This is a genomic window from Pseudomonas sp. EggHat1 (genome assembly GCF_014892995.1).
GTDB lineage: Bacteria > Pseudomonadota > Gammaproteobacteria > Pseudomonadales > Pseudomonadaceae > Aquipseudomonas > Aquipseudomonas chaetocerotis.
The window spans coordinates 229,675-287,345 of sequence record NZ_JACKQK010000007.1 but is presented as its reverse complement, the minus strand read 5'-3'; the positions used below and the strand labels follow the sequence as shown (position 1 = coordinate 287,345).

Annotated in this window: 50 protein-coding genes and 1 tRNA gene (2 of these 51 only partly in view); 27 read left to right on the top strand and 24 right to left on the bottom strand. The window is 62.7% G+C overall.

Translation table 11 applies throughout. The features are described 5' to 3' along the window. Positions 1-769, bottom strand: partial view of an AAA family ATPase gene (locus tag INS93_RS13910; protein ID WP_160020208.1) — the 5' portion only. It extends 713 nt beyond the left edge of the window; only the first 769 of its 1,482 coding nucleotides appear in the window; its start codon is at positions 767-769; its stop codon lies off the left edge, out of view. Between the two features lie 123 nt (positions 770-892). On the opposite strand from INS93_RS13910, the gene INS93_RS13905 reads away from it, so the two are divergent. Together INS93_RS13905 and coq7 are read left to right on the top strand one after the other, a co-directional pair. Beyond that, positions 893-1,720 (top strand): formylglycine-generating enzyme family protein, encoded by an 828-nt coding sequence (locus INS93_RS13905; protein ID WP_192982924.1) that lies wholly within the window; start codon positions 893-895, stop codon positions 1,718-1,720. Between the two features lie 61 nt (positions 1,721-1,781). Further along, complete coding sequence (coq7, locus tag INS93_RS13900; RefSeq protein WP_192982921.1) at positions 1,782-2,429, top strand: 2-polyprenyl-3-methyl-6-methoxy-1,4-benzoquinone monooxygenase; 648 nt, start codon at positions 1,782-1,784, stop codon at positions 2,427-2,429. 48 nt (positions 2,430-2,477) lie between these two features. On the opposite strand, the gene INS93_RS13895 is transcribed toward coq7, so the two are convergent. Further along, positions 2,478-2,900 (bottom strand): OsmC family protein, encoded by a 423-nt coding sequence (locus INS93_RS13895; RefSeq protein WP_092377968.1) that lies wholly within the window; start codon positions 2,898-2,900, stop codon positions 2,478-2,480. Between the two features lie 234 nt (positions 2,901-3,134). Between INS93_RS13895 and crp the strand changes: the two genes are divergently transcribed. Beyond that, complete coding sequence (gene crp / locus INS93_RS13890; RefSeq protein WP_017675648.1) at positions 3,135-3,779, top strand: cAMP-activated global transcriptional regulator CRP; 645 nt, start codon at positions 3,135-3,137, stop codon at positions 3,777-3,779. A 49-nt stretch (positions 3,780-3,828) separates the two neighbouring features. Here the strand turns inward: crp and trpC are convergent, their stop codons facing one another. The 16 genes from trpC to INS93_RS13805 all read right to left on the bottom strand — a co-directional run bounded on the left by trpC (position 3,829) and on the right by INS93_RS13805 (position 23,418). Beyond that, positions 3,829-4,668 carry an indole-3-glycerol phosphate synthase TrpC gene (gene trpC / locus INS93_RS13885; RefSeq protein WP_160019907.1) on the bottom strand — a complete coding sequence of 280 codons (840 nt, stop codon included), beginning with the start codon at positions 4,666-4,668 and terminating at the stop codon, positions 3,829-3,831. Then, entirely contained in the window at positions 4,665-5,711 is a 1,047-nt protein-coding gene (gene trpD, locus INS93_RS13880) for an anthranilate phosphoribosyltransferase (RefSeq protein ID WP_192982919.1), read from the bottom strand. Before trpD ends, trpC begins: the two co-directional genes overlap by 4 nt. After that, entirely contained in the window at positions 5,708-6,304 is a 597-nt protein-coding gene (locus INS93_RS13875; protein WP_021488787.1) for an aminodeoxychorismate/anthranilate synthase component II, read from the bottom strand. Before INS93_RS13875 ends, trpD begins: the two co-directional genes overlap by 4 nt. A 13-nt stretch (positions 6,305-6,317) precedes the next feature. Then, positions 6,318-7,808 carry an anthranilate synthase component I gene (gene trpE / locus INS93_RS13870; RefSeq protein WP_192982916.1) on the bottom strand — a complete coding sequence of 497 codons (1,491 nt, stop codon included), beginning with the start codon at positions 7,806-7,808 and terminating at the stop codon, positions 6,318-6,320. A gap of 375 nt (positions 7,809-8,183) precedes the next feature. Then, positions 8,184-8,864: a phosphoglycolate phosphatase gene (locus tag INS93_RS13860; RefSeq protein ID WP_192982913.1), complete on the bottom strand. Its 681-nt coding sequence runs from the start codon at positions 8,862-8,864 to the stop codon at positions 8,184-8,186. Next, complete coding sequence (gene rpe / locus INS93_RS13855) at positions 8,861-9,535, bottom strand: ribulose-phosphate 3-epimerase (protein ID WP_192982911.1); 675 nt, start codon at positions 9,533-9,535, stop codon at positions 8,861-8,863. The genes INS93_RS13860 and rpe overlap by 4 nt, the downstream gene beginning before the upstream one ends. A gap of 208 nt (positions 9,536-9,743) precedes the next feature. Next, positions 9,744-11,204, bottom strand: a complete 1,461-nt coding sequence (gene gabD, locus INS93_RS13850) for an NADP-dependent succinate-semialdehyde dehydrogenase (protein ID WP_192982908.1) — start codon at positions 11,202-11,204, stop codon at positions 9,744-9,746. Between the two features lie 62 nt (positions 11,205-11,266). After that, positions 11,267-12,646 (bottom strand): hypothetical protein, encoded by a 1,380-nt coding sequence (locus INS93_RS13845; protein ID WP_192982906.1) that lies wholly within the window; start codon positions 12,644-12,646, stop codon positions 11,267-11,269. 77 nt (positions 12,647-12,723) lie between these two features. Then, entirely contained in the window at positions 12,724-13,872 is a 1,149-nt protein-coding gene (locus INS93_RS13840; RefSeq protein ID WP_192982903.1) for an iron-containing alcohol dehydrogenase, read from the bottom strand. A 177-nt stretch (positions 13,873-14,049) separates the two neighbouring features. After that, positions 14,050-15,420, bottom strand: a complete 1,371-nt coding sequence (locus INS93_RS13835; RefSeq protein WP_192982900.1) for a sigma-54 interaction domain-containing protein — start codon at positions 15,418-15,420, stop codon at positions 14,050-14,052. A gap of 104 nt (positions 15,421-15,524) precedes the next feature. Then, the gene (locus tag INS93_RS13830; protein ID WP_160019915.1) at positions 15,525-16,352 is read right to left on the bottom strand and encodes an ABC transporter permease; all 828 of its coding nucleotides are present in this window, start codon (positions 16,350-16,352) and stop codon (positions 15,525-15,527) included. 203 nt (positions 16,353-16,555) lie between these two features. After that, on the bottom strand, positions 16,556-17,803 hold the full coding sequence (locus INS93_RS13825) for an ABC transporter permease (protein ID WP_192982897.1): 1,248 nt from the start codon (positions 17,801-17,803) through the stop codon (positions 16,556-16,558). 153 nt (positions 17,804-17,956) lie between these two features. Further along, positions 17,957-18,988: an ABC transporter substrate-binding protein gene (locus INS93_RS13820; RefSeq protein WP_192982895.1), complete on the bottom strand. Its 1,032-nt coding sequence runs from the start codon at positions 18,986-18,988 to the stop codon at positions 17,957-17,959. A 53-nt stretch (positions 18,989-19,041) separates the two neighbouring features. Next, complete coding sequence (locus tag INS93_RS13815; protein WP_160019918.1) at positions 19,042-20,139, bottom strand: ABC transporter ATP-binding protein; 1,098 nt, start codon at positions 20,137-20,139, stop codon at positions 19,042-19,044. Positions 20,140-20,386: 247 nt separating this feature from the next. After that, positions 20,387-21,016 carry a response regulator gene (locus INS93_RS13810; RefSeq protein WP_192982892.1) on the bottom strand — a complete coding sequence of 210 codons (630 nt, stop codon included), beginning with the start codon at positions 21,014-21,016 and terminating at the stop codon, positions 20,387-20,389. Next, positions 21,013-23,418 carry a PAS domain-containing sensor histidine kinase gene (locus INS93_RS13805; RefSeq protein ID WP_192982890.1) on the bottom strand — a complete coding sequence of 802 codons (2,406 nt, stop codon included), beginning with the start codon at positions 23,416-23,418 and terminating at the stop codon, positions 21,013-21,015. The genes INS93_RS13810 and INS93_RS13805 overlap by 4 nt, the downstream gene beginning before the upstream one ends. A gap of 113 nt (positions 23,419-23,531) precedes the next feature. On the opposite strand from INS93_RS13805, the gene INS93_RS13800 reads away from it, so the two are divergent. Continuing rightward, positions 23,532-24,530 (top strand): alpha/beta hydrolase family protein, encoded by a 999-nt coding sequence (locus INS93_RS13800; RefSeq protein ID WP_192982887.1) that lies wholly within the window; start codon positions 23,532-23,534, stop codon positions 24,528-24,530. A gap of 21 nt (positions 24,531-24,551) precedes the next feature. On the opposite strand, the gene INS93_RS13795 is transcribed toward INS93_RS13800, so the two are convergent. Genes INS93_RS13795 through INS93_RS13785 form a run of 3 tightly spaced genes read right to left on the bottom strand, consistent with a single transcriptional unit; the run spans position 24,552 to position 27,007 of the window. Further along, complete coding sequence (locus INS93_RS13795; protein ID WP_192982885.1) at positions 24,552-25,313, bottom strand: TerB family tellurite resistance protein; 762 nt, start codon at positions 25,311-25,313, stop codon at positions 24,552-24,554. Further along, complete coding sequence (gene murU, locus INS93_RS13790) at positions 25,314-25,985, bottom strand: N-acetylmuramate alpha-1-phosphate uridylyltransferase MurU (protein WP_192982882.1); 672 nt, start codon at positions 25,983-25,985, stop codon at positions 25,314-25,316. Further along, positions 25,982-27,007, bottom strand: coding sequence for an aminoglycoside phosphotransferase family protein (locus INS93_RS13785; protein ID WP_192982880.1), 1,026 nt, complete (start codon positions 27,005-27,007; stop codon positions 25,982-25,984). Before INS93_RS13785 ends, murU begins: the two co-directional genes overlap by 4 nt. A gap of 124 nt (positions 27,008-27,131) precedes the next feature. On the opposite strand from INS93_RS13785, the gene INS93_RS13780 reads away from it, so the two are divergent. The 11 genes from INS93_RS13780 (at position 27,132) to INS93_RS13730 (ending at position 41,453) form a co-directional block, all read left to right on the top strand. After that, on the top strand, positions 27,132-29,945 hold the full coding sequence (locus INS93_RS13780; protein WP_192982877.1) for an LPS-assembly protein LptD: 2,814 nt from the start codon (positions 27,132-27,134) through the stop codon (positions 29,943-29,945). Next, the gene (locus INS93_RS13775) at positions 29,926-31,218 is read left to right on the top strand and encodes a peptidylprolyl isomerase (protein WP_192982875.1); all 1,293 of its coding nucleotides are present in this window, start codon (positions 29,926-29,928) and stop codon (positions 31,216-31,218) included. Before INS93_RS13780 ends, INS93_RS13775 begins: the two co-directional genes overlap by 20 nt. Before the next feature lie 97 nt (positions 31,219-31,315). Continuing rightward, positions 31,316-32,329, top strand: a complete 1,014-nt coding sequence (gene pdxA / locus INS93_RS13770) for a 4-hydroxythreonine-4-phosphate dehydrogenase PdxA (protein ID WP_192982872.1) — start codon at positions 31,316-31,318, stop codon at positions 32,327-32,329. A gap of 204 nt (positions 32,330-32,533) precedes the next feature. Further along, positions 32,534-33,343: a 16S rRNA (adenine(1518)-N(6)/adenine(1519)-N(6))-dimethyltransferase RsmA gene (rsmA, locus tag INS93_RS13765; RefSeq protein WP_192982869.1), complete on the top strand. Its 810-nt coding sequence runs from the start codon at positions 32,534-32,536 to the stop codon at positions 33,341-33,343. Positions 33,344-33,372: 29 nt separating this feature from the next. Then, positions 33,373-33,753: a Co2+/Mg2+ efflux protein ApaG gene (apaG, locus tag INS93_RS13760; RefSeq protein WP_192982867.1), complete on the top strand. Its 381-nt coding sequence runs from the start codon at positions 33,373-33,375 to the stop codon at positions 33,751-33,753. Next, positions 33,753-34,571 carry a symmetrical bis(5'-nucleosyl)-tetraphosphatase gene (locus INS93_RS13755; RefSeq protein WP_075750080.1) on the top strand — a complete coding sequence of 273 codons (819 nt, stop codon included), beginning with the start codon at positions 33,753-33,755 and terminating at the stop codon, positions 34,569-34,571. The genes apaG and INS93_RS13755 overlap by 1 nt, the downstream gene beginning before the upstream one ends. A 40-nt stretch (positions 34,572-34,611) precedes the next feature. Then, complete coding sequence (glpE, locus tag INS93_RS13750) at positions 34,612-34,941, top strand: thiosulfate sulfurtransferase GlpE (RefSeq protein WP_160019930.1); 330 nt, start codon at positions 34,612-34,614, stop codon at positions 34,939-34,941. A 284-nt stretch (positions 34,942-35,225) separates the two neighbouring features. Next, positions 35,226-37,148, top strand: a complete 1,923-nt coding sequence (locus INS93_RS13745) for a PrkA family serine protein kinase (protein ID WP_160019931.1) — start codon at positions 35,226-35,228, stop codon at positions 37,146-37,148. Positions 37,149-37,259: 111 nt separating this feature from the next. Continuing rightward, the gene (locus INS93_RS13740; protein WP_192982864.1) at positions 37,260-38,531 is read left to right on the top strand and encodes a YeaH/YhbH family protein; all 1,272 of its coding nucleotides are present in this window, start codon (positions 37,260-37,262) and stop codon (positions 38,529-38,531) included. Between the two features lie 10 nt (positions 38,532-38,541). Continuing rightward, on the top strand, positions 38,542-40,107 hold the full coding sequence (locus tag INS93_RS13735) for a SpoVR family protein (RefSeq protein WP_192982861.1): 1,566 nt from the start codon (positions 38,542-38,544) through the stop codon (positions 40,105-40,107). 113 nt (positions 40,108-40,220) lie between these two features. Further along, the gene (locus tag INS93_RS13730) at positions 40,221-41,453 is read left to right on the top strand and encodes a multifunctional CCA addition/repair protein (RefSeq protein WP_192982857.1); all 1,233 of its coding nucleotides are present in this window, start codon (positions 40,221-40,223) and stop codon (positions 41,451-41,453) included. Positions 41,454-41,568: 115 nt separating this feature from the next. Here the strand turns inward: INS93_RS13730 and folK are convergent, their stop codons facing one another. Both folK and folB read right to left on the bottom strand, forming a co-directional pair. Then, positions 41,569-42,102 carry a 2-amino-4-hydroxy-6-hydroxymethyldihydropteridine diphosphokinase gene (gene folK / locus INS93_RS13725; protein WP_192982855.1) on the bottom strand — a complete coding sequence of 178 codons (534 nt, stop codon included), beginning with the start codon at positions 42,100-42,102 and terminating at the stop codon, positions 41,569-41,571. Continuing rightward, the gene (gene folB / locus INS93_RS13720; RefSeq protein WP_192982852.1) at positions 42,093-42,449 is read right to left on the bottom strand and encodes a dihydroneopterin aldolase; all 357 of its coding nucleotides are present in this window, start codon (positions 42,447-42,449) and stop codon (positions 42,093-42,095) included. Before folB ends, folK begins: the two co-directional genes overlap by 10 nt. Before the next feature lie 75 nt (positions 42,450-42,524). Here folB and plsY point away from each other — a divergent pair, with 75 nt between their 5' ends. Continuing rightward, on the top strand, positions 42,525-43,094 hold the full coding sequence (gene plsY, locus INS93_RS13715; protein WP_192982849.1) for a glycerol-3-phosphate 1-O-acyltransferase PlsY: 570 nt from the start codon (positions 42,525-42,527) through the stop codon (positions 43,092-43,094). A 47-nt stretch (positions 43,095-43,141) separates the two neighbouring features. On the opposite strand, the gene tsaD is transcribed toward plsY, so the two are convergent. Further along, positions 43,142-44,167 (bottom strand): tRNA (adenosine(37)-N6)-threonylcarbamoyltransferase complex transferase subunit TsaD, encoded by a 1,026-nt coding sequence (gene tsaD / locus INS93_RS13710; protein ID WP_192982846.1) that lies wholly within the window; start codon positions 44,165-44,167, stop codon positions 43,142-43,144. 203 nt (positions 44,168-44,370) lie between these two features. Between tsaD and rpsU the strand changes: the two genes are divergently transcribed. The 11 genes from rpsU to INS93_RS13655 all read left to right on the top strand — a co-directional run. Next, positions 44,371-44,586: a 30S ribosomal protein S21 gene (rpsU, locus tag INS93_RS13705; protein WP_003290642.1), complete on the top strand. Its 216-nt coding sequence runs from the start codon at positions 44,371-44,373 to the stop codon at positions 44,584-44,586. A 146-nt stretch (positions 44,587-44,732) separates the two neighbouring features. Continuing rightward, entirely contained in the window at positions 44,733-46,733 is a 2,001-nt protein-coding gene (gene dnaG, locus INS93_RS13700; protein ID WP_192982842.1) for a DNA primase, read from the top strand. A gap of 67 nt (positions 46,734-46,800) precedes the next feature. Beyond that, a complete protein-coding gene (rpoD, locus tag INS93_RS13695; protein ID WP_192982838.1) occupies positions 46,801-48,648 on the top strand; it encodes an RNA polymerase sigma factor RpoD in 1,848 nt (615 codons plus the stop codon). A 154-nt stretch (positions 48,649-48,802) separates the two neighbouring features. Beyond that, positions 48,803-52,537, top strand: coding sequence for an EAL domain-containing protein (locus tag INS93_RS13690; RefSeq protein WP_192982834.1), 3,735 nt, complete (start codon positions 48,803-48,805; stop codon positions 52,535-52,537). Positions 52,538-52,553: 16 nt separating this feature from the next. Continuing rightward, positions 52,554-52,630, top strand: a tRNA-Ile gene (locus INS93_RS13685). Positions 52,631-52,668: 38 nt separating this feature from the next. Next, positions 52,669-53,694, top strand: coding sequence for a M24 family metallopeptidase (locus INS93_RS13680; protein WP_319017550.1), 1,026 nt, complete (start codon positions 52,669-52,671; stop codon positions 53,692-53,694). 134 nt (positions 53,695-53,828) lie between these two features. Then, entirely contained in the window at positions 53,829-54,950 is a 1,122-nt protein-coding gene (locus INS93_RS13675) for a Fic family protein (protein ID WP_192982829.1), read from the top strand. A gap of 237 nt (positions 54,951-55,187) precedes the next feature. After that, on the top strand, positions 55,188-55,832 hold the full coding sequence (locus tag INS93_RS13670; protein WP_192982826.1) for a hypothetical protein: 645 nt from the start codon (positions 55,188-55,190) through the stop codon (positions 55,830-55,832). Further along, complete coding sequence (locus INS93_RS13665) at positions 55,829-56,533, top strand: hypothetical protein (RefSeq protein ID WP_192982824.1); 705 nt, start codon at positions 55,829-55,831, stop codon at positions 56,531-56,533. The genes INS93_RS13670 and INS93_RS13665 overlap by 4 nt, the downstream gene beginning before the upstream one ends. Positions 56,534-56,545: 12 nt before the next feature. After that, positions 56,546-57,220 (top strand): protein phosphatase 2C domain-containing protein, encoded by a 675-nt coding sequence (locus INS93_RS13660; RefSeq protein WP_319017548.1) that lies wholly within the window; start codon positions 56,546-56,548, stop codon positions 57,218-57,220. Between the two features lie 273 nt (positions 57,221-57,493). Further along, positions 57,494-57,671, top strand: the start of a protein-coding gene (locus INS93_RS13655) for a nuclease-related domain-containing protein (RefSeq protein WP_192982820.1). It continues 593 nt past the right edge of the window; only the first 178 of its 771 coding nucleotides appear in the window; it begins with the start codon at positions 57,494-57,496; its stop codon lies beyond the right edge, outside the window.

The following is a 57,671-nucleotide window of genomic DNA, read 5'->3' as shown; positions in this document are numbered from 1 at the left end:
AGCCGGCCTGACGTTCGGCCAGCCAGCGTTTGAGGTTGACCAACCCGCCGACTTCGGCGAAGCGCGCGGTGTCGTATTCGAAGCTGAGCACGCCCTCCAGATCCAGCAACTGGAACTTGGTCTTGTTCAGCTCCGGGATGTCTTCCTGGGTGATTGCGCCGTCATCGCAGATCACGTTGCGCGCCAGCGCGCGTGCCTCGGCATGACTGAGGCCGCGCAGGTTCTTCACCACCTGCTGCAAGGTGCGGTTGTCGGTGCGCACGCGTGCGCCGCGATTGCCTTCACTCCAACGCGTCGCCTCGTCACGCACGATGCTCAGCAGTTCGTCTTCCGACGGCAGCGCGAGACTGAAGCGTGCCGCGAAACGCTGCACTTCGGCAGGCAGCTTGAGCGCATGCGACACCAGCACCAGCGTCGGCTTGTGTGCGGCCTCGCTCATGGCGATTTCCTTGAGCAAGCGCACCAGCCTGGGGTTGTCATCGAGGAAGGGATGCAGGTCGCACATCACGTAGAGGTTCGGCTGCAGATCGGCCTTGATCATGCGCAGAGCCGCCTCGGGCTCGAGGGTCGCAGACTCGTCCACCGCTGCGCCGCCGAAACCAAGACGCTGCAGGCCCTCGGTCACCGACCAGGTGTGCAGGCCGAGACCGCGCTTGATCGCCAAACCTGTCAGGGTTTCCAGCACGCGCAGCTCGTCCCAGGACTCGATCACCACCAGCTTGACCTTGGAATCCAGCACCAGCCCAAGATCATGAATATCGTTCTTCAACACCGACTCCTTGTGAGATTTGGCCAGCCAGGCACGCAGGGTTACCATCCGCGGTTTCACAGAATCGAGAACTTACAGCATGGACCGCCTGAACACGCAGATCGTCGCCGGAGGCATCACCCCGTGCAAGTGCTGAAAGCGCGTCGCATCACAGTATTCATGGCCAGCGCCGCCTGCCTGCTGGTTAACCTGCCGGCCGCCGCTATCGAAACCATCAGCGATCCGTTGCCCGGCGGCGCTCAGGGCCCCGAAATGGTGGTGATTCCGGCTGGCGAGTTCCGCATTGGCGATGCCAGCGGTCGCGGTAATGACAACGAGCGCCCGCAACGATCGATTGCGTTCGATCAAGCCTTCGCCATCGGCCGCTACGAAGTCACCTTCGCCGACTGGCAGAAGTATGCCGACGCCAACGGGCTGCCCATGCCTGACAACGAGGGCTGGGGCCTTTCGGCGCAGCGTCCGGTGATTCATGTGTCCTGGCGTGACGCTCACGCCTATGTCCAGTGGCTGTCACGCGAGACAGGCGCGCGTTATCGCCTGCCTACCGAAGCCGAATGGGAATATGCGGCACGCGGCGGCAGCCAGAGCTACTACTGGTGGGGCGACGAATTCGACAGCGATGAACAGGCACCCCGCGCTCATTGCCGCGGTTGCGCCAGCTCACGCCTGCTGCGCAACAAGACGGCGGCCGTCGGTCAGTTCCCAGCCAATGCCTTCGGCCTGCACGACATGGCGGGCAATGTCTGGGAGTGGACGGCCTCGAACTTCACCCAACGCTTCGACGGCAGCGAAACCCAGAGCGCTGGCCAGCTCGACAACAGCCCGCGCGTAGTGCGCGGCGGCGCCTGGAACAGCGGTCCGGTCTACCTGCGCAGCAGCATGCGCGATCTCAAGCAGCCGCATCATCGCGACTATGCGCTGGGGTTTCGCGTGCTGCGCGAGCTACCCTGAGCGCGGACGACCTGGCGACTTTGCAGTAAACTAGCCCGGTTGTTACCTCTGGAGGTGCCCCATGGCCAGCGAACGTCAGTATTCCCCCGTCGACCGCCTGCTGCTGCAAGCCGATGCCGCGCTGCGCACACTGCTGCCATTCAGCGGTGCGCCGGGTCGCCCATCGCCTGCCATCGTGCAGAACGAGACCGAGCTGAGCAGCGAGGAGTCGCGCCACGTCGCCGGCCTGATGCGCATCAATCACACCGGAGAAGTGTGCGCCCAGGCGCTCTATCAGGGCCAGGCGCTGACCGCCAAACTCCCGGAAGTGCGCAGCGCCATGGAGCATGCGGCTGATGAGGAAATCGACCACCTGGCCTGGTGCGAACAGCGCATTCGTGAGCTGGGCAGCCACCCCAGTGTACTCAACCCGCTGTTCTACGGTATGTCCTTCGGCGTTGGCGCCGTTGCCGGACTGGTCAGTGATCGCGTCAGCCTGGGCTTCGTCGCCGCCACAGAAGATCAGGTGTGCAAGCATCTGGACGAGCACCTGGAGCAACTGCCCGAGCACGACACCAAGTCACGCGCCATCCTCGAACAGATGCGCATCGACGAACAGCAGCACGCCAACAGCGCCATGGCGGCAGGCGGTGTGCGCTTCCCGGCGCCAATCAAGTTCGGCATGACGTTACTGTCGAAGGTCATGACCAAGAGCACCTACCGCATCTGAAACGAACGAGGGCGCCAATCGGCGCCCTCGTTACTTGCTCACATGGATTCAGCCCAGTTCGACGATTTCGTAATCGTGGCTGATATCCACACCGGCACGACCCAGCATGATCGAGGCCGAGCAGTACTTCTCCGCCGACAGCTCCACCGCCCGCTTCACCTGAGCCTCTTTCAGCCCACGGCCCTTGACCACGAAGTGCAGGTGGATCTTGGTGAACACCTTGGGCTCCTCGTCTGCGCGCTCGGCGTCGAGGAACACCTCGCAGCTTTCTACCGGCTGGCGGCCCTTGCGCAGAATGCTGACCACATCGAAGTTGCTGCAGCCACCGAGGCCGATCAGCAGCATCTCCATCGGCCGAACACCGAGGTTACGACCACCCGCATCGGGCGGACCGTCCATCACCACGGCATGGCCACTACCGGACTCGCCGAGGAACAGAGCTTCACCGGCCCATTGCACACGCGCTTTCATCGATATTGGCTCCCAGAGTGGAAAAGTTCGGCAGATTAGCACAGGCAGGCTGCAATCCGATGTGCGCCGAATGCGCGAAAGTTCCACGCCGTAACGTTACCCAAGTCGCAAAAAACTCCTTGGTCATAGTATGTCTGTTAAGCTGGCGTCGGAATGCTGTCACACTTGGCCGGATAACAAATAAGAAATTGCCGTTGGACAAAGGCCTTCACTTTTCATATTCGGGACTCGGGCATGGTTGCTATTACCCTTACACCAAAGATCAAGAACCTCGACAAGCTTCTCGCACATTGTCATCGCCGTCGTTACACAGCCAAAAGCACCATCATCTACGCAGGTGATCGCTGCGAAACCCTGTTCTTCATCGTCAAGGGCTCGGTCACCATCCTGATCGAGGATGACGATGGCCGTGAAATGATCATCGCCTATCTCAACTCTGGCGACTTTTTCGGCGAGATGGGCCTGTTCGAAAAGGATGGCTCAGAGAAGGAACGCAGCGCCTGGGTTCGCGCCAAGACCGAATGCGAAGTAGCGGAAATCAGCTACGCCAAGTTCCGCGAACTGACCCAGCAAGACCCCGAAATCCTCTTCGCCCTCGGTAGCCAGATGGCCGAGCGTCTGCGCAATACCACGCGCAAGGTCGGCGACCTGGCCTTCCTTGATGTCACTGGCCGTGTTGCGCGCACCCTGCTTGACCTGTGCAAGCAGCCGGATGCGATGACCCATCCGGATGGCATGCAAATCAAGATCACCCGTCAGGAAATCGGCCGCATCGTCGGCTGCTCCCGCGAGATGGTCGGTCGGGTACTCAAGTCGCTGGAAGAACAGGGCCTGGTACACGTCAAAGGCAAGACCATGGTGGTCTTCGGCACGCGCTGAACCAGCCTCCATAAAAAAGCCGGCTTGATTGCCGGCTTTTTTATGCGTCTTACTCAGGATCGTTGCCGATGACAGCCGGCCGGCCGCGTTCGGGAAAGAACAAGCGCTGCAATTCGCTACCCGGACTTTCCGCACGCATGAAGGCTTCACCGACCAGGAAGGCATAAACCTGGTTGATCTCCATAAGCTCGACATCGGCGCGATTGAGAATGCCGCTTTCGGTCACCACCAGACGATCACGCGGAATACGCGGCAGCAGGTCGAGGGTGGTTTCCAGGCTGACATCGAAGGTGTGCAGGTTGCGATTGTTGATACCCACCAGTGGCGTATCCAACGTCTTCAACGCACGCTCCAGTTCGTCGCCGTCATGCACCTCGACCAGCACGTCGAGACCGACGTCCTTGGCCACCGAGGCCAGCTCGGCCATGCGTACGTCATCCAGACAGGACACGATCAACAACACGCAGTCGGCGCCCAGTGCACGCGCTTCGACGATCTGGTACGGATCGACCATGAAGTCCTTGCGGATCACCGGCAGCGCGCAGGCGGTGCGCGCCTGCTGCAGGTACTGATCGGCGCCCTGGAAGAAATCGATATCGGTCAACACCGACAGGCAGGTGGCGCCGCCCGCTTCGTAGCTGCGGGCGATATCCGCCGGTACGAAGTCGGCGCGCAGCACGCCCTTGCTCGGCGAGGCCTTCTTGATCTCGGCGATCACGGCCGGTTGCTTGCGCGCCGCCTGCTCGAGCAGCGCGCGGGCGAAGCCACGCGGTGCGTCGGCACTGCGCGCAGCAGCCTCGATCTCGGCCAGGCTGACCTGAGCGCGACGTGCCGCGACTTCCTCGAACTTACGGGCGACGATCTTCTCCAGTACGGTTGGCACGCTCACCCTTCGTTCTCCTGTTTGAATACTGCGGTAAAGGACACCAGCTCTTCCAGCTTCTCGCGCGCCAGGCCGGTGTGCAGGGCGTCATGCGCCAGTTGCATACCTTCGCGCAGACTGCTGGCATGGTCAGCAGCATAGAGCGCCGCGCCAGCGTTGAGCACGATCATGTCGGCGGCCTTCTGGCCATTGTCAGTCTTGCGCCGGCCGAGGGCATCGTGGATCAGCGCCAGCGACTGTTCGGCGTTGTCGACGGTCAGGCCGATCAGACTCTGACTCTTGATACCGAAATCCTCGGGCTGGATGCGGTACTCGCTGACCACGCCGTTCTTGAGTTCGGCAATGAAGGTCGGTGCAGCCAGGCTGATTTCGTCCAACCCATCCTGCGCGTGCACCACCAGTACGTGCTCGCTACCCAGGCGCTGCAGCACTTCGGCCATCGGCCGGCACAGTGCCTGGCTGAATACACCGATGACCTGATGCTTGGCACCTGCCGGGTTGGTCATCGGGCCAAGCATGTTGAAGAGGGTACGCAACGCCAGCTCGCGGCGCGGGCCGATGGCGTGCTTCATCGCCCCGTGATGAGACGGCGCGAACATGAAACCGACGCCCACGCTCTCGACACAGCGCGCCACTTGCTCGGGCTTGAGCCCCAGGTAGACGCCGGCGGCTTCGAGCAGATCGGCGCTGCCACTCTTGCCGGAGACTGCGCGGTTGCCGTGCTTGGCCACCTTGCCGCCGGCTGCCGCGACGACGAAGGCCGCAGCGGTGGAGACGTTGAAAATGTTCATGCCGTCGCCACCAGTGCCGCAGGTGTCGACCAGCCGCTCGGCATCGATGACCACGGGTGCGGCCAGCTCACGCATGACGCTGGCGGCACCGACGATCTCGTCGATGGTCTCGCTCTTCATGCGCATGCCCATGAGGAAGGCGCCGACCTGCGCGTCGGTGCACTGGCCGGTCATGATCTCGCGCATCACCGCCTGCATTTCCTCGGTGGTCAGATCGAGCTGGGCGACGATGCGGCCCAGAGCTTCCTTGATATTCATGCGCGCACGCCTCCGGTCTGCTTGAGGAAGTTGGCGAACAGTTCGTGACCCTGCTCGGTGAGGATGGATTCGGGATGGAACTGCACGCCCTCGATGTTCAGAGTCTTGTGGCGCAGGCCCATGATCTCGTCGACCGAGCCGTCTTCATGCTGGGTCCAGGCGGTGATTTCCAGGCAATCCGGCAGGGTTTCACGCTTGACCACCAGGGAATGATAGCGGGTCACGGTGAGCGGGTTGTTGAGGCCGGCGAACACGCCCTTGTCCTCATGGAATACCGGGCTGGTCTTGCCATGCATCACCTGGCGCGCACGCACCACGTCACCGCCGTAGGCCTGGCCGATGCTCTGGTGGCCGAGACAAACACCCAGGATCGGCAGCTTGCCGGCGAAATGCAGGATGGACTCGATGGACACACCGGCCTCGGTAGGCGTGCAAGGGCCGGGCGAGACGACGATGCGCTCGGGCTGCAGAGCCTCGATCTCGGCGATGGTCAGTTCATCGTTGCGGATCACGTGCACGTCGGCACCCAGCTCGCCCAGGTACTGCACGACGTTGTAGGTGAAGGAGTCGTAGTTGTCGATCATCAAAAGCATGGTACGGCTCCTCTTATTCCTGGGCCTGGACGGCAGTCTGTTCGGCGAGTGCGACAGCACGGAACATGGCGCGGCGCTTGTTCAGGGTTTCTTCCCACTCCAGCGCGGGCACCGAGTCGGCAACGATGCCGGCGCCGGCCTGCACGTGCAGCTCAAAGTCCTTGATCACCGCCGTGCGAATCGCAATCGCGGTGTCCATGTTGCCGTTCCAGGCGTAGTAACCGACCGCACCGCCGTAGACGCCGCGCTTGACCGGCTCCAGCTCGTCGATGATTTCCATGGCGCGGATCTTCGGCGCACCGGACAGGGTGCCGGCTGGCAGGATGGCCCGGAGCGCGTCCATCGAAGTCAGGCCCTTCTTCAGCTCGCCAGTGACGTTGGAAACGATGTGCATGACGTTGGAATAACGCTCGATGACCATCTTCTCGGTGAGTTTCACCGAACCGATTTCCGAGACGCGCCCGGTGTCGTTGCGGCCCAGGTCGATCAGCATCAGGTGCTCGGCGACTTCCTTGGCATCGGCCAGCAGGTCTTCTTCCAGCGCCAGATCGGCCTCTTCGGTGGCGCCACGCGGGCGGGTGCCGGCGATGGGCCGCACGGTGACCAGGTTGTCCTCGACACGCACCAGCACCTCGGGCGACGAACCCACCACATGGAAATCGCCGAAGTTGAAGAAGTACATGTAAGGCGTCGGATTGATGCAACGCAGCGCGCGGTACAGGTCGATGGGCGCCGCCTTGAACGGAATCGACATGCGCTGGGAAATCACCACCTGCATGCAGTCGCCCGCCAGGATGTAATCCTTGATGGCGCTGACCGAGCGCTCGTAATCCTCGCGACTGAAGCTGGAGCGGAACGCGGGCTCCTCGCCCGCAGGCTTGTTCAGATCCACCCCCAGACGCGGGGTGAACGGCTGACGCAACTTGTGCAGGATTTCCTGCAGTTGCGCCTGGCCACGTTCGAAGGCCTGCGCCTCAGCCGGGTCGGCCAGCACGATGGCGTGCATCTTGCCCGCCAGGTTGTCGAACACCACCACGGCATCGGAGACGTTGAGCAGGATGTCCGGCGTGCCCAGCGCATCTGGATTGACCCCGGCAGCCAGCTTGGGCTCGACGTAACGCACGCTGTCATAGGCGAAGTAACCGACCAGGCCACCATTGAAACGCGGCAGCCCGGCGATGGTCGGCACCCGGTAGCGGGCCTTGAACTGCTCGACGAAGGCCAGCGGATCGGCGCACTCATGACGCTCGACCTCGACGCCGTCGGTGGTGATCACCACCTCATGACCGTGCACACGCAGCACGGTGCGCGCCGGCAGGCCGATGATCGAGTAGCGGCCCCACTTTTCGCCGCCCTGCACAGACTCCAGCAGGTAGGAATTGGGCGCATCGGCCAGTTTCAGGTAGATCGACAGCGGGGTGTCGAAGTCAGCGATGGTTTCGCAGGCAAGCGGAATGCGGTTGTAGCCTTCAGCGGCTAAACGCAGGAATTCTTCATGGGTCATGATCAGCCTCATGGCTCGGGGTAAACGGTCGGGTGCAAACGGGCCGCGCGGCGGCGGCAGGACGAGATCAGGCGCGCCAGCGCCAACGGGCCAGAGCCTTGATCACTTTCATCCAGAGTTTGCAGCTAACCACCACGGTGCGATCTCGACAGGCGGGGGAATGAGAAGAGCGGCCACGTTAGCAGCTACACGCTACACGCTGCAAGCTGGGCAAGGCGATCGATTTTCATGAGCGGATTTATCCGCGAAATTGGCGATGAAATCGCGGATAAATCCGCTCCTACAGAGGCTGTTCAGCCGTAGGGTGGACGACGCTTCACCCGTCCACCGGCAAGGTCATGTCGGTGGATCGATAACGCGCGAGCTGCCCCGCCCCTACAACAACTCGGCCAGGCTATCGACCACCAGACTCGGCCGCTCCTCGGCAATCGGCCGGCCGTGATTGTAGCCGTAACTCACGGCGACGCAGGGCACCGCGGCAGCGCGCGCGGCCAGTACGTCATTGCGCGAGTCGCCGACGAACAACGATTGCGCCGCCTCGACCCCGGCCAGGCGCATCACCTGCAGCAGCGCAGCCGGGTCGGGTTTCTGCTGCGCCAGGGTATCGCCGCCGATGATCCAGCGGAAATAGCCGCCCAGGCCGACCTGCTCCAGCAACGGCGCGACGAAGCGCTCCGGTTTGTTGGTCACCACGGCGAGCTCGACGGCCGCCGTGCTCAGCGCTTCGAGCAGCTCGTGCACGCCGGGATACAACGCGGTCAGGTGATGACAGTCGGCATAAATATCAAGAAAGCGCGCCAGCGCCTCTTCCGTCTCGGCCTCGCCCACTGCAGCGTGATCCAGGCCACCAGCCAGGGCGCGGCGCACCAGCACCCGCGCGCCGTTGCCGACCCAGTCACGCACCTTTTCAACGCCAGCCGGCGGGCGACCCAGCTCGATCAGCATGCGGTCGACCGCCTCGGCCAGATCGGGCACCGAGTCGATCAGGGTGCCGTCCAGGTCGAACATCACCAGGCGCGGCAGCTCGCCGCCGCACAGCGCTCGCAGCGGTTTCATCCACGCACCAGGGCCAGCTCGGCGCGCATGGCGTCGATCACGGCCTTGTAGTCCGGCTGGTTGAAGATGGCCGAGCCAGCAACGAAGGTGTCGGCGCCCGCCTCGGCGATCTCGCGAATGTTCTGCACGTTGACGCCGCCGTCGATCTCCAGGCGGATCTCGCGGCCGCTGGCATCGATCAGCGCACGGGCCTCACGCAGCTTGTCGAGGGTGCCGGGGATGAACTTCTGCCCGCCGAAACCGGGGTTGACGCTCATCAGCAGGATCATGTCGACCTTGTCCATCACGTACTTGAGCACGTCCAGCGGGGTGGCCGGGTTGAACACCAGGCCGGCCTTGGCGCCGCCAGCCTTGATCAGCTGCAGGGAACGGTCGATATGCTCGGAGGCTTCCGGGTGGAAAGTGATGTAGGAAGCGCCCGCCTCGATGAAGTCACCGATGATGCGATCCACCGGCTTGACCATCAGGTGTGCGTCGATCGGCGCAGTAATACCGTACTTGCGCAGCGCCGAGCAGACCATCGGGCCGATGGTCAGGTTGGGCACGTAGTGGTTGTCCATGACATCGAAGTGGACGATGTCCGCCCCGGCGGCGAGTACGTTGTCCACTTCCTCACCCAGGCGGGCGAAGTCGGCGGAAAGGATCGACGGGGCGATGGCGAAGGGTTGCATGGCGCACCTCTGAGTGCTTGGGTCACGGTGGCGCGCATTGTAACGGCTGTGACGTCTTCAATCGACCGAAGCCAGCTTGGCGTAGGGTGCGACATGCCGGAGGCTTGTCCACCATGGTTCGGCTGCGACGCAGCATGAAGAAAAGGTGGACAAGCTTCGCGTTGTCCACCCCACGCACTGAAGTCCCTCCCACCGTGAGCCGCCTGCCTCAGATACCGCCTAGGCAGAGGTACTTGATCTCCAGATACTCATCCAGGCCGTACTTGGAGCCTTCACGGCCGAGCCCCGACGCCTTCATACCGCCAAATGGCGCCACTTCGTTGGAGATGAGCCCGGTATTGATACCGACCATCCCGTACTCCAGCGCTTCGGCTACACGGAAGGTGCGCCCCAGATCGCGGGTATAGAAGTAGCCGGCCAGGCCGAACTCGGTGTCGTTGGCTTGGCGCACCACCTCGGCTTCGTCGCTGAAACGGAACAGTGGCGCCAGCGGACCAAAAGTCTCTTCGCGGGCCACACGCATATCCGCGGTGACGCCAGTGATGACCGTGGGCTCGAAGAAATGCCCGCCCAACGCGTGCGGCTTGCCGCCCTGCAGCACCTTGGCGCCCTTCTCCAGCGCATCGGCCAGATGAGCCTGCACCTTGGCCACGGCATTGCCGTCGATCAACGGGCCAATTACAACGTCTGCTTCATCACCCGGGCCAACCCGCAGTTTGGCCACGGCCGCGGCCAGCTTGTCGGCAAAGGCGTCGTAGACAGCCTCGTGCACATACAAGCGATTGGCGCAGACGCAGGTCTGCCCGGCGTTGCGGTACTTGGCCACCAGCGCGCCTTCGACCGCGGCATCGAGATCGGCATCCTCGAAGACGATGAACGGCGCATTGCCACCAAGCTCCAACGAGAGCTTCTTCAGCGTCGGTGCACATTGCTCCATCAATTTGATGCCGACGCCGGTGGAGCCGGTGAACGACAACTTGCGCACGATGGGGTTGGCGCATAGCTCGGCGCCGACTTCACGGGAACGCTCGGCATCTGCCGGCAGTACGCTGAACAGCCCGGCCGGAATGCCCGCGCGCTCGGCCAGCACAGCCAGCGCCAGCGCACTGAACGGTGTCTGTGGCGCCGGTTTGAGCACCATGGCGCAGCCGGCGGCCAGTGCCGGACCGGCCTTGCGGGTGATCATCGCCGCCGGGAAGTTCCACGGTGTGATAGCCGCCGCCACGCCAATGGGCTCCTTGGTCACGATCAGACGCTTATCCGGCTGATGGCCGGGAATGGTGTCGCCGTAGACGCGTTTGGCTTCCTCGGCGAACCATTCGATGAAAGATGCCGCGTAAAGCACCTCACCGCGCGCCTCGGTCAGCGGCTTACCCTGCTCGGCCGTCATGATCCGCGCCAGATCTTCCTGATTGGCCAGCATCAACTCGTACCATTTGCGCAGCCGCGCCGCGCGCTCCTTGGCCGTCAACGCACGCCAGGCGGGCTGGGCAGCCTGCGCCGCCTCGATGGCCTGACGGGTCTGCGCGCCGCCAATGTTCGGCACGACGCCCAGCAACTCGCCGTTGGCAGGGTTGAAGATTTCAGTCACATCGCCATTGCTGGCGTCGCACCATTGGCCATCGATATAGGCCTGATGGCGCAGCAGATCGGGATCGTTCAGTTGCATGATTTTCTCCTGCCGCCGAGGGAGGCGTTCGCCCCTCGGCTGAATTGGGGATTGCACAGGCCTCACTCGGCGGGCGGCAGATCCTTGGTGAAGGTCTGGTCGTTCTCGCCACGGAACATCCTTGCCCCATAGATCAGCGCGCACAGACCAACACCGATGGCGAAGGCCCAGCCGGCGCCCTTGATCGCCAGCACCGCACCGATCACCCCGGCGATACCCAGGTCACGCTGGCTGCGCGCCTCCATGATGCCCAGGCGCACGCTGACGTAGCCCTGGATCAGCAGAGTCAGCGCCAGCGCAACACCGAGGATCGGCTGCACCAGCGTCACCACCGGCAACAACAGCAGACCGGTATTGGTGCCCCAACGGAACGAGCCAACCCCGCCGTAGATCGACTTCATCGCCTTGGCGCCACCCTTGAAGCGCTCGGTGATTACCACCTGCATGGCCGACCACTGCGGGCCACACATGGCCACGTCCGGTCCGAATATGCTCATGAAGGCATTGCGCCCACCGAAGATCAGGTGCGAGCGGTTAGGGTTGAAGTCGACCTTCTCGTCACGCCGTACATGGTCGGCTTCACCGAGGATCGCCCTGGCGCCAAGCACGTCGCCGAACACCACGAGATAGGCGGCGAACACGGTGGGGATGGCGGTGACGAACATCATCAGTGGCGGCATGCCGAGGCCGAACACGGTGTATTCGTTCCACAGGGTGACGAAGTCCGGCTGGCTGATGCCCCACTCGATGCTGGGCCAGGGTGCCTCGCCGAAAATCGGCGCGACGATCACCGCCAGCAGGATGATCGGGAAGATGCCCAGCTTGGCGAAATTCCACCAGAAGCGGTTGCGCTTCTTCAGCTCCTGAAAATGGATGGAAAACACCAGGTAAAAGGCGATGCCGATGGCGATGGAAATGGTCCAGGGGAAGCTATCGAAACGACCGCCTTCCTTGAATACCGTCACCACCGCGCTAAGGCCGGCGCCCATGATGATGCCGGCCTTGAGCGCCGAGGGCACCAAGGACACCACCTTACGCGCCATGCCCGTCATGCCCAGGCCTATCGAGAACACCCCGAGCATCAACTGGAAGGCAATCAGCGCATGCACCCGCTCCGGGCCCTCCGGGAACTGGCTGCAGTAGGCCATCAGCAGTGGGATCGCCGGGGTGATCCAGCCTGGAACGACCGGGTCGCCCAGCAGGTGGTGGGTCAGGTACAGCAGGCCATTGAGCATGACCACTGCCAGCGCCACCTCGAAGGGCATGCCGAGGAACTCGGTCATCAGCGGAATCGCCGCCAGATCCACCGCGCACATGAGCAGGCCCTGCATGTAGTCGGAGATCTCGAAGCGGTAATGAATGAAAGGCAGACGCACCTTGAATGGCCCCACCGGCCAGTAGGGGGCTTCCACACCAAGGTCTTGTTGATGCAGTTCGGACATTTGAGTCACCCAGCTTTATTAGAGTTGTATTTCAGCCGGCCCCAGCACACTGGGGCCTGTCATCTTCGTTGCGGTAATCAGTAGGCAGCGCGGTAGATCTGTTCGATGTCGCCCGCCGTCAGGCGCCGCGGATTGTTGCGCATCAGGCGGTCGATCTTGCCCGCTTCCTCGGCCATGGCCGGGATGGCGTCTTCCGGCACGCCGAAGCTGCGCATGCCCTTGGGAATGTCGACGCTGGCGCACAGCTCGGCCATGGCCTCGACGGCCAGGTCGGCGGCGGCCTTGTCGCTCAGGCCATGCGTTTGCACACCGAGAGCAGCGGCGATCTCGGCCATGCGCTCGACGCAGGCCAGCTTGTTCCAGGCCATCACGTAGGGCAGCAGCAAGGCATTGCTGACGCCATGAGCGATGTTGAAGCGACCGCCCAGCGGGTAGGCCAGCGCATGCACCGCGCCCACGCCGGCATTACCGAAGGCCATGCCGGCCATCAGGCTGGCGGTCGCCATGTCTTCGCGAGCGACCAGATCCGCCGGGTTGGCATAGGCCTTGGGCAGCGCCTTGGCGATCAGCTTGATCGCGCCAATGGCCAGGGCGTCGGTGATCGGTGAGGCGTTCACCGACAGATAGGACTCCACCGCGTGCACCAATGCATCGACGCCGCTGGCAGCGGTCACGCCGCGCGGGCAGGTCAGGGTCATCAGCGGGCTGACCAGGGCCACGTCGGGCAGCAGGTAATCGCTGACGATGCCCTTCTTCAGCTGGGCCTGCTTGTCGGAGAGGATCGACACGTTGGTCACTTCCGAGCCGGTGCCGGCGGTGGTCGGGATGGCAATCAGCGGCGGCCCTTTACGTTTGATCTGATCGACGCCGAACAACTCTTCCAATACACCGTCATGACCGACGTAACCGGCCACGGCCTTGGCGATATCGATGGCGCTGCCGCCGCCGACACCGATCAGACCATCGTGACCGCCGTCGCGATAGACCTTGGCGCAGGCCTCGACGATGGCGATCTCCGGCTCCGGCTCGACACCATCAAAGATGCCATAGCGGCGTTCGCCGAGCTGCTTGAGGACATGCTCGACCGTACCGGACTTGATCAGGATGGCGTCGGTGACGATCAGCGGATTGGTGATATTCAGTCGAGGCAGTTCGAGCGCCAGTTGCTCCACGGCACCCTGGCCGGTCAGCAGCTTGTTGGCGATCTTGAATGCGGCAGTGTTCATCAGCAGGCCCCTTATGCGTTGTTGTGCTGAGCGGGTTTGGGGCTTGCCATAGCCATTCCTGTGCCAGCTCGCCGAAAGCGGCGTGGTAGAAGGCTTGCGTCGATTTGTCACAGCGCGCTACGGGCTGCGCTTGATCAGAAAATCAATCAAAAGACCGTGATTCGATCCATTTTTCAATCAACCCTGTTCCCAGCGTTTCATCTTCTGCACCAGCGTCGCCTGGCTCAGACCAAGCACCTTGGCTGCCTCTCGGGTGGTCTTGTGCTGCATCAGCGCACGGCGGATGAGGCGCCGCTCAAGGTTCTCCACCTGCTTGCGCAATGGCAGCAGGTCGTCTTCGCCTGCGGCGCTGCGGGCGATGCGCATCTCCTCCGGCAGGTCGAACAGCTCTATGCGCTCGCCGCTGGCAGTGACCACCAGGCGCTCGACCAGATTGATCAGCTCACGGATGTTGCCGGGCCAGGCGTAGTCGGTCAGTGCATCGAGCGCTTCGAGTTCCCAGCTCAGCGCTCGGCCATAACGCTGGTTGAATTCGGCCAGGTAAAAATCCAGCAGCGGCTGAATTTCCTCGGGGCGCTCGCGCAAGGCCGGAATGTGGATCGGCACGACGTTGAGCCGGTAGTAGAGGTCGGCGCGAAAACGCCCCTCGGCGACCATCGTACGCAGGTCGTGGTGGGTGGCGGTGATGATGCGCACGTCCACCTCCTTCAACTCCAGGCCACCGACCGGAATAAAGCGACTCTCCTCGATCACCTTGAGCAGCTTGACCTGCAGCGGCAGCGGCAGATCGCCGATCTCATCGAGAAAAACCGTGCCCTGGTGCGCCAGCTCCAGCAGACCGCGCTTGCCCTTGCTGCCGGCGCCGGTGAACGCGCCCGGCACATAGCCGAACAACTCGGCCTCGATCAGGTTCTCCGGCAGCGCACCGCAGTTCAGCGCCAGGAACGGCTGCGCTGCGCGCGGGCTGCTCTTGTGGATGTACTGGGCGATCAGGGTCTTGCCAACGCCGGTCTCCCCCTGCAGCAGCACCTTCACGTCGCTGGCCGCGACCTGCCGCGCCTGCATGAAGACGCGCCCGGAAGCGGGCTTGTCAGCAACCGGGGAGGCATCGAGCAGATCGTCACGCTGCCCGGCATGCAGCCTGGCCGTGCTGCTGCGTAACTGCTTCAGCTGCTGCAGCTCGTCGCGCTCGTGCTTCATGCGCAGCAGCTCGGTCATGTCGCGCACGGTACTGACCACGTAGCGCACGCGTCCATCACCGGCGAAGATCGGCGTACCGCTGACCAGCAGACGCTTGCCCTGGCTGACGCTCTGCATCAGTGACAGCGCCTTGCCTTCCTTGAGCACACGCAGGGACACCGACTGCGAGATCACGCCCTGCTCTACCAGCGCCTGCATGTGCTGGCCGACGACGTCCTCGGCACGCAGCCCGGTCAGGCGCTCATAAGCACTGTTGACCTTGAGGGTGATGCCATCGGCGTCGGTGATGTAGACGCCGTCATGCAACGCGTCGATCAGCTCACGAAAACCGGGATCATCGAAGTCCATCTGGCCGCCTTGTTGGGACAGGAGAAACTGCACATTCTACGCCCGGAAACGAGCAAGGCCCCGCCGGTTTCCCAGCGAGGCCCTGAACATACAACTGCGGCGATCTATTCCGGCATCGAAGTGCGTAGCTTCTCGCTACGCCCACGCAACCACTCCAGAGTCAGCAGCAGCAACACCGAGAAGCCGATCAGCAGGGTCGCCGCGGCAGCGATGGTTGGCGACAGGTTCTCGCGGATGCCGCTGAACATCTGCCGCGGCAGGGTAGCCTGCTCGGGGCCAGCGAGGAACAGGGTCACCACCACTTCGTCGAAGGAGGTGGCGAAGGCGAACAGCGCGCCGGAGATCACGCCCGGAGCGATCAGCGGCAGGGTCACCCGGCGAAACGCCGTCAGTGGCGAGGCGCCGAGACTGGCGGCGGCGCGCACCAGGTTGTGGTTGAAGCCCTGCAGGGTGGCCGACACGGTGATGATCACGAACGGCACGCCGAGCACGGCATGCACCAGGATCAGCGACAGGTAGCTGTTGCCCATGCCCAGCGGCGCGAAGAACAGGTAGCTGGCCACGCCGATGATCACCACCGGCACGATCATCGGCGAGATCAGCAGGCTCATCACCAGCGCCTTGCCGCGAAACTCGCCACGGGTCAGGCCGATGGCCGCCAGGGTACCGAAGACCATGGCCAGCATGGTCGCGGCCGGGGCGATGATCAGGCTGTTCTTCAGCGAGCGCATCCAGTCGGCGGACATGAAGAAGTCCTCGTACCAGCGCAGCGAGAAGCCCTGCAGCGGGTAGACCAGAAAGGTGCCGGAGTTGAACGACAGCGGCACGATCACCAGCACCGGCAGGATCAGAAACAGCAGCACCAGGCCGCAGAGAATGCGCAGGCCGTAATACCAGAGGCGCTCGACGGGTGACATGTAGGGGCTGAGCATGGCTGTGACTCCATTTAGCGTTTAGCTCCCCTCACCCGCTTGCGGGAGAGGGGTTGGGGAGAGGGCGCTCTTCTTGTGCCCTCCTCCCAAGTTCGGTTACCGAGAAGCAGTGGTGCTGAAACAAGCACCCTCTCCCGCCCTTCGGGCACCCTCTCCCGCAAGCGGGAGAGGGTCATCAGATGGCCTGCTACGCAGACCGTTTTTTAGCCAAGCCTCAGCTTGCTCGCACCAACCAGCCAGCTGTACACCACATAAAGCACCAGGGTCGCCGCCAGCAGCAGGCCGCCAAGGGCCGTGGCCATGCCCCAGTTGATGGTGGTGTTGGTGTAGAAGGCGACGAAGTAGCTGATCATCTGGTCGTTCGGGCTGCCCAGCAGCGCCGGGGTGATGTAGTAGCCAATCGACAGGATGAACACCAGCAGGCAACCGGCGCCGACACCGGCCAGGGTCTGCGGGAAGTACACCCGCCAGAAACTGGCGAACGGGTGGCAACCGAGCGACACCGCCGCACGCATGTAGCTGGGCGAGATGCCCTTCATCACGCTGTAGATCGGCAGGATCATGAACGGCAGCATGATGTGAACCATGGCCACGTACACGCCGCTACGGTTGAACACCAGTTGCAGCGGTTGCTCGATGATGCCCAGCGATATCAGCGCGCTGTTGATCAGCCCACCCGACTGCAGCAACACGATCCAGGCCGCCACCCGCACCAGAATCGAGGTCCAGAACGGTAGCAGTACCAGAATCATCAGCAGGTTGCCCTGGCGGGTCGGCAGGTTGGCCAACAGGTAGGCCAACGGATAGGCCAGCACCAGGCAGATGGCGGTGATCACCAGGCTCATCCAGAAGGTGCGGGCGAAGATGTCCAGATAGATGGCCTGATCCGGTGTGGCCTTGGCCAGTTCGCCAAGGTCGTCGATGCGGTGATCGAGCGCGGCCAGCAAATAGTAGGGCGTCACCGACGAAGCATTGCGGCGTATCACCTGCCAGTAGGCGGGATCGCCCCAGCGCTCGTCCATGTCGAGAAAGGCTTCCTGGTAGGACGCTGGTTCCTCGCGCAGCGGCAACTTGCGAGCGGTACTGCTGACCAGGCTACGGAAGCCCGCCAGCTCCATGTTCAGGCGCTTGGACAGATCGCCCAGGCTCTGGTTGCGCCGCGCCTCGAGCATATCGTCGGCAATCGCCCGGTATACCGATTCATCTGGCAGACCACGGCCATCCCATCCGGCAATCGCCTCGACGGTACGCGACAGGCTGCCGACCACCTCAGGGTTGTCCACGCTGCGCATCAGCAGCGCGCCGATGGGCAGCAGGAAGGTCAGCAGGAGAAACAGCAACAGCGGCAGGATCAGCGCCTTGGATTTCAGGCGATTGAAACGCTCGGCACGAGCCAGACGCTGCTTCAGGCTCGGCCCAGGCAAATCGTTGGCAGGCAGTACGGCGGCCATGGACAACTCCGCAAGCTAAGGCCGCACCAGGCGGCAGAAATTCGGGGATACGACACACATCATTTGGGCAGCTCCGCCCCTCATCCGGCGCTATGCGCCACCTTCTCCCGCAGGAGAAGGGGACGAGGAAGGCGTCGCTGCGCGACACCTTGCTTAACGGGCAGCCCAGGCGTTGAAACGCTGCTCCAGCTGCTCGCCGTAGTCAGCCCAGAAGGTCACGTCGATGGCCACCTGGTTGGCGATGTTTTCCGGGGTAGTCGGCATCAGGCTCAGACGCTCTGGCGCCAGCAGCTCAATGGCCTGCTTGTTGGCCGGACCGTAGGCGATGTTTTCCGAGTAAGTCTTCTGCGCTTCGGGCTTGACCGAATAGGCGATGAATTCCTTGGCCAGCTCCACGTTCTTGGCGCCACGCGGGATGGCCCAGGAGTCGAAGTCATAGATGCCACCGCTCCACACCACTTGCAGGTTGCTCTCGGCTTGCACGGCCGCGATACGACCGTTGTAGGCCGAGCTCATCACCACGTCGCCGGAGGCCAGGTACTGCGGCGGCTGGGCACCGGCTTCCCACCACTGGATATTGGGTTTCAGTTCGTCGAGCTTCTTGAACGCTCGATCCTGGCCTTCCTTGGTGGCCAGCACCTTGTACACGTCCTTGACCGGCACACCGTCGGCCATCAGGGCGAACTCCAGGGTGTACTTGGCGCCCTTGCGCAGGCCACGCTTGCCCGGGAATTTCGCCACATCCCAGAAGTCGGCCCAACTGGTCGGTGCAGCGCTCAATTTGTCGGCGTTGTAGGCCAGCACCGTGGACCAGACGAAGAAGCCGACGCCGCACGGTTGGATGGCGCCGTCGATGAAGTTGGCCTCATCGCCGAACTGTGCCGGGTCGAGCTCCTCGAACAGACCTTCGTCGCAACCGCGGGCAAGCTCCGGCGACTCCACCTCCACCAGGTCCCAGCTCACGCTGCGGGTGTCGACCATGGCTTTGACCTTGGCCATCTCACCGTTGTATTCGCCGCCCAGCACCTTGTTGCCAGTGTCCTTCTCGAAGGGTTCGTAGAACGCCTTGACCTGCGCCGCCTTGTTCGCGCCGCCGAAGGAAACCGCCGTCAGATCCACCGCCAGTGCCGGCATGGCGCAGCTAACGCCCAGGGCCAACGCCGCGAGCTTCAGGGATTTCGTCATTCTTATCAGCTCCTCTGTGTTTCGGGGTAAAGGTGAAGCACTGCGCGAAAGGCTCACTCGGCTTGGAGTGGATCCAGCGCGCGGACATGCTCGACAGACCAGCCGAGCGGAACCAGGTCACCAACCGTCAGGGCCGGATCGAGCTCGGCCACAGGTTGTTTGACGTAGAAATCGGATTGGCCGCAGACCTCCATGCGAATACGCACGTGGTCACCCAGGTAGATGAACTCGGCGATACGCCCGGAGAAACGATTCGGGCAGGTTTCGCTGTGGCCATTCAAACGGATGCGCTCGGGGCGGATCGACAGGCTCACGGCATCGCCCACTGCGCCGACATTGACTGCCGTGGCGCGCACCTCTTCACCACGCGCCAAGCGCACAACGCACTGCTCGCCATCGCGGCTGATCAGCTCGCCAGCCAGGCGGTTGTTCTCACCGATGAACTGGGCGACGAAGGTGTTGTGCGGCGCTTCGTAGAGTTCGCGCGGCGCGGCGATCTGCTGGATCTCGCCCTGGTGAAACACAGCTACACGATCAGACATGGTCAGCGCTTCGCCCTGGTCGTGGGTCACGTAGACCACGGTCACGCCCAGACGCTGGTGCAGGTGCTTGATCTCCATCTGCATGTGTTCGCGCAGTTGCTTGTCCAGCGCACCGAGGGGTTCGTCCATCAGCACCAGTTGCGGCTCGAACACCAACGCACGGGCCAGCGCCACGCGCTGCTGCTGGCCACCGGAGAGCTGGCCCGGATAGCGGTTGCGGAAGCTGTCGAGCTGTACCATCGACAGCGCGCGCTTGACCCGCTCGCTGATGTCGGTGCGCGACATGCCACGCACGCTCAGCGGGAAGGCCAGGTTCTCGGCCACGGTCATGTGCGGAAACAGCGCGTAGTTCTGGAACACCATGCCGATGTCACGCTTGTGCGGCGGCAGTTTGTTCAGGGAGCGCCCATCGAGGAGGATCTCGCCAGCGGTCGGCGTCTCGAAACCGGCCAGCATCATCAGGCTGGTGGTCTTGCCGGAGCCGGACGGGCCGAGCAGGGTCAGGAACTCACCCTTGCGGATATCCAGGTTGAGGTCTTTGACGATCAGCGTTTCGCCGTCATAGCTCTTCTGTACGCCACGGAAGCTCACCAGTACATCGTTTGCCATCACACCACACCCTTGTTCTTGTCTCAGGCCGATGACCCAAGATTAGGTCGGCGAGAAAGGGTGAAAAATCGGGCGGGATGACAAGCTGATATCAGGCGCGAGGAGAATCTGCTGTAGGAATCGCCCTACAAAATCCGAGTGCCTGCCTAGGCTTTCGAGCACCCGACGAAGCGTGGGAGCGGCTTCAGCCGCGAAGCTCCGGTGGGCGATTCATCGCGGCTGAAGCCGCTCCTACGAAAGCGCCCGATCAGACCAGGCGGTGCTCCATGGCGTAGCGCACCAGGTCGGCCATCGAATTAGCGCCGAGCTTTTGCATCAGGCGCGCCTTGTGCGTGCTAACGGTCTTGTTGCTTATCGCCAGGTGCAGGGCGATATCGTTGACGCCCTCTCCCCGAACCAGACGCTCGAACACCGAAAACTCACGCTCGGACAGTTGCGCATGAGGTGGACGCGAATCGGTCAGTCCGACCTCGAAGACCATGCGGTCGGCCAGCGCCGGATCGATATAACGCCCACCGCCGGCCACCTTGCGAATCGCGGTGATCAACAGCGCCGGGTCGCTGTCCTTGGTGGCGTAGCCGGCAGCCCCGGCCTTGAGCGCACGCGCCGCCATCTGCGCCTCGTCGTGCATCGACAGCACCAGAATCGCCGGAGCATCGGTCAGCGCGCGAATACGTGGGATGGCCTCCAGACCATTGACGCCGGGCATGGAGATATCCAGCAGCACCACATCGCAAGAGGTGCGGCGCAACACCTCGATCAGTTGCTCGCCGTTGCAGGCTTCGCCGGCCACCTCGAGATCACGCGCCATACCGATCAGTTGCTTGATGCCTTCCCGCACAATGGTGTGGTCTTCGGCCACCAGTACCCTAATCACGCTGCGATCTCCTCTTCCAGATTGATACGCGCACACAGCGTAGTGCCCTCGCCCGGCTGGCTGTCAATCTGCAACTGTCCGCCGAGCATGAGCATGCGTTCCTGCATGCCGACCAGGCCGAAGGATTGCCCCGGCTTGCGCAGCGCCGGATCGAAGCCCTTGCCATCGTCGACGACCGACAGACACAAGGCGCCCCTTTCCTGCCACAGGCGCACCTCGACGCTGTGCGCACCGGCATGTCGCATCACGTTGGTCAGTGCCTCCTGGAGAATGCGGAACATACCTATGGCCTGGGCATCCGGCAGATGCGGCAGGTGCTCCGGCACTTCGACCAGGCAAGGAATCTGCGTGCGCTCCTCGAAACGCCGTACCTGCCATTCGATGGCAGAGGCAATGCCGGCATCGAGAATCGGCGGGCGCAGCGCCGTGGCCACATCACGCACCAGCTGGAACAACTGAGCGATCAGGCGTTTCATGCTGTTGAGGCGCTCGTCCAGCTCGGGAATCTGTCCGGCGCAAACCAGCTCGCACATCGCCGTTTCCAGCTTGAGTACGGTCAGCACCTGCCCCAGTTCGTCGTGCACTTCGCGGGCGATCCGTGCCTTTTCCTCCTCGCGCACACTTTCCAGGTGCGCCGACAGTTCGCGCAGACGCGCCCGCGAATCGGCCAGTGCCAGCTCGGCCAGCTTGTTCTCGGTGATATCCCAGAGAATCCCGTCCCAGACCACACGCCCATTACCCAGCGGGCGCGCGGTGGTGCGGATATCGGCCCACAGCACCTCCTGATCGGCGGTGAGGATGCGCCCCTGCCAGTACCAGTCGCTCTCGCCTTCCAGCGCCAGCGTCTGGCTGTTCAGATAGCTGTTCAGATCCTGCGGATGCACCAGGCTGCGGATACCGCGCTCCTCGCGCTGCAACTCGTGCGCCGGCCAGCCGACCATGTCCTGACTGGCCTCGCTGATGTAGGCGAAGTTGACCACCGCTCCCGGCCCGGCGCGCTCCAGGCGGAACACCAGGCCGGGCACGTTGCCGGCGATACCCTTGAAGCGTGCCTCGCTCTCCTCCAGCGCCGCACGCGCCCGACGGCGTTCGGTGACGTCGCTGAGAAACACCACCAGATACTCGGCCTGGCGATAACGCAGGAAACTCAGGGAAACATCGGCCGGCATGCGGCTGCCGTCGGCGCGCAGGCAGTCGACCTCGAAGCCGGGGGAACCCTCTTCCTGCTCACGCACGCGCTTCCACAGGTTGAGCCAACGATCCATGTGCAGGCCGGGCTCCAACTGACTCAATGGTTTGTCCACCAGCTCGCCGGCGGCGTAGCCAAGCATGCGTTCGGCGGCGCGGTTGGCGTAGCGCAGGTGACTGTCCCAGTTGACCCAGAGAATGCCCACCGTGCTGTGGTCGATGGAAAACTGGCTCAGACGCAATGCCTCGGCCGCCTGCTGGTGACGATCCAGCTCGCCACGGGCACCCAGCAGCCCTCGCTCCAGCAAACGCGTCTGCTGCCTTTGCCGATAGAGCGCAGTTGCAACCAGCATCAACACCAGGCCGAAAARTAGCGCGAGCGTCTTCCAGAAACCGACGAAATCAGTGGACTGCGGATAGCGCAAAGGCATCCAGGTTTCCCGTAACGCCTCCAATTCGCGAGCTGGCAGTGCCTTCAGGGTCTGATCGACGATGCCGGGCAACAGCGCCTGATCGCGGCGCGTGGCCAGACGCAGGAGCTGCGGCAGACCTATGTCGCCCACGATGCTCAAGCTGGAGAAGCGTGACTCGCGTAGCAGCAGGCTGAGGCTCGCTTCATCCAGCACCGCGTAGCTGACCTCCTGATTCAGAACCAAGAGCAACGCCGAACGCTCTGAAGTCGTCGCGCGCAGACGCAGGTTGGTATGAGTGCGTTCCAGGTATTCGGCAGCCTGACTCGGCGTACGCAACGCGACCCTCTGCTCCAGCGGCAGTTGGTCGAGATCCACCGCGCCATTGCCGCTACGCTCGCCAACCACCAGATGCGGTACGCGCAGGTAAGGCATGGAGTAATGCCAGATGCGCAGGCCGGCCGGTGTCTGCTGCAGGCCTGGGGCCAGGTCCACCTCGCCGACGCTTGCGGCACGTTCCAGGGCCCCCAGGTTCGGATACAAGCGCCAGTCGGGGGTGACACCCATGCCTTCGAGCAGACGCTGCATCAGTTCGACATTGGCGCCCGTCAACTGTCGGTTCTGGTCACGCACGACCCAGGGCGCCTGCTGGACAAGGCCCACGCGCAGCACCGGATGCTCCTTGAGCCAGGCGCGCTGCTCGGCATCGAAAGCGGGGCGCAATGGCATGCGCGTGCTCTCGGCCCAGGCGGTGGGAATGGCCAGCATCAGCAGGAGGGCGAGGGAACGGAGAAGGGATTTCATGCACGGCGAATCCGGTGACGCGATCCCCTACCTTACTCCAGTCTTGCGCTAATCGCCTGACAAAAGCGGAGCTCGGCATTAGGCTCTGTAGCAGTCCCCAAGGAGCTTCATCGATGCGCCTGAACTCACTCGCACTGCTCGGTTTCTGCCTGTTCTGCACTGCCACGAGCTGGGCGCAGGAGCCGACCGAGGACACACAGAACGCGACGCCCGGCGAGGCCGAAACATCGACTCCCAGCGAACGCCCACTGCTGCCCGAACGCAGCGTCAGCGACGCACAGGTGCTTGAGCAACGTCTGGACAAGCGTGAGCAGCAGATGCTGCAGGCCGGCGCAGAAAGCTTCCTCGCCCTCTGGCTTCCGGCCAACGTCGGCGAACCCAGTGGCGCGGTGATCCTGGTGCCCGGCGACGTGGAAAATGCCGATGGCGCCGCGGCTGTCGGTCCGTTGCGGCGCAAGCTGCCCGACGCCGGCTGGCACAGCCTGAGCCTGACGCTGCCGGACCCGGACGGTGACCCGCTGCCACTGCGTGATGCCAGCGCCGACACTCCAGCGGTGCCCGCTGATCCTGCAAGTACCGAGGCGGCTTCCGCTGCCGATGACCCTGTACAAACGCCGGCGGCAGACGGTGCTCAACCCACGGACAGCAGCGCGATCAGCCCGGAGCAGCGGCGTCAGGCCCACGTCGATCGCGTGATGGCGCGCATCGATGCCGCCATCGCCTTCGCCAGCCAGCAGCAAGCCAGGGAAATCGTCCTGCTCGGCCACGGCAGCGGCGCTTACTGGGCCGCGCGTTACCTGAGCGAACGCCAGCCGGACAACGTGCAGAATCTGCTGATGGTGGCAGCCGAACTACCTGCCGGCTTCGCGCCGCCACTGGATGAAATGGTCGCACAGCTGGCCGTGGCCACCGGCGACTTCTTCTACAAGGATCAAGCCACCGACCGCACGGCTGCCTTGAAGCGCCTGCAGGCCAGCAAGCGAGCGAAGCTACCCACGTACGTACAGGTGTCGATGAAGGCGCTGCCAGGCAACCTGGATGTTCAGCAAGAACAGCTCTACCGCCGTCTACGCGGCTGGCTGACGCAGCACATACGCGCCGCAGGCAGCTAGCAGGCGGCTGAAAACTACCGGCTAGCGAATCCCCCGGCGCTGGCGGATCAGCGCGTAGGCCTGATGCAATTGGCGCGTGGTGTCGGTGGCTTCACGGATACGCTCGGGCGAGGCGCCGGAGCCGGCCAGTTTGTCCGGGTGATGCCGGCTGAGCAGCCGCCGGTAGGCGCGCTTGATCTGCTCCGGCTCGCTGCCTTCATTCACACCCAATAACCGCAGCGCTTCCTGGTAACTGCCGCCAGCCGGTGCCGGCTGCTGACTGCGACGCGGCGCGTATTCCTCACCCAGGCTATCGAGCCGGGCACTGTCCCAGCCGAGCCATTTGCCCCAGAGCAGAATCAGTTCATGCTCGCTGGCCGACACCCGCCCATCGACCCAGGCCATGCGCCAGCAGGCTCGCAGCAACGCATCGGCGCGCTCACGCTGACGCTGCAGCGGCGCACGCAGGTTGTCACGCCCGGTCTTGCCACGGGAGAAAGCCTCGATGGCGCGACGCTGAGCCGCCGGGTCCAACCCCAGCCGCTGCATTTCCGAGCGCGCCTGCTGGATATGGCTCTGCACCACCCGGCCGTCGCTCTTGGCCAGACGCCCCAGCATCAGAAACAGCAAATCGTCATCCGTCGGTGCCGCACGACCGCCCAAACGTTCACGCAGATTGTCCCAGCCATGCAGGCGCAGACGACGATCCAGCACCTGCCCGAGCAGACCGCCCAGCAGAGCACCTGGGATACTGGCCAGGGCGAGGCCGGCGGCAGCCCCGAGCATGGTGGCCGGCCACAACACCTAGCGCGCCTCCTGCAACAAACGCTCGACTTCGGCCAGGCGCTCGTGCGTACCGACGTCGACCCAGCAGCCGCCATAATGCTCGCCACTGACCTGCCCGGCCGCCATCGCCTCACGCAGCAGCGGCGCCAGCTTGAAGGCACCGGGCTGAGAAGCGCCGAACAGACGCGGGTGCAGCACGGCAAGACCGCTGTAGGTCAACCGCTCGCCTGTCGCCTCACCGTCACGAACCTGCCCCGCCGCCAGCACGAAATCGCCCTGCGGGTGATGCGCCGGGTTATCCACCAGCACCAGATGCGCCAGACCGGCGAGCGGCTCACGCAGTGCGGCGAAGGCGTAGTCGGTGAAGATATCGCCATTGACCACCAGAAATGGCTCGGCACCCAACAGCGGCAGTGCCTTGAAGATGCCGCCACCCGTTTCCAGCGGCTCACCTTCGGGGGAATAGACGATACGCACGCCGAAGCGCGAGCCATCGCCGAGGTAATCCTCAATCTGCTGGCCGAGCCAGGCATGATTGATCACCAGTTCGGTGAAACCAGCGGCCGCCAGCGCACGGATGTGATACTCGATCAACGGCACGCCCGCCGCCTTCACCAGCGGTTTTGGCGTATGCAGCGTCAAAGGACGCATGCGCTCACCCTTGCCCGCGGCGAGAATCATCGCCTTCATGCACGTGCCCCTTCATCTTTCGCCAGGCTGGCGAACAGCTCACCCAACTCGGCGAGCTCCGGCCGACGCGCCAGCACAGCCTCTATATAAGAGAAGAAACGCGGCACATCGCCGAGGTATTTGGGCTTGCCATCGCGGTGGCAGATGCGCGCGAAGATGCCGATGACCTTGAGGTGACGCTGCACACCCATCAGGTCGCTGGCGCGCAGAAAGTCGTTGAACGATGCCTGCACCGGAATGCCCGCTGCCTTGGCACGCTGCCAGTAATCCTGCAGCCAGCTTTGCACGCGCACCTCGGGCCAACTGAGAAACGCATCCTTGAACAGACACGTGATGTCATAGGTGACCGGGCCGTTGACGGCATCCTGGAAATCCAGAACGCCAGGGTTGGGCGAGCTCTGCATCAGGTTGCGCGGCATGAAGTCGCGGTGCACCACCACCTTGGGCTGAGCCAGGGCGCTGTCGATCAACAGGCGGCTGATGCGTTGCCACGCAGCCTCCTGCTCAGGTGTGAAGGCATGCCCCAGATGGCGTTGTACGTACCACTCGGGAAACAGCTGCAGCTCACGACGTAGCAACGCCTCGTCGTAATGCGGCAAATGGCTGTCGAGCGGTAAACGCTGCTGCTGCAGCAAGGCCTCGATGGCATCGTCGAACAGCGCGTCGGCATTGTGTTCGTTTATCACGTCCAGGTAGGTCTGGCGGCCCAGGTCATCGAGAATCAGGAAGCCCTGCTCGAGATCGGCAGCCAACACCTGAGGCACATGCACACCGGCGCTGGCCAGCAATGCAGCAATACGCACGAAGGGTTCGCAGTTTTCCTGAGGTGGCGGCGCATCCATCAAGATCAGGCTGCGCTCACCGGCCTGCCAACGAAAATAGCGGCGAAAGCTGGCATCGCTGCTGGCGGGAGTGAGTTCGGCCTCAGGCACCGCTCCCCATTCACGTGCCGCGAAGAGGGAGGGCAATTGCTCGACGAGCCAGGTTTGCAGCTGTTGCAGACGTACATCGTGTTCAGACATCAAGGGGTCTCCGACGGCGCTAGCCGTTGCGCGGGTCATGCTTTATTATCCAGCATCTTTTTCAGCCCATCGAGAGGCGTGCGGCCCCTGGGCCGATAGCGCGCAGGAAGCCCGGACTAACAAGATGGCAGTAAAATACCCCGCGTTCCGCAAAAAATTCCCGCTGCTGGTCACCGGCAGCCTCCTGGCCTTACAGCCCGCGTTCAGCCTACAGTCCTTTGCCGCCGAGCAATACGATTGCCAGGCGTCGCCCACGGGCGGCTGGGCCTGCGCGCCGAAATCGGCGGCCAGCGCCCTGCCTCCGCGCCCGGTGCACAGCCGTGATGCTGTCAGCGTAGGTGGCGCCACCAGCGAGGCCGTAGCCAAGCAGGATGCTGCCCCGGTGCTGGTCACCGAAAGCAAGGGCCGTGCCCTCGCCTCGCGCAGTCCTGATTACAGTCACCTGGACTGGGTCCCGCGCGACAAGTTGACTGCCGCGCAACTGGCCGAGGCCGGTCCTTATTGCGCAGGCACCTACGTCGAGCCGCTGCGTCCGGGCATGGATGACACCACGCCGCTGGACGAAGCGCCGATGTTCATTTCCGCCAAGGCCTCGCGCTTCGAGCAGGAAAAGCAGATCGCCACGCTCGCAGGCGACGTCGTCCTGCGTCAGTCCGGCATGCAGGTCGAGGCCGACGAAGCCAGCCTGCACCAGACGGAAAACCGTGGTGAACTGGTCGGCAACGTGCGTCTGCGCGACAAGGGTACGCTGGTGGTCGGCGACCGCGCCGAACTGCAGCTGGATAACGGCGAAGCCCGTATCGACAACGCCGAATACGTGATGCATCAGGCCCACGTGCGCGGCAGCGCGCTCTACGCCAAGCGCGAAGAGACCGCGATCATCCGCCTCAAGGATGGCACCTACACCCGTTGCGAACCGGGCGACAATGCCTGGCACCTGAAAGGCAACAACGTCACCCTGAACCCGGCGACCGGCTTCGGCACCGCGACCAACGTCACACTGCGGGTCAAGGACATTCCGGTGTTCTACACCCCGTACATCTATTTCCCGATCGACGACCGTCGCCAGTCCGGCTTCCTGCCACCCAGCATCGGCACGTCGAGCAGCAACGGCTTCTCGTTGCAAACGCCGTACTACTTCAACCTGGCGCCGAACTACGACGCCACGCTGTACCCGACCTACATGGCCCAACGCGGCCTGCTGATGGAAGGTGAGTTCCGTTACCTGACCGAGAGCAGCGAAGGCCAGGTCGGCGGCGCATGGCTGAACGACAGCGAAGACGAGCGCAAACTGCAATCCGAGTACGAAGACCAGCGCTGGATGTACAGCTGGCAGCACAAGCAGGGGCTCAACTCGCGCCTGCTCGCCGAGGTCGACTACACCAATATCAGCGACCCCTACTACTTCCAGGATCTCGATACCGACCTGGGCATCGACAAGCAAACCTACGTCGACCAGCGCGGCACCCTGACCTATCGCGGTGGCAGCTATACCGCACGCCTGAACGTGCATGCATACGAACTGGCCAACATCACCGATGTGACGCCTTATGATCGTCTGCCGCAGATCACCCTGGACGGCAAGCTGCCGTTCAATCCGGGTGGCCTGGACTTCACCTACGGCACCGAATACGTACGCTTCGATCGCAACCTGCGCTCTGGCTTCTTCACCGACAAGGACGGCGTAACCGGTCGCCCGCAAGATCGCTGGTATGACGAACGTCTGACCGGTCTTAACCGCGCAGACGGTGAACGTCTGCACCTGGAGCCAGGTGTTGCCCTGCCGCTGAACTGGAGCTGGGGCTTCGTCAAGCCTCAGGTCAAATACATGCAGACGCAGTACCAGGTAAACCTGGATGGCAAGGGTAAATCTGAGCTGGCGACAAACGATCCAAACAATCAGTGGTTCGGCGTCGATTACAAGCGCTCACCAAACCGCGGCGTGGGCCTGTTCAGCGTCGACAGCGGTCTGTATTTCGACCGCAACACCCAGCTGTTCGGCAAGGACTTCCGCCAGACCCTGGAGCCGCGTGCGTTCTACCTCTACGTGCCTGAAGAAGACCAGACCGATATCCCGGTCTTCGACACCGGCGAGCCGACCTTCAGCTACGCCTCGCTGTGGCGTGAGAACCGTTTCAGCGGCAAGGATCGCATCGGTGACGAGAACAAGCTGTCGCTGGGCGTGACCAGCCGCTGGGTCGAGTCGAACGGCTTCGAGCGTCAGCGTTTCAGCATCGGCCAAGCCTTCTACTTCGAAGACCGCAAGGTGCAGATGCCGGGGATCGACTATCGCGGCCGCCAGGATGCCACCTCGGATGTATCTCCGTACGCACTGGAGTACCTGTATCGATTCAACCGCGACTGGCGCTTCTCCTCGACCTTCAACTGGGATCCGGACCAGCACAGCACCCGCTCGGGTAGCGCAATGTTCCATTATCAGCCGGAAGCCAATCCGAACAAGATCGTCAACTTCGGCTATCGCTACCGCAACGACACCCTGCGCTACGACCGTGACAGTGGCACCTGGACCACTAACCCGGACTACGGCAATCCAACGCTGGGCAACGGACAGCCGAACCCCAACTACATCAAGAACTACTACAAGATCGACCAGCATGACTTCTCCGTCATCTGGCCGCTGGCTCCACAGTGGAGCCTGATCTCGCGCTGGCAGTACGACTACGGCCGCAACCGTACCCTCGAAGCCTTCGGTGGTTTCGAATACGACAGCTGCTGCTGGAAACTGCGCCTGATCAACCGCTACTGGATCGATTACGACGAAGTCAGCCTCGACCCATCGCGCAACGACGAGCCGGACCGCGGCATCTTCCTGCAGATCGTCCTCAAGGGCCTCGGCGGCGTTGTTGGCAACAAGGTGGAATCTTTCCTCGACCAAGGCATTCAAGGTTACCGTGAACGTGAAGACCAAGCTTTCTGATCGCCTGCGCCCCCTGTTATTGGGCGCAGCACTGCTGGCGGCAACGGCTCAGGCCCAGGTTCGCCCACTGGATCGCGTCGTGGCCATCGTCGACAACGACGTGGTCATGCAGAGCCAACTCGACGCTCGCCTGCGTGAAGTGCAACAGACCATCGACAAGCGCGGTGGCGCTCTGCCTCCCGATAACGTACTCAGCCAGCAGGTGCTCGAACGCCTGATCATCGAGAACATCCAGCTGCAGATCGGTGATCGCTCCGGCATCCGTATCACCGACGAAGAGCTGAACCAGGCCATGGGTACCATCGCCCAGCGTAACGGCATGAGCCTGGAGCAGTTCCGCGAAGCGCTGGCACGTGACGGCCTGTCCTATAACGACGCCCGTGACCAGGTTCGTCGCGAGATGATCATCAGCCGTGTGCGCCAGCGCCGCGTGGCCGAACGCATCCAGGTCACCGATCAGGAAGTGCAGAACTTTCTCGCCTCTGACCTGGGCAAGATGCAGCTGTCTGAAGAGTTCCGTCTGGCCAATATCCTGATCCCGGTTTCCGAGGGTGCGTCCTCCAGCGAAATCCAGGCTGCCGACCGTCAGGCGCAGGAGCTGTATCAGCAACTGCAGCAAGGCGCGGACTTCGCCCAACTGGCCGTCTCTCGCTCTGCCAGCGAGAACGCCCTGGAGGGCGGTGAAATGGGCTGGCGCAAGGCCGGCCAGTTGCCGCCTCCGTTCGACAGCATGATCAGCCAGCTGAACCCGGGCCAAGTCACCGAGCCGGTGCGAACCCCGGGCGGTTTCATCATCCTCAAGCTGATCGAGAAACGCGGCGGCGACACCCAGGTACGTGACGAAGTGCATGTTCGCCACATCCTGATCAAGCCCAGCGAGATTCGCAGCGAGACAGAAGCCCTTCGCCTGGTCGAGCGCCTGCATGACCGCATCGTCGCTGGCGAGGACTTCACCGAACTGGCGAAGAGTTTCTCAGAAGATCCGGGCTCCGCGCTCAATGGGGGCGACCTGAACTGGATTGACCCCAACGCGCTGGTTCCCGAATTCCGCGAGGTGATGAACGATACCCCCAGCGGCGAATTGTCCAAACCCTTCAGAAGCCCGTACGGCTGGCACGTACTGCAGGTCATGGGCCGCCGCGCCACCGACAGCAGCGCGCAGTTCCGCGAACAGCAGGCCGCAAACCTGCTGCGCAATCGCAAGTACGACGAGGAACTGCAGGCCTGGTTGCGCCAGATCCGCGACGAAGCCTACGTCGAGACCAAGCTGTAATAGCGGTATCGCCCCAAAAGCCCGGCCAAGTGCCGGGCTTTTTCGTTATTGGCCCGGGCAGCGTAAACTGACGCACCAGCCCGTACAGAGAGCGACCATGACTGCGCAGCACTGTTTTGCCCTCACCCCAGGCGAGCCTGCCGGCATCGGCCCCGATCTGTGCCTGCTGCTGGCGCAGCAGGCACAGCCTGCACCTCTGGTCGCCATCGCCAGTCGCGAGCTACTGGCAGAACGCGCGAAACAGCTGGGGCTGGATATCGAATTGCTGACCGCTGGCCCACAACAATGGCCAGACAGGCCTGCTGCTGCAGGCGCCCTGTATGTCTGGGATACGCCGCTGGCTGCCCCCGCCCTCCCAGGCCAACTGACGCCCGCCAACGCCGCCTACGTGTTAGAGACCCTCACCCGCGCAGGCCAAGGCTGCCTGGACGGGACATTTGCCGGGATGATCACCGCCCCCGTGCACAAAGGCGTGATCAACGAAGCGGGCATCACCTTCTCCGGTCACACCGAGTTTCTCGCCGAACTCACCCACACCCAGCAGGTTGTGATGATGCTGGCGACCCGTGGCTTGCGTGTCGCGCTGGTCACCACACACCTCCCGCTCAAGGACGTCGCAGCCGCCATCACCGCCGAGCGCCTGGAGCGCGTCACGCGCATCCTGCATGCCGATCTGCGAAGCAAGTTCGGCATCGCCGAACCGCGCATCCTGGTGTGCGGGCTCAATCCGCACGCGGGCGAAGGCGGCCATCTGGGACGCGAGGAAATCGAGATCATCGAACCGACACTGGAGCGTCTGCGCAGCGAAGGCATGAACCTGATGGGACCGCTGCCGGCCGACACCCTGTTCACACCGAAGTATCTCGAACATGCAGATGCCGTACTGGCCATGTACCACGACCAGGGCCTGCCCGTGCTCAAGTTCAAGGGCTTCGGCGCGGCGCTCAATGTCACGCTGGGCCTGCCGATCATCCGCACCTCGGTGGATCATGGCACTGCCCTGGATCTGGCCGGCACCGGCAATATCGATACCGGCAGCCTGCAGGTGGCGCTAGAGACGGCTTACCAGATGGCAGCAACCACCCGCAGCAAGCCACTAGCGGCGGGTTGATCACGACCGGTCATATGGCCCAATGCAATCCTGGGCCATCGCCGCCATGCTTTCCCGGATTGCATCCGGGCTACGGCCCGTCAGGGTCACAAAATCCGCGCGCGCCTACAGCCGCAGCATCTTTCGCTGTTAAACTGCGTGACTTTGCCTTATCGCTCTCGGCGCCTGCTTGATGCTTGCAGCTTGAGACTTGGAGCTGTCGCCATGTCCGAATACCAACACCGCGCGCGCAAGCGCTTCGGCCAGAACTTTCTGCATGATGCCGGGGTGATCGACCGTATCCTGCGCGCCATTCGCGCCAAGGAGGACGAGCACCTGCTGGAAATCGGCCCAGGCCAGGGTGCCATTACCGAGGGTTTGCTCGGCAGCGGCGCGCAGCTCGACGTGATCGAACTCGACCTCGACCTGATCCCTATCCTGCAAGGCAAGTTCGGTGACAATCCGCGCTTTCGTCTGAATCAGGGCGACGCACTGAAATTCGACTTCGCCCGCCTCGAAGCGGCGCCACGCAGCCTGCGCGTGGTCGGCAACCTGCCCTACAACATCTCCACGCCGCTGATTTTCCATCTGCTGGACAACGCACCGCTGATTCGCGACATGCACTTCATGCTGCAGAAGGAAGTGGTCGAGCGCATGGCCGCCGGCCCAGGCGGTGGAGATTGGGGTCGCCTGTCGATCATGGTGCAGTACCACTGCCGCGTGGAGCATCTGTTCAACGTTGGGCCCGGCGCCTTCAACCCGCCACCCAAGGTCGATTCGGCCATCGTCCGCCTGGTGCCGCACGAAACCCTGCCGCACCCGGCCAAGGACCATCGCCTGCTCGAACGCGTTGTGCGTGAAGCCTTCAACCAGCGCCGCAAGACCCTGCGCAACACGCTCAAGCAGTTGCTGCCCGCCGAGGCCATCGAAGCGGCAGGCGTCGACGGCAGCCTGCGCCCCGAGCAGCTGGATCTGGCCGCCTTCGTCCGCCTGGCCGACCAGCTGGCCCTGCAGCCTTCGGCCGAGCAGGACTAAACTGCAATCACGCTAAACGGATCACGCGCATGTCCGACCCTCGTTATCAGATCGACGTCAGCGTCACCACCCGCTACCTGGCAGCCCAATCGCAGCCGGAGCAGAACCGCTACGCGTTCTCCTACACCGTGACCATCGCCAATAACGGCGAGCTACCGGCTCAGTTGCTGTCGCGTCACTGGATCATCACCGACGGCGATGGCCGTGTGCAGGAGGTCCGCGGCACTGGAGTGATCGGCCAGCAGCCGCACATCGAACCCGGCGCCAGCCACACCTATAGCAGCGGGACGGTCATGGCCACGCAGGTCGGCACCATGCAGGGCAGCTACCAGATGCTCGCCGAGGACGGTAAACGCTTCGATGCGACCATCGCTCCGTTTCGCCTCGCCGTACCGGGGGCACTTCACTGATGGCGGTGTATGCCGTCGGCGACCTGCAGGGTTGCCTGAAACCGCTCAAGTGCCTGCTCGAACAAGTGTCTTTCGATCCGGCGCAAGACCAGCTGTGGCTGGTCGGCGATCTGGTCAATCGCGGCCCGCAGTCGCTGGAGACTCTGCGTTTTCTCTACTCCATTCGTCATGCGATCACCTGTGTACTGGGCAACCATGACCTGCATCTGCTGGCCGCAGCGCACAATATCGAACGCCTGAAGAAGGGCGATACCCTGCGCGAGATTCTCGATGCGCCGGATCGTAACGACCTGCTCGACTGGCTGCGCATGCAGAAGCTGGTGCACCACGACGCCGAGCGCAAGGTAACCCTGGTACATGCCGGCATCCCTCCACAATGGACGCTGAGCAAGGCGCTGCGCCGCGCAGCCGAGGTCGAAGAAGCGTTGCGTGACGACGCCCGTCTGCCGCTGTTTCTCGACGGCATGTACGGCAACGAACCGGCCAAATGGAACAAGGAACTGCACGGCGTGACCCGCCTGCGGGTGATCACCAACTATTTCACCCGCATGCGCTTCTGCAAGGCCGATGGCACGCTGGATCTGAAGAGCAAGGAAGGTGTTGGCAGCGCCCCGCCCGGCTTCGCCCCCTGGTTCAGCCACCCGCAGCGCAAGATGCGCGGTGAGAAGATCATCTTCGGTCACTGGGCAGCGCTGGAAGGCAACTGCACGGAGCCCGGCCTCTACGCGCTGGATACCGGCTGCGTCTGGGGCGGTGCGATGACCTTGCTCGATGTCGACAGCGGAGCACTTCACCGCTGCACCTGTCCCAAGGAATAAGCGCCAGAGGCGCCCCACGAATCACTCGAAGGCAACGAACATGAGCGAGTTCAAACGCATTTCTCCACAACAGGCGCAGGAGCTGCGCACCCAGGGTGCCGTCGTGGTCGACATTCGCGACCCGCAAAGCTTCGCCAATGGCCATATCAGCGGCTCGCGTCACCTGGACAACCACTCGCTGCATGATTTCATCACCCACGCCGACCTCGACGCGCCATTGATCGTGTCCTGCTACCACGGCAACTCCAGCCAGGGCGCAGCGGCCTATCTGGTCGGCCAGGGCTTCTCCGAGGTGTACAGCCTCGACGGCGGTTTCGAACTGTGGCGCGCCACTTACCCGAGCGAAACGGCTCAAAGCAGCGAAGAATAAATTTCTCCAGGCGGCAAGCCGCGCCCGCTCTGGTCTGCCGCCACTTCCCGACGTACGGTAACATCCAGTTATCGTTACCCAGCCCTTGACCCTCGGCAGAACGAACTATTCTGTTACTCAGGCCATCCCACTCAAGGTAGAGCCGGCCAACCGGCATCGGGCCATCGGTAACGACTTTTAGGTTTTGGGGGATTCTTCCCGACTTGTCTCTAGGCCGGGGTTACCCAGCACCTGCACGCACGACCGATCCCGAGCCAGCTTTCAGCATCGAGCGAGGTGAAGTCATGAGCATTTTCAGTCACTTCCAACAACGTTTCGAGGCGACCCGCCAGGAGGAGTACTCGCTGCAGGAGTACCTCGAACTGTGCAAACAGGATCGCAGCGCCTACGCCACTGCGGCCGAGCGCCTGCTGATGGCCATTGGCGAGCCGGAACTGCTGGACACCTCCAGCGATTCACGCCTGTCACGCATCTTCTCCAACAAGGTCATCCGCCGTTATCCGGCCTTCGCCGACTTCCATGGCATGGAAGAGTGCATCGACCAGATCGTCTCCTACTTCCGCCATGCCGCTCAGGGCCTGGAAGAGAAGAAGCAGATTCTCTATCTACTGGGCCCGGTGGGCGGCGGTAAATCCTCGCTGGCCGAGAAGCTCAAGCAGCTGATGGAGAAGGTGCCCTTCTACGCCATCAAGGGCTCACCGGTATTCGAGTCGCCCCTGGGGCTGTTCAACGCCACCGAGGATGGCGCCATCCTCGAAGAGGATTACGGCATTCCGCGCCGCTACCTCAACTCGATCATATCGCCCTGGGCCACCAAGCGCCTGCAGGAGTTCGGCGGCGACATCAGCCAGTTCCGCGTGGTCAAACTGTACCCGTCGATCCTCAACCAGATCGCCGTGGCCAAGACTGAACCAGGCGATGAGAACAACCAGGACATCTCCGCTCTGGTCGGCAAGGTGGATATCCGCAAGCTAGAAGAATTCCCGCAGAACGACGCCGACGCCTACAGCTACTCGGGCGCGCTGTGCCGGGCCAACCAGGGCCTGATGGAGTTCGTCGAGATGTTCAAGGCGCCGATCAAGGTGCTGCACCCGCTGCTGACCGCCACCCAGGAAGGCAACTACAACAGCACCGAAGGCCTCGGCGCGATTCCCTACAGCGGCATACTGCTGGCCCACTCCAACGAGTCCGAGTGGCACAGCTTCCGTAACAACAAGAACAACGAGGCCTTCATCGACCGTATCTATATCGTCAAGGTGCCGTACTGCCTGCGCGTGACCGACGAGATCAAGATCTACGACAAGCTGCTGATCAACAGCTCGCTGGCCAAGGCCCATTGCGCGCCGGACACCCTGAAGATGCTTGCCCAGTTCTCCACCCTGTCGCGCCTGAAGGAACCGGAGAACTCCAACATCTATTCGAAGATGCGCGTCTACGACGGCGAGAACCTCAAGGACACCGACCCGAAAGCCAAGTCGATCCAGGAGTACCGCGACAGCGCGGGTGTCGATGAGGGCATGAACGGCCTGTCGACCCGCTTCGCCTTCAAGATCCTGTCCAAGGTGTTCAACTTCGACCCGCACGAAATCGCCGCCAACCCGGTGCACCTGCTGTACGTGCTGGAGCAGCAGATCGAGCAGGAGCAGTTCCCCGCCGAGGTGCGCGAGCGCTACCTGCGCTACATCAAGGAGTACCTGGCGCCGCGCTACATCGAGTTCATCGGCAAGGAAATCCAGACCGCCTACCTGGAGTCCTACAGCGAATACGGTCAGAACATCTTCGACCGCTATGTGCTGTACGCCGACTTCTGGATTCAGGATCAGGAGTACCGCGACCCGGAGACCGGCGAGATCCTCAATCGCGTGGCGCTCAACGAGGAGCTGGAGAAGATCGAAAAGCCTGCCGGCATCAGCAACCCGAAGGATTTTCGCAACGAGATCGTCAACTTCGTGCTGCGCGCCCGCGCCAACAACAACGGCAAGAACCCCACCTGGCTCAGCTACGAAAAGCTGCGCGTGGTCATCGAGAAGAAGATGTTCTCCAACACCGAGGACCTGCTCCCGGTCATCAGCTTCAACGCCAAGGGCAGCAAGGAGGATCAGCAGAAGCACAACGACTTCGTCAAACGCATGGTCGAGCGCGGCTACACCGAGAAGCAGGTGCGCCTGCTGTCGGAGTGGTACCTGCGGGTTCGCAAATCGCAATAACAGCAGCCGCAAGCTACAAGCTTCAAGCGGCAAGAACGAGCGGGAGCGCTGGACGCCCTTCGCTTACTTGCAGCTTGCGGCTTGCAGCTTGAAGCCGCCCCGGAGGGGCTTATGAGCTATGTGATCGACCGGCGCCTGAATGGCAAGAACAAGAGCACGGTGAACCGCCAGCGCTTTTTGCGGCGTTACCGTGAACACATCAAGAAGGCGGTGGAGGAAGCCGTCAGCCGGCGCTCCATCACCGACATGGAGCACGGCGAGCAGATCAGCATTCCCGGCCGCGATATCGATGAGCCAGTGCTGCATCACGGCCGTGGCGGCAAGCAGACCATCGTCCACCCCGGCAACAAGGAATTCACCACCGGCGAACGCATCCCGCGACCACAAGGCGGCGGCGGTGGACGCGGCAGTGGCAAGGCGAGCAACTCCGGCGAGGGCATGGACGAGTTCGTCTTCCAGATCACCCAGGAGGAATTTCTCGACTTCATGTTCGAGGACCTGGAGCTGCCCAATCTGGTCAAACGCCACCTGACCGGCGCGGAAACCTTCAAGACCGTGCGCGCCGGCATCAGTAACGAGGGCAACCCCTCACGCATCAACATCGTGCGCACCCTGCGTTCGGCCCACGCTCGGCGTATCGCCCTGTCCGGCTCCAGCCGCGCCAAATTGCGCGAAGCCAAGGCCGAACTGGAGCGACTGCGACGTGAAGAGCCGGACAACTTCGGCGATATACAGGCCATTCAGGAAGAAATCGAACGCCTCAGCGTGCGCATCCATCGCGTGCCGTTTCTCGACACCTTCGACCTCAAGTACAACCTGCTGACCAAGCAGCCCAACCCCAGCTCCAAGGCGGTGATGTTCTGCCTGATGGACGTGTCCGGCTCCATGACCCAGGCCACCAAGGATGTGGCCAAGCGCTTCTTCATCCTCCTTTACCTGTTCCTCAAGCGCAATTACGACAAGATCGACGTGGTGTTCATCCGCCACCACACCAGTGCAAAAGAGGTCGACGAGGAAGAGTTCTTCTACTCCCGCGAGACCGGCGGCACCATCGTTTCCAGCGCGCTGAAGCTGATGCAGGAAGTCATGGCCGAGCGCTACCCGATCAACGAGTGGAACATCTATGCCGCCCAGGCGTCGGACGGCGACAACTGGAATGACGACTCACCGGTATGCAGGGATATATTGATCAACCAGATCATGCCGTTCGTGCAGTACTTCACCTACGTCGAGATCACCCCACGTGAGCACCAGGCGCTGTGGTTCGAGTACGAACAGGTGGCCGAAGCCTTCGCCGACAGCTTCGCCCAGCAGCAGCTGGTGTCCGCCGCGGACATTTACCCGGTGTTCCGCGAACTGTTCCAGCGTCGCCTGGTGAGTTGAGGTCAATGCCATGAGCGCTACAGCCAAAAAACGCCAACCGCTGTCCACCGGTTCGGAGTGGACCTTCGACCTGATCCGCCAGTACGACAAGGAGATCGCGCGCATCGCCGAGCGTTACGCGCTGGACACCTACCCCAACCAGATCGAAGTGATCACCGCCGAACAGATGATGGATGCCTATGCTTCGGTCGGCATGCCGCTGGGCTATCACCACTGGTCATACGGTAAGCATTTCCTCGCCACCGAGAAAGGCTACAAGCGCGGGCAGATGGGCCTGGCCTACGAGATCGTGATCAACTCCGACCCCTGCATCGCCTACCTGATGGAAGAGAACACCATCTGCATGCAGGCACTGGTGATCGCCCACGCGTGCTACGGCCACAACAGCTTCTTCAAGGGCAACTACCTGTTCCGTACCTGGACGGACGCCAGCTCGATCATCGATTACCTGGTGTTCGCCAAGCAGTACATCATGCAGTGCGAGGAGCGCTATGGCATCGACGCAGTGGAGGAGCTGCTCGACTCCTGCCACGCGCTGATGAATTACGGCGTCGACCGTTACAAACGCCCCTACCCCATCTCTGCCGAAGAAGAGCGCCGGCGCCAGAAGGAACGCGAGGAACACCTGCAGAAGCAGATCAACGACCTGTGGCGCACCATTCCCAGGAACGCGGACAAGGGTGGCGAGAAGGACAACAAGCGTTTCCCCGCCGAACCGCAGGAAAACATCCTCTATTTTCTGGAAAAACACGCGCCGTTGCTGGAGCCCTGGCAGCGCGAAGTGATTCGCATCGTGCGCAAGATCGCCCAGTACTTCTACCCGCAACGTCAGACTCAGGTGATGAACGAAGGCTGGGCTACCTTCTGGCACTACACCCTGATGAACGATCTGTACGACGAAGGCCTGGTCACCGACGGTTTCATGATGGAGTTCCTGCAGTCGCACACCAGCGTGGTCTACCAGCCGCCGTTCGACAGTCCCTACTACAGTGGTATCAACCCCTACGCCCTGGGTTTTGCCATGTACCGCGACATTCGCCGTATCTGCGAAAACCCCACCGAAGAAGACAAACGCTGGTTCCCGGATATCGCCGGCAGCGACTGGCTGACCACGCTCAAGTTCGCCATGAACAGCTTCAAGGACGAGAGCTTCATTCTGCAGTTCCTCTCGCCCAAGGTGATTCGCGACTTCAAGCTGTTCGGCATTCTCGACGACGACCAGAAGGACGAGCTGCTGGTACCGGCCATTCATGACGAACCGGGTTATCGCACCATCCGTGAGCTGCTCGCCGCGCAGTACAACCTGGGCAATCGCGAGCCTAACGTGCAAATCTGGAACATCGACCGCCGCGGCGACCGCTCGCTGACCTTGCGTCATCAGCAACACGACCGCAAACCACTGGGCGACTCCACTGGCGAAGTACTCAAGCATCTGCACCGGCTGTGGGGCTTCGACATTCACCTGGAGGTCTGCCAGGGCGACCAGTTGATCACCACCCAGCATGTACCACCACGCGGCAGCTCGGAGAACGACAGCGAATACCCGAGGCTGGACCTGATCATTCCGCCGATCTGAGCGGTTGCAGGTCCAACTGCTGGCCATGATCGCGCCCTGACCCTATATACCGGCCCACACGGCGCGTCCCACCTCGATCTTCGGTATCCTCTGCGCTCAGTGGAGGAACACACATGCAGATCTACACAGTCGGCGGCGCCGTGCGCGATCGCCTGCTCGGCCGTCCCATCAGTGAAGTGGACTGGGTCGTGGTTGGCGCCAGCGCCGAACAGATGCTCGAACTTGGCTACCGCCCGGTGGGCGCCGACTTCCCGGTGTTCCTGCACCCGCAAACGGGCGAGGAGTACGCACTGGCCCGCACCGAGCGCAAGAGTGGGCGCGGCTATGGCGGCTTCACCTTCCACGCCAGCCCCGACGTCACGCTGGAACAAGACCTGATCCGCCGCGACCTGACCGTCAATGCCATGGCCGAGGACGACCAGGGCAACCTGATCGATCCTTATGGCGGCCAGCAAGATCTTGAAGCCCGCATTCTGCGCCACGTTTCCCCTGCATTCGCCGAAGATCCGCTGCGCGTCCTGCGCGTGGCCCGCTTCGCCGCTCGCTATGCACCGCTCGGTTTCAGCGTCGCGCCAGAAACCCTTGAGCTGATGCGTCAATTGGCCGAATCCGGCGAGCTGGCCCACCTCACCGCCGAGCGCAGCTGGAAGGAAATATCCCGCGCCCTGATGGAGCCGCGCCCGGACGTGTTCGTCCAGGTGCTGCGCGACTGCGGCGCGCTGGCCGCCCTGCTGCCGGAAGTCGACGATCTGTTCGGTGTGCCGCAACCGCAGGCACACCATCCAGAAATCGATACCGGCGTGCACGTGCAGAGCGTGTTGCGCCAGTGTGCGGAGCACGACCAGCCGCTGAACGTGCGCTGGGCCTGCCTGCTGCATGACGTCGGCAAAGGCCTGACACCGGAGGCCGAATGGCCACGGCATATCGCCCACGAGCCCAAAGGCCTGCCACTGATCCAGGCGATCAACGAGCGCTGCAAAGCACCCCGCGACTGCGCCGAGCTGGCAATGCTGGTCGGCGAGTTTCATACCCATGGCCATCGCGCACTGGAGTTGCGCCCCTCGACGCTACTGGAACTGCTGCAACGCTTCGACGTGTTTCGCCGCCCGCAGCGCTTCGCCGAATTCGTCGCGGCCTGCGAGATGGATGCACGCGGTCGCCTGGGCCTGGAGCAACGCGACTACCCGCAGGCCGCTTACCTGCTGGGCGCTGCCGAGGCTGCCCGGCAAGTGCCGGTCAAACCGCTACTGGAGAAGGGATTCAAGGGTGCAGAGCTGGGCGAGGCGCTCAATCGCGAGCGCCTGCAAGCGCTCAAGGCCTACAAAGCGCAACATGCCCCCTCGTAGGAGCCCGCTTGCGGGCGATCATCGCCGGCAAGCCGGCTCCTACAATCCGCCGCAGCAGCTGTAGCCCGGATGAAATCCGGGGCGATTCTGAGGCCGCCCCCGGATTGCACCCGGGCTACGCAGGGCGCGTCTGCAGCAACTCTACCGGCGTCAGCTCGACACCACGCCATTGGAAGGCCGCCGGCCAGAGCTGCTGATCGATCTGCGCCGAAGCCCACAGCTCGGCGTACGAACGACCATCCACCGGGTGCTGTAGCTGCGGTGCCAACAGCGCCAGCGGCCAGAGCACGAAGGCGTTCTTGAGAATTTCCGCGCGCGGCAGGATCAGGCCGTTGAAATTACCGACCTGCTCGCCATACAGCAGCACGTCGATGTCCAGCGGCAAACCCTTGCGGTCCGGCGCGTAGCGGCCATTGTCGGCTTCGATGAATTTCAGCCGGCGGTCCAACTCCAAAAGCGGCAGTTCAGTCTCACCCACCACCACCAGATTGAAGAAATTGCCGCTCTTGATGCCCACGGCATGGCTCTCGAACACCGGCGAGCAGCGCATATCACTGAGCAGTAACGTCAGCGCATCGAGGCCCGCGACGAGGTGAGCCTCGCGCTCGATATTGCTGCCGAGGCCGAGAAAGACCCGAGTCAGAGGCATCCGCGCTCGATCTCCACGCCCACACCGCCGCGTGCGGCTGGCACCGCGCCGGGCTTGGTCAGCTTCAGACGTATCCAGGGAATGTTGAACTCGTCCATCAGGGTCTGCACCAGCCGTTCGGCGAAGGTCTCGACCAGGATGAACTGCGACTCGGCCGCGAAGGCCTGAATGCGCGTGGACACACTGGCGTAGTCGAGCGCCAGGTTGAGGTCGTCACCGGCTGCTGCCGGGCGGTTGTCCCAGCCCATCTGCAGGTCCAGAAGCAGGCACTGGCGAATGTCGCGCTCCCAATCGTAGGCGCCGATCACCGTGTCGACTTCCAGCCCCTCGATAAATACTCTGTCCACCCGCACTCTCCGCGCCACGACAAGGGCGCTGCACCTCGTTAGAATCGGGCCACCCCATGCCCTGGAATGGCCACCATGTTCTGGCTTCTGGCAATCCTTGCCTACCTGCTCGGTTCGTTGTCCTTCGCCATCCTGCTCAGCCGACTTGCTGGCGGGCCAGACCCGCGCGCCAGCGGCTCGGGCAACCCCGGCGCCACCAACATGCTGCGCGTGGCCGGTAAGAAACTCGCCGTGATGACGCTGATCGGCGACCTGCTCAAGGGCCTGCTACCGATCCTGATCGCCAAGCTGCTCGGCCTCAGCCTGCACCAGCAGGCCTGGATCGGCCTGGCGGCCGTCGTCGGCCATCTTTACCCGCTGTACTTCCGTTTTCGTGGCGGCAAGGGCGTGGCCACTGCCGCCGGCATGCTGCTCGGCCTCTACCCACCAGCCGCCTTGCTCGCCCTGGCGGCATGGGCCCTGGTATTCCTGCTGACCCGCACCAGCTCGCTGGCCTCGCTGATCGCTACACCGCTGACGCTACCGCTGCTGGCCTGGCAACAACCGGCGGCGTTGCTGCCAGCCTGCGTATTGGCCGGGCTGATCGTCTGGCGCCACCGCAGCAATCTGCGTGACCTGTTCGCCGGCCGCGAGCGGCGCTTTTGAATAACCCGTAGGAGCGGCTGAGCCGCTCCTACGGTACATGCGTTTCGTTAAATCGCCGGCAACGACTCCATCGGCCAGCGCGCCTGTACCTTGATCGCCAGATCCTCATGCTGCCCGGCCAGCAAACGCTGGCAACCGGCGTAGGCGATCATCGCGCCGTTGTCGGTGCAGAAGCGTGGCCGCGCGTAGAACACCTTGCCCTTCATCTCGCCCAGCATGCGCTCCAGATGTTCGCGCAGCGCCTTGTTGGCACTCACGCCACCGGCGATCACCAGGCTGTTCAGCCCGCTTTGCTTGAGTGCGCGCTTGCACTTGATGGTCAGAGTCTCGACCACCGCCTGCTGGAAGGCCAGCGCGATGTCGCGACGGGCTTGGTCGAGGTCGTCACCGTTGTCGCGGCATTGCTGCCAGGTATTGAGCGCAAAGGTCTTGAGGCCGCTGAAGCTGAAATCCAGACCCGGACGATCGGTCATCGGCCTGGGGAAAACGAAACGCCCCGGCGTGCCCTGCTCGGCCAGCTTGGCGATCTCCGGGCCGCCCGGATAATTCAGGCCCATCAGCTTGGCAGTCTTGTCGAAGGCCTCACCGGCAGCGTCGTCCAGCGACTCGCCGAGCAACTGGTACTGGCCGATGCCATCGACTCGCACCAACTGGGTATGGCCACCGGACACCAACAAGGCGACGAACGGAAAGGCTGGCGGTTGCTCTTCCAGCATCGGAGCCAGCAAGTGACCTTCCATATGGTGCACGCCGACGGCCGGTACGCCCCAGGCAAATGCCAGCGCCTGCGCGCAGGACGCGCCGACCAGCAGCGCGCCGACCAGGCCAGGGCCTGCCGTGTAGGCCAGAGCGTCGATGTCGCCGGCCTGCTTGCCCGCCTCATCCAGCACCTGGCGGATCAGCGGCAGCATGCGCTTGACGTGATCGCGCGAGGCCAATTCCGGCACTACGCCGCCGTAGACGCGATGCAGGTCGATCTGGCTGAACAGGGCGTCAGCCAGCAGGCCGCGCTCACTGTCATAGAGCGCGACACCGGTTTCATCGCAGGAGGTTTCCAATCCCAGTACGAGCATGGAGCTTGAGCCTTGATTTGCCGCGTGGAACAAAGGCGCGCATGATAAGCGCCGCCCGGCGGAGCGGCCAGCGCTTTTCGATCAGAGGCCTTTGCATTCCTCGGCTCGAGGGGGTAACATCCGCAACCCTTAAAAACCGACGCAACCCGAGCCATTTGCCGGGAGCGCGTTGAACACCGGTAATTAACGAAGGTACGACCTGGATGCCAGCCGTCAAAGTTAAAGAGAACGAACCCTTCGACGTAGCCCTGCGTCGTTTCAAGCGCTCCTGCGAGAAAGCCGGCGTACTGGCTGAAGTCCGTAGCCGCGAATTCTACGAAAAGCCGACCGCTGAGCGTAAGCGCAAGGCCGCTGCCGCTGTTAAGCGTCACGCCAAGAAAGTGCAGCGCGAACAGCGTCGCAGCGTTCGCCTGTACTAATACCGTACACGCAACGCTCGAATGCCCGGCTCTGGCCGGGCATTGCATTTGAAAGACTCCGCCTCGCGCTTCAGCGAGTGAGCGGAGTTTTTGCTTTTCTACCCATCGTTGTCCCGCGCTTGCGCCGGGCAGTATGCTGAGCGCCTATGGCCGGCCTGATCCCGCAATCCTTCATCGATGACTTGCTCAACCGCACCGACATCGTCGATGTGGTGAGTTCGCGCATCCAGCTGAAGAAGACCGGCAAGAACTACAGCGCCTGCTGCCCGTTCCACAAGGAAAAGACCCCCTCCTTCACCGTCAGCCCCGACAAGCAGTTCTACTACTGCTTCGGCTGCGGTGCCGGCGGCAACGCCCTCGGCTTCGTCATGGACCACGATCAACTGGAGTTTCCCCAGGCGATCGAGGAGCTGGCCAAGCGCGCCGGCATGGACGTGCCGCGCGAGGAAAGTGGTCGCGGACACAAACCCAGACAGCCAGTCGACTCACCGCTCTACCCGCTGCTCAATGCCGCCGCCGAGCACTATCGCCAGGCACTGAAAAGCCATCCACAGCGCAAATACGCGGTGGACTACCTCAAGGGCCGCGGCCTGACCGGCGAAATCGCCCGCGACTTCGGCATCGGCTTCGCCCCGCCCGGCTGGGACAACCTGCTCAAGCAACTGGGCGCCGACGCCCTGCAGCAGAAAGTCATGATCGACGCCGGCCTGCTGATCGAGAACGCCGAGAACGGCAGACGCTACGACCGCTTCCGCGACCGCATCATGTTCCCCATCCGCGACAGCCGCGGCCGGGTGATCGCCTTCGGCGGCCGCGTGCTGGGCGACGACAAGCCCAAGTACCTCAACTCGCCGGAAACCCCGGTGTTCCACAAGGGCCAGGAGCTCTACGGCCTCTACGAGGCGCGCAAGCACAACCGCGATCTCGACGAGATCATGGTGGTCGAAGGCTACATGGACGTCATCGCCCTGGCTCAGCAGGGCCTGCGCAATGCCGTGGCGACACTGGGCACGGCCACCAGCGAAGAACACCTCAAGCGCCTGTTCCGCATCGTGCCCAGCGTGCTGTTCTGCTTCGACGGCGACGCTGCCGGGCGCAATGCCGCCTGGCGCGCCCTGGAGTCCACCCTGTCGAGCCTGCAGGACGGGCGCCGCGCACGCTTTCTGTTCCTGCCCGATGGCGAAGACCCGGACACCCTGGTCCGCGCCGAGGGCACCGACGCCTTCCGCGCACGCATCAACCAGCACGCGCAACCGCTGGCCGACTACTTCTTCCAGCAGCTGTGTGAAGAAGCCGACCCGCGCTCACTGGAAGGCAAGGCACACCTGGTGACCCTGGCCGCGCCGTTGATCGACAAGATTCCCGGCAACAACCTGCGCGCCCTGATGCGCCAGCGCCTGAGCGAGATCACCGGCCTCTCCGGCGAAGCGCTGAGCCAGGTCGCCAGTGCTCCGCGCAGTCACGCGCCGAGCACCACCAGCCAGGCGCCCAGCAGCGATTACCCGGATTACGGCGACATCCCCGACAGCGCCTACTACGACAACCTGCCGGACGTCGGCGGTTACGAGCAGCCCGCACCGCCCCAGCAGCACTACGAGCGCAGCAACGAAGGCGGTAAGGGCAGCTGGAAAAAAGACGGTGGCGGCAAGTGGAACAAGAAGGGCAAGGGCGACTTCGCGCCACGTGCCCCGCGCACTGCCGTGAGCGTCGAATCACCGCACCTGATCGCACTGCGCACGCTGCTGCACCATCCGCACCTGGCGCAGAAGGTCGAAGATGTCAGCCATTTCGCCGACGAAGATGACACCTACGCTCAGCTTCTCGTGGCCTTGGTCGGTGCCCTGCAGAAAGCGCCCAACCTGCGTTCGCTGCAACTGATCGCCCGCTGGCACGGCACCGAACAAGGTCGTCTGCTGCGGGCGCTGGCGGAGAAGGAATGGCTGATCCAGGGTGACAACCTTGAACAGCAGTTTTTCGACACCATTACTACACTTGCAAACAGTCAATCGCAGAGGCGGCGTGAAAAGGCGCTCCGCAGCATCATTCATAAAAGCCCCAGCGAGCTCACAGACGAGGAAAAGACATTGCTCAGAGAGCACTACAGCCTGGCCTCCTCGCAGAGCAGCAAGTCCCCAACTGGCGCCTAAAGCCAAAACCGAGGTATAATCCTCGGCTTGTTTTCAGCCCGCCAAGACCTTCAGTGGATAGGGTGTTATGTCCGTAAAAGCGCAGCAGCAATCTCGTATCAAAGAGTTGATCACCCTGGGTCGTGAGCAGAAGTATCTGACTTACGCAGAGGTCAACGACCACTTGCCTGAGGACATTTCAGATCCTGAGCAGGTGGAAGACATCATCCGCATGATCAATGACATGGGGATCCCGGTACACGAGAGTGCTCCGGATGCAGACGCCCTGATGCTGGCCGATGCCGACACCGACGAGGCTGCAGCCGAAGAGGCCGCAGCAGCACTCGCCGCCGTCGAGACCGATATCGGCCGCACCACTGACCCGGTGCGCATGTACATGCGCGAAATGGGTACCGTGGAACTGCTGACCCGCGAAGGCGAGATCGAAATCGCCAAGCGCATCGAGGAAGGCATCCGCGAAGTCATGAGCGCTATCGCTCACTTCCCCGGCACCGTCGACGGCATCCTCGCCGAGTACACCCGCGTCACCACCGAGGGCGGCCGCCTGGCCGAAGTCCTCAGTGGCTACATCGACCCGGATGACGGCAGCGTGCCTGACGAAGCCGCCGCCCCCGTTCCCGTCAAGGAAGGCGCCGCCGCTGAAGAAAGCGACGACGAAGAAGAAGACGAGAGCGGCGACGACGAGGAAGAAGAAGGCGATGGCGGCCCGGACCCGGAAGAAGCGGCTCGCCGTTTCACCGCCGTGGCCGAGCAGCAGGACAAAGTCCTCAAGGCGCTGAAGAAGCATGGTCGCGGCAGCAAGCAGGCCATTGAAGAGCTGGCCACCCTGGCCGAGCTGTTCATGCCGATCAAGCTGGTGCCCAAGCAGTACGATGCCCTGGTCACCCAGGTGCGCGACGCCCTTGACCGTCTGCGTGCGCAAGAACGCGCCATCATGCAGCTGTGCGTACGTGATGCGCGCATGCCGCGTGCCGACTTCCTGCGCCTGTTCCCGGGCAACGAAATCGACATGGACTGGGCTGCCGACCTGGCCAAGGGCAAGGCCAAGTACGCCGAAGCCCTGGGCAACCTGCAGGGCGACATCCAGCGCTGCCAGCAGAAGCTGGCCGACCTGGAAGCCGAGTGCAGCCTGACCCTGGCCGAGATCAAGGACATCAACCGTCGCATGTCCATCGGCGAAGCGAAAGCTCGCCGCGCCAAGAAGGAAATGGTCGAGGCGAACCTGCGTCTGGTGATCTCCATCGCCAAGAAGTACACCAACCGCGGCCTGCAGTTCCTCGACCTGATCCAGGAAGGCAACATCGGTCTGATGAAGGCGGTGGATAAGTTCGAATACCGTCGCGGCTACAAGTTCTCGACCTACGCCACCTGGTGGATTCGCCAGGCGATCACCCGCTCGATCGCCGACCAGGCGCGCACCATCCGTATTCCGGTGCACATGATCGAGACCATCAACAAGCTCAACCGCATCTCCCGTCAGATGCTCCAGGAAATGGGTCGCGAGCCCACTCCGGAAGAGCTGGGTGAGCGCATGGAAATGCCCGAGGACAAGATCCGCAAGGTATTGAAGATCGCCAAAGAGCCGATCTCCATGGAAACCCCGATTGGCGACGACGAAGATTCGCACCTGGGCGACTTCATCGAGGACAGCACCATGCAGTCCCCGATCGACGTAGCCACCGTCGAAAGCCTCAAGGAAGCCACTCGCGAAGTGCTGGCCGGCCTCACTGCCCGTGAAGCCAAGGTCCTGCGCATGCGCTTCGGTATCGACATGAACACCGACCACACCCTCGAGGAAGTGGGCAAGCAGTTCGATGTCACCCGTGAGCGTATCCGTCAGATCGAAGCCAAGGCGCTGCGCAAGCTGCGCCACCCGACGCGAAGCGAGCATCTGCGCTCCTTCCTCGACGAGTGATACCAGAACCCCCGGCCCAGGCCGGGGGTTTTGCTTTCTGGGCAGCGCGCCCGATCACTCGCCAGCCAAAGGCAGCGCAAACGCTGCAATCAAACTGCCATCCCGGCATGGCCGATCTACACTACGACGATACCGATCGCGAAACGAGGCCGTTATGCCCCGCTTGCCGGCCATTTTGCTGTTGTGCCTGGCGTACTGGATGACCCCGGCCCTAGCCCTGACACTCAACGAGGACGAGCGTACCTGGCTGGCAGCCCACCCCGAACTACGCCTGGGTGTCGATGCATCCTGGCCACCTTTCGAGTTTCGTGACGAACAGGGCAACTATCTCGGCCTGACCGCCGCCTATGTACGGCTGATCGAAGAGCGCCTTGACGTGAATCTGCAGCCCGTCGAGCCCAGCAACTGGAGCGCGATACTGGAGCAGGCGCGCATGGGCCAGGTCGACCTGCTCCCCGGCGTGATGTCGACACCCGAACGCCAGCAATACCTGGCCTTCACTCGCCCCTACCTGGATTTCCCCATCATCATCCTGGCCCGCACTGGCGGACCGCAGCCCAAGCAGCTCAGGGACCTGTACGGCCTGAAAGTCGCCGTCGTCAGTGACTACGCACCGCACGAACTGCTACGCCAGCACCATCCCGACCTCAACCTGCTGCCGCTGCGCAATGTCGCCGCTGCCCTGCAGGCGTTGGCGACCAATCAGGTCGACGCCATGGTCGGCGATCTCGCCTCCAGCGTCTGGAGCCTGCGCCAGCTCAAGCTCGACGGTGTCTATATCAGCGGCGAGACGCCCTATCGCTACCAGTTGGCCATGGCCGCACCGCGCGGCCAGAGCATGCTGGTCGGCATCCTCGACAAACTCTTCGCCGAGCTCAGCGCCGAAGAAATCGCCGCCTTGCAGGAACCCTGGGTCGGCAGCGTGCTGGACAAACGCAGCGTCTGGTACGAAACCCTGCTCTACGGCCTGCCCGCCCTGCTCGGCCTGCTGGCGGTCATCGCCATCATCCTGCGCATCAACCGCCGCCTGAAACGCGAGATGCGCAACCGCGAAGCGCTGGAGCAGGAACTGCGAAACCGCGAGCAGCACTTTCGCGACATGGTCGAAAGCCTTTCGGCCATCACCTGGGAGACAGAGTCCAGCGGGCTCAATTACACCTATGTCTCGCCCCATGCGGAAAAATTGCTGGGCTACCCCCTGCATGAATGGCTGGAGCCCGGCTTCTGGCAGCGCCACCTGCACCCGGACGATCACCAGCGCACCCTGCGCACCTGCCTGGAACAATGCTCGGCCGGCAACGACCACGCCCTGGAATACCGCCTGCTCGCCGCTGACGGGCGCACGGTGTGGGTGCGCGATATCGTCACCCTGCTGCAACGCGACGACCGCCAGGTGATTCGCGGCCTGATGGTCGACATCAGCGACGCCAAGCAGACCGAGCAGGCGCTGCGCCTGTCGGAACAGAAGTTCGCCTCGGTGTTCCAGCAGTGTCCGGACATCCTGATCATCGCCCGGCGCATCGACGGCGTGCTGCTGGAGGTCAACACCGCCTTCACCGAACAGACCGGCATCAGCGTCGAACAGGCCATCGGCAAGACCGCCACCGAACTCGATCTGTGGGGCGTGCCTGGCATCGGCCCGAGCCTGCTGCTGCGTTTGCAGGACGAAAGCCTGCGCAACCTGGAAATGCCCTTCCGCCGCGCCGATGGCAGCCTGTTCACCGGCCTCATCTCGGCCAGCCAATTCGTGCTCGACAACACCCCGGCACTGGTCGTGGTGGTGCGCGACATCAGCCAGCTCAAGAGCACCCAGCAGCAACTGCAGATTTCCGAGGAGAAGTTCGCCAAGGCCTTCCACGCCTCGCCCGATGGACTGCTGATCACCCGTCTGCGCGATGGCCTGCTGGTAGAGGCCAACGACGGTTTCAGCCGCATCACCGGCTACAGCCTCGACGAGATTGCCGAACAAAGCACCCTCAGTCTGGGCATCTGGGCCGACCCGAAAGATCGTGAACGCCTGGTGCAACGCATTCGCGAGCAAGGCAGCGTGCGCGACCTGATCGCCCCGGTGCGCACCAAGAGCGGCCAGTTGCGTCTCTGCGAACTTTCCGCACAGCCGCTGCCCATAGGCGGCGACGAATGCCTGCTGACCATCGCCCGCGACATCACCGAACGCCAGCAGATGCAGGAAGAACTGCAGCAAGCCGCCACCGTCTTCGAAAGCACCGCCGAAGGCGTGCTGATCACCGACCTCGAACAGCGCATCACCGCGGTCAACCGCGCCTTCACCCAGATCACCGGCTACAGCGAGGCCGAAGCTCTCGGCCAGCGCCCCAGCCTGCTCTCCTCCGGCCAGCACGACAACGCCTTCTACGCCGCCATGTGGCACAGCCTGGCGGCCAACGGCCATTGGCAGGGCGAAATCTGGAACAGGCGCAAGAACGGCGAGCTGTACCCTGAATGGCTGACCATCAGTGCCGTACGCAACTGCGATAACCAGATCACCCACTTCGTCGGGGTATTCGCCGACATCTCCAGCCTCAAGCATGCCCAGGCACGCCTCGATCATCAGGCCCACCACGACCCGCTGACCGGCCTGCCCAACCGCCTGCTGTTCGAGAACCGTCTGCGCAGTGCTCTGGATGGCTCACGCGCCGACGACCAACTGGGCGCCGTGCTGTTTCTCGACCTCGACCGCTTCAAGCAGATCAACGACAGCCTCGGCCACCCGGTCGGCGACCAGTTGCTCAAGGCCATCGCCGCGCGCCTGAAACTGCAACTGCGTGATATCGACACCGTGGCCCGTCTCGGCGGCGACGAATTCATCATCCTGCTGCCCGGCCTGCACCAGCCGCAGGACGCCGAACAGGTCGCGCAGAAACTACTCGAATGCTTCGGCGCACCGTTCCAGCTCGACAACCACGAGTTCTTCATCAGCGCCAGCATCGGCATCAGCCTCTACCCCAAGGACGGCCTCGACGTCGCCACCCTGGTGAAGAACGCCGACGCGGCCATGTACCAATCCAAGGCCAAGGGCCGTAACCGCAGCGAGTTCTACACTCGCTCGCTGACCTTCCAGGTCAACGAGCGCATGGCCATGGAACAGGAATTGCGCCGCGCCCTGGAGCGCGACGAACTGTGCCTGTACTACCAGCCCAAGTTCTGCCTGCGCAGCCAGAGCCTGGTCGGTGCCGAAGCGCTGGTACGTTGGCCGCATCCGGTGTTCGGCGACATCCCGCCGGATCGCTTCATCCCGGTGGCCGAAGAAAGCGGGCTGATCCTGCCGCTGGGCGACTGGGTGCTGGAACAAGCCTGCCGCCAACTGCAGGTCTGGCAAGAAAGCGGCCACGGCTTTGGCGCCCTCTCGGTCAACCTCGCCGGCGCACAGCTGCACCAGCCCAGCCTGCTGCCGCGCATCAGCGCACTGCTGCAGCGCTACAACCTGGCGCCGGAGCTGCTGCAACTGGAGATCACCGAGAACTTCATCATGAACCAGGCCGGCGAAGCGCTGGACATCCTCCACCGCCTCAAGCAGCTCGGCGTGCAACTGGCTATCGACGACTTCGGCACCGGCTACTCCTCGCTCAGCTACCTCAAGCGCCTGCCGCTGGACGTGCTGAAAATCGACCAGTCCTTCGTCCGTGGCCTGCCGGACGACTCGCACGACCTGGCGATCACCCGCGCCATCATCGCCCTGGGCAACAGCATGCAACTGACGGTGATCGCCGAAGGCGTGGAAACCAAGGCCCAGGAACTCTGCCTGGCCGCCGAAGGCTGCCTGCAGATCCAGGGCTACGTGGTCAGTTGCCCGCTCTCGGCCGAGGCCTTCACCCGGAAATTTCTCCCGCCAGGTCAAGCGGTTGGCGCTGACGAGAACGCGCCGGTATAATCCGCCGGCCTTCTGGGGGCCTATAGCTCAGTTGGTTAGAGCACTCGACTCATAATCGATTGGTCGCAGGTTCAAGTCCTGCTGGGCCCACCACCTTCAAAGCCGCGCACTGCGCGGCTTTTATGTTTTTCGTGGCCACTACAACTGAGCAGTCCCATACCAACCACGCCGAGCGGGCACCGAAGTCACCGCACGACGTTCCAGCAGCATTGCTGGAACGCCTCCAAACCCAACGCACAGCCCAGCATGGACAGCAAAAAGGGATGATCAGCGTGAATGTTCGAATGAAACTCGGTCTCCTGAGCCTGTTGCCACTGTGGTATTGCCTGCAGAGCCAGGCACAGCCTTCGCTCATCGGGCAATACACCAAGGGCAACGACGTCCTGGCAGCCCAGATCGCCGAGCTACCGGATGAACAGATTCTGGCCGAAGAGCGACACCTGGCCCCGCAAGCCAGCGATATGCTGCGCTCGCTCAAGCCGCTGATTCGTGAGGGCGCTGATGGATTGTCGATTCAGGACCACCTGTTGGCCCAGTTCAAGGCGAAGGGCTGGCATCCAATGCTGGTTGGCTACAGCGGTTACCCAGCTGCCATAGCCGTATCAGTCAACGATGGCGTGCTCAATGGCTTCCCAAGCGATAAGCCCTTTCCCAAAGCCGCACTGGTAACAATCGAACTGGTCAGCGCATCTCCCCGGGCGCATGTCGCCCAGGCCTGGACCTTTGCCACGCCTGACGCCAGTGAAGAGCAAAAAGCCCTGCTGGAAGCCGCTCACAAGGCGTTGCGTAGCGGTATCGAACAGGTCGGTGATGGCGCTTACATCGAGGACATCGGCGAGGCGATGCAGCAGGTGCTCGATGACTACCGCGTGCAGCCCATCGCGGAGTATTCCGGTTACACCATGGGCCAGAAACGCATTCAACCGCCATGGATCATCGGCTATCGAAACAACTACCCCACTCACACCAAGATGAAGAAAGGCCAGGTGCTGAACATCTATGCGATGGCCAATAACGGAAATGAACGAAGGACACGTCTGAACACCGCCAATTTCCTGGAAGTGTTCACCGTGGACGGGCGAGATAGCGTGGTGCTGTCAGCGATGGTCGAGGTAACCGCAGATGGCTACCGCATGCTGAGCGGGTTCGTGGAGTGAACTCAGCGCTCATTTGGCGCCCGAGACTTGCAGAAGGCATTGCAGCGATTGGACAGTGAGCTGAATAGTCGGCACTATCGGCTCACCAAATGAGCCGAATAGGCTCGCTAATCGGCTCATACATGAATGCCTCTATGAATGTCCCACTCTGGATCTGGCAGCAGCCCGACTGGCCGCACTTCAGCTGGGAAGCCGAAGCGCTTGCCCCGCTGCTGCGTGCTTGCAGTCAGGCTCAGGGGCGTTTGTTGGGCATGCTCGGTGCGGTGGGCAGTGACACCGAAGTGCAGAGCAGCCTGGATGCCATGATGCAGAACATCGTCACCTCTTCTGCCATCGAGGGTGAGCAGCTGATTGTCGGCTCGGTGCGTTCATCACTGGCGCGGCGCCTGGGGCTGAACGAAGAAGGCCGCACCACCTCGCGCTCCGAAGGCCTGGCGGAACTGCTGCTCGATGCCACCCACGCACATCAAGAGCCGCTGGACGAACAGCGACTGTTCACCTGGCACCGTTGGTTATTCCCCACCGATGATCAACTTCTGGCTCGCCCACTACACATCGGCGCACTGCGCGGCGAAGAGCCCATGCAGGTAGTTTCGGGTCGGATAGACCGCCCTACCCTACATTTCGAAGCCCCTCCCCGCGTAGGGTTGGAAGCGCAACTGGCGGACTTTCTCGCCTGGTTCGAAAGCAGCCGCCGCGATGCCAGCCTCGACCCCTTTCTGCGCGCCGGTATCGCCCATTTCTGGTTCGTGACCCTGCACCCATTCGATGACGGCAACGGCCGCCTCACTCGCGCCATTACCGACCTGGCATTAGCTCAGGGCGAACAGCAGGCCATCCGCTTTTACGCGATGTCCGCGAGCATCCTCGACGACCGCGCCGGTTACTACCGCATCCTCGAAGCCAGTCAGAAAGGTGGGCTGGATATCACCAGCTGGCTGCAGTGGTTTCTCGCAACCTTACTCAACAGCCTGGAGCAGGCCCTTGCTCGTATCGACCGCGTGCTGGTCAAGGCGCGCTTCTGGCAGGCACACCGCAGCCAAACGCTATCTGCGGAGCAGATCAAAGTGCTGAACCGCCTGCTCGATGGCGGCGAACGGGGTTTCGAAAACGGTATCAGCGCCGCCCAGTACCAGGCCGTAGCCAAGGTATCCAAAGCCACCGCGACCCGCCATCTGAGCGACCTGCTGGAGAAGGGCTGCATCGAGCGACTGCCCGGTGGTGGGCGCAGCACCCGTTACCAGATAGCACGCTGAGCACCTAAGCCGACCAAGTCAGCCTCTGGTGCGTCATCGTGCCATAGGCCAATGGCCACCCCCCGGCGCATTGAAAAATCCCCCCTCCCTCAATCCTTGGCGACAATCTGGATAGAGCGCTACAGGCCTTGAATGCCAATCTGCGGCAAACCAGCCAAGCCATTGACAGACACAATCTGCCAGCGCATAAACTGTCCTCAGTCCTAGGACAAAGGACAGTCGCTAACTGAGGCCGCCATGAAGAGTCAAGACGTTCTGTTGCTAGTCAAGCTGATCTGCCTTGAGCAGCGCGAACGCCTGCAACAGAGGCTTAAGAGCGAAACAGCAGAACTGCTCAAGCAAAGCGACGCCCCCTCACACGACCAGTGGCAAGGCTGGGAGGATGACGCTGAGCAAGATCCACCCGTCCATCAAGACAGTTATTCAGTACGCGCCCTGCAAGCCTCACTGGGCATCAGTAAAAGCGAAATTGCCTCCGCGCTGAAACGCTGCCAACAGACAGGTCTCTTGCGAATAGACCCGAGCACACAGTTACCTCGGGTCAACAGCAAGGCATTGTTGGGCTTCATCGAGCATGGTTTGCGCTACGTATTCCCGGTAAAACCGGCTGAAATCGTTCGAGGCATTCCTACAAGCTTCTCCGCCCCCGTGCTGCAAGGCACCCTGATGAGTGGTGGCGACCTTATCCATGTCTGGCCAGACGCATACGGCAATCGCAAGGGACAATCCATAACGCCCCTGTTCAGGACGGTGCCAGGCGCAGTCAAGAAAGACCCGCGCCTGTATGAATACCTGGCCCTGATCGATGCAATTCGCCTGGGTAACGCCAGAGAAGCCAACCTTGCCAACCAGATGCTGCGCGAGAAGGTGCTGCAGGCATGAGCCGCTCTCATAACATCCAGATGCTCGAAGTGGTCGCCCAGGCACTTGGTCAGGACTTGTGCCAGCAGGTTGCCTTCGTTGGCGGCTGTACCACAGCCTTGCTATTGACCGATGAATTCAGCCTCGAAGAAGTCCGCTACACAGATGATGTGGATCTGGTCATTCATCTCACCGGCTATGCCCAATGGCAAAAGCTGGTCGAACAGTTACGTGAGAAAGGCTTCAAGCAATCCCCTCAAGATGACGTCGTCTGCCGTATGCGCCTGGGTGAGTTGAAAGTTGACTTCATGCCTGAAGATGCAGAGACCGCCGACTTACTGGGCTGCAATAATCGCTGGTTCAAGGATGGTCTGGCCTGCGCGCAGTGGCATGAACTCCCCAGCGGCTGCCGCATTCGCCTGTTCACCCCGCCCTACTTTCTCGGCAGCAAACTCGAGGCCTATGCCGGGCGTGGCGCGCACAACCCACTGGGTAGCCAGGACCTTGAAGACATCCTCAACCTGGTCAATGGCCGCGAAGAACTACTCCAGGAAGTTGAAAGCGCCGCACCCGAGCTACGCGCCTATCTGGCAGAAAAACTTACGGAGCTGCTGAACAACCGCGACTTCGCCTACCTGGTGCAGGATGCCGCCCGTGGCGATAACGAACGTGAACGGATCATCTGGCAGCGGCTGCAACATATTGCCCAGGTAGCGACCTGAATGCGTGCAAGCGTGCAATGGCATACTCAGACCGGTAAACGCATGGCCTACAACCGCGATGCTTATGCCCACCTGGATCTGCCGCAGGCCAGTTTTTATCTGGTCGCCGATGGCAGCAGCCGCCACCCAGGCAGCGGCGAACTGGCCAATGCTCTGCTGGCAGAGCTGATCCAAGGAATCGGCCGCCTGCCTGTAACCGCTCTGAACCGAGAGCAGTTGCCCTCACTGCTGCTGCAGCTAATCGACGACAGCCATCAGACCCTGTGTGAAACACACCCGCATGCGGCCTGCAGTTACCTGGTTCTATGCCTGCTGGCCGATACCGCGCTCAGCATCCACGAAGGCGACTGCTGCCTGGGCCTTGTAGAAGCCGCAGGTGCAATCAGTTGGCTGACTCCCGTGCACTGCATGGCCAACTGGCAAGGCAACCTCGCGCACGCTGAGCTTGCGCAAATGTCATCACGCCACCGCCTGACGCGCTGCTTCAGCCCCAGACGCGTAAGTAACCCCGAAATCAGACACTGGCCGCTTGCCGTCAATCAGCGCTGGCTGCTGGCGACCGATGGTTTCTGGGCCGGGCTGAGCACTTCACAGCAGCAACATTTCTTACATGAAGGTCACCTGAACACACCGCCCACGGACGACGATATCAGTTGCCTGAGCATCATCACGTCACCCATTCCATGAGCCGAATAGCGCCTGTATTCGGCTCATGGATAAACAATCCTTTTGAATGACCCGATCTGGTTCTGGCAGCAGCCCGGCTGGCCACACTGAAATGTCTTCAAAGGCACCAAACCTGGCGTAGCCGCCTAGCGACCATAGGACAATGGTCGCGATCCCCTTGAGCGATTGAAAGCAATTAGCCATTATCCGGGTGTGCCAGGCATCTGGATTTCGGCACGCCTGCTCGCTCGTACAACGAGCGCCACTCAAGCGGCTTTGCTCACGGAAGAAAATATGGACGTCGGCCTCATTCTTCGCCCGCTTATAGACAGCCTGTTCTGGCTGATCCCAGCAGCCCTGCTGATCGGCCTGCTCAAATCGCCCTGGGCCAAGGGGCAGATCGGTGAACTGCTGGTGCGCCTGTTCGCACATTGGCAGCTGGACAAGCAAACCTACCGCCGCCTGCACAACG

Excerpts from the sequence above, each read along its gene's own strand:
- INS93_RS13690 (WP_192982834.1), top strand. The coding sequence starts at position 48,803 with ATGCCCCGCTTGCCGGCCATTTTGCTGTTGTGCCTGGCGTACTGGATG.
- INS93_RS13755 (WP_075750080.1), top strand. The coding sequence starts at position 33,753 with ATGGCGGTGTATGCCGTCGGCGACCTGCAGGGTTGCCTGAAACCGCTC.
- INS93_RS13730 (WP_192982857.1), top strand. The coding sequence starts at position 40,221 with ATGCAGATCTACACAGTCGGCGGCGCCGTGCGCGATCGCCTGCTCGGC.
- INS93_RS13835 (WP_192982900.1), bottom strand. The coding sequence starts at position 15,420 with ATGGACTTCGATGATCCCGGTTTTCGTGAGCTGATCGACGCGTTGCAT.
- INS93_RS13860 (WP_192982913.1), bottom strand. The coding sequence starts at position 8,864 with ATGAAACCGCTGCGAGCGCTGTGCGGCGGCGAGCTGCCGCGCCTGGTG.
- rpe (WP_192982911.1), bottom strand. The coding sequence starts at position 9,535 with ATGCAACCCTTCGCCATCGCCCCGTCGATCCTTTCCGCCGACTTCGCC.
- INS93_RS13825 (WP_192982897.1), bottom strand. The coding sequence starts at position 17,803 with ATGGCCGCCGTACTGCCTGCCAACGATTTGCCTGGGCCGAGCCTGAAG.
- tsaD (WP_192982846.1), bottom strand. The coding sequence starts at position 44,167 with ATGCTCGTACTGGGATTGGAAACCTCCTGCGATGAAACCGGTGTCGCG.
- plsY (WP_192982849.1), top strand. The coding sequence starts at position 42,525 with ATGTTCTGGCTTCTGGCAATCCTTGCCTACCTGCTCGGTTCGTTGTCC.
- INS93_RS13820 (WP_192982895.1), bottom strand. The coding sequence starts at position 18,988 with ATGACGAAATCCCTGAAGCTCGCGGCGTTGGCCCTGGGCGTTAGCTGC.
- rsmA (WP_192982869.1), top strand. The coding sequence starts at position 32,534 with ATGTCCGAATACCAACACCGCGCGCGCAAGCGCTTCGGCCAGAACTTT.
- INS93_RS13675 (WP_192982829.1), top strand. The coding sequence starts at position 53,829 with ATGAATGTCCCACTCTGGATCTGGCAGCAGCCCGACTGGCCGCACTTC.
- crp (WP_017675648.1), top strand. The coding sequence starts at position 3,135 with ATGGTTGCTATTACCCTTACACCAAAGATCAAGAACCTCGACAAGCTT.
- coq7 (WP_192982921.1), top strand. The coding sequence starts at position 1,782 with ATGGCCAGCGAACGTCAGTATTCCCCCGTCGACCGCCTGCTGCTGCAA.
- pdxA (WP_192982872.1), top strand. The coding sequence starts at position 31,316 with ATGACTGCGCAGCACTGTTTTGCCCTCACCCCAGGCGAGCCTGCCGGC.
- INS93_RS13800 (WP_192982887.1), top strand. The coding sequence starts at position 23,532 with ATGCGCCTGAACTCACTCGCACTGCTCGGTTTCTGCCTGTTCTGCACT.
- INS93_RS13665 (WP_192982824.1), top strand. The coding sequence starts at position 55,829 with ATGAGCCGCTCTCATAACATCCAGATGCTCGAAGTGGTCGCCCAGGCA.
- INS93_RS13740 (WP_192982864.1), top strand. The coding sequence starts at position 37,260 with ATGAGCTATGTGATCGACCGGCGCCTGAATGGCAAGAACAAGAGCACG.
- folK (WP_192982855.1), bottom strand. The coding sequence starts at position 42,102 with ATGCCTCTGACTCGGGTCTTTCTCGGCCTCGGCAGCAATATCGAGCGC.
- INS93_RS13845 (WP_192982906.1), bottom strand. The coding sequence starts at position 12,646 with ATGTCCGAACTGCATCAACAAGACCTTGGTGTGGAAGCCCCCTACTGG.
- INS93_RS13735 (WP_192982861.1), top strand. The coding sequence starts at position 38,542 with ATGAGCGCTACAGCCAAAAAACGCCAACCGCTGTCCACCGGTTCGGAG.
- INS93_RS13815 (WP_160019918.1), bottom strand. The coding sequence starts at position 20,139 with ATGGCAAACGATGTACTGGTGAGCTTCCGTGGCGTACAGAAGAGCTAT.
- apaG (WP_192982867.1), top strand. The coding sequence starts at position 33,373 with ATGTCCGACCCTCGTTATCAGATCGACGTCAGCGTCACCACCCGCTAC.
- trpD (WP_192982919.1), bottom strand. The coding sequence starts at position 5,711 with ATGAATATCAAGGAAGCTCTGGGCCGCATCGTCGCCCAGCTCGATCTG.
- INS93_RS13745 (WP_160019931.1), top strand. The coding sequence starts at position 35,226 with ATGAGCATTTTCAGTCACTTCCAACAACGTTTCGAGGCGACCCGCCAG.
- INS93_RS13895 (WP_092377968.1), bottom strand. The coding sequence starts at position 2,900 with ATGAAAGCGCGTGTGCAATGGGCCGGTGAAGCTCTGTTCCTCGGCGAG.
- rpoD (WP_192982838.1), top strand. The coding sequence starts at position 46,801 with ATGTCCGTAAAAGCGCAGCAGCAATCTCGTATCAAAGAGTTGATCACC.
- rpsU (WP_003290642.1), top strand. The coding sequence starts at position 44,371 with ATGCCAGCCGTCAAAGTTAAAGAGAACGAACCCTTCGACGTAGCCCTG.
- INS93_RS13830 (WP_160019915.1), bottom strand. The coding sequence starts at position 16,352 with ATGCTCAGCCCCTACATGTCACCCGTCGAGCGCCTCTGGTATTACGGC.
- dnaG (WP_192982842.1), top strand. The coding sequence starts at position 44,733 with ATGGCCGGCCTGATCCCGCAATCCTTCATCGATGACTTGCTCAACCGC.
- INS93_RS13875 (WP_021488787.1), bottom strand. The coding sequence starts at position 6,304 with ATGCTTTTGATGATCGACAACTACGACTCCTTCACCTACAACGTCGTG.
- INS93_RS13780 (WP_192982877.1), top strand. The coding sequence starts at position 27,132 with ATGGCAGTAAAATACCCCGCGTTCCGCAAAAAATTCCCGCTGCTGGTC.
- INS93_RS13785 (WP_192982880.1), bottom strand. The coding sequence starts at position 27,007 with ATGTCTGAACACGATGTACGTCTGCAACAGCTGCAAACCTGGCTCGTC.
- murU (WP_192982882.1), bottom strand. The coding sequence starts at position 25,985 with ATGAAGGCGATGATTCTCGCCGCGGGCAAGGGTGAGCGCATGCGTCCT.
- glpE (WP_160019930.1), top strand. The coding sequence starts at position 34,612 with ATGAGCGAGTTCAAACGCATTTCTCCACAACAGGCGCAGGAGCTGCGC.
- gabD (WP_192982908.1), bottom strand. The coding sequence starts at position 11,204 with ATGCAACTGAACGATCCCGATCTGCTGCGCCATCAGGCCTATATCGAT.
- trpE (WP_192982916.1), bottom strand. The coding sequence starts at position 7,808 with ATGACCCATGAAGAATTCCTGCGTTTAGCCGCTGAAGGCTACAACCGC.
- INS93_RS13670 (WP_192982826.1), top strand. The coding sequence starts at position 55,188 with ATGAAGAGTCAAGACGTTCTGTTGCTAGTCAAGCTGATCTGCCTTGAG.
- INS93_RS13840 (WP_192982903.1), bottom strand. The coding sequence starts at position 13,872 with ATGAACACTGCCGCATTCAAGATCGCCAACAAGCTGCTGACCGGCCAG.